Here is a 56058-nt window from a genome sequence, read left to right on the forward strand (position 1 = left end):
GGGCCAGCAGTACCCGACCGACCCGCAGTACTCAGCCGGACAGCAGTATCCGACCGGTCAGCAGTACAGCGCAGCCCAGCAGTACAGCGCTGCTCCCACGTACGCGGCGCCTCAGTACGGTCCGCCGAAGTCCAACGCGGGATGGGCCGTCGCGTCGATCATCTTCTTCTGGCCTATCGCGTTCGCCGCGTTCAACCATCTCCACGACATCTACCCGAAGTGGGCGATGGGCGATCACCAGGGCGCGCAGTACGCGTCCGAGCGGGTGAAGAAGCTCGGTCAGATCTCGCTCCTGATAGCCGTGATCTGCTGGGTGCTGTTCATCGCGTTCTACGTCATCTTCCTGGTTGCGATCGTGTCGTCCGTCGATTCGTATACCTACAACTGATCACCTGCCGCGACGTGACGGTGGGGCGAGTACCCGTCACGTCGCTGCGAGGCCGTAGAATCCACAGACCGTGAGCCTTACCCTCGGAATCGTCGGACTGCCCAACGTCGGCAAGTCCACCCTTTTCAATGCACTGACCAACAACGACGTGTTGGCAGCGAACTACCCGTTCGCGACCATCGAACCCAACGTCGGTCTGGTCGAGCTGCCCGATCCGCGGCTGCAGAAGCTCGCCGAGATCTTCGGCTCCGAGCGCATCCTCCCCGCGACCGTGTCGTTCGTCGACATCGCCGGAATCGTCAAGGGAGCGTCCGAGGGCGCCGGCCTGGGTAACAAGTTCCTGGCCAACATCCGTGAAGCTGATGCCATCTGCCAGGTAGTGCGCGTCTTCGCCGACGACGACGTCATCCACGTCGACGGCAAGGTCGACCCGGCCTCGGACATCGAGGTCATCGAGACCGAGCTCGTGATCGCCGACATGCAGACCCTCGAGAAGGCTCTCCCGCGTCTGGACAAGGAAGCTCGCAAGAACAAGGAGCTCAAGCCGGCCCACGACGAGGCGCTCAAGGCTCAGGCATTCCTCAATGAGGGCACGACGCTCTTCAGCGTCAAGGACAAGCTCGACTTCTCGCTGCTGCGTGAACTGAGCCTGCTCACCACCAAGCCCTTCCTCTACGTCTTCAACGCCGACGAGTCGGTGCTCACCGACGAGGCGAAGATCGCGGACCTGCGCGCTTCCGTCGCTCCGGCCGACGCCGTGTTCCTCGACGCGAAGGTCGAGCAGGAACTGCTCGAGCTGGACGAGGAAGATCGCCAGGAAATGCTCGACTCGATCGGTCAGACCGAGCCCGGCCTGCACGCTCTCGCGCGCACCGGCTTCCACACCCTCGGACTGCAGACCTACCTGACGGCTGGTCCGAAGGAAGCTCGCGCCTGGACCATCCACAAGGGTGACACCGCGCCCCAGGCTGCCGGCGTCATTCACACCGACTTCGAGCGCGGCTTCATCAAGGCTGAAATCGTGTCCTTCGACGACCTCGTCGAGGCCGGTTCCATGGCCGCGGCCAAGGCTGCCGGCAAGGTCCGCATGGAGGGCAAGGAATACGTCATGGCCGACGGCGATGTGGTGGAGTTCCGCTTCAACGTCTAAATCCGCGGCTTCTGGTCGTCACCCCACGGGCATCTCGCTGAGCGTCCGACGGGTGACGAACCGCCGCGCTTTCCCCGACAGCGGGTCGGTGAATTCGAGTTCCCTCGCGAGCAATTGGAGTGGGAGAGAATGATCGTCCGGGGCGTCGGGAAGCAGGTCGGGGTATCGCCGGTCGCCCAGGATCCCGGCGCCGAGAGCTGCCAGATGCACCCGCAACTGGTGCATCCGTCCGGAGCGCGGACGTAGAACCGTGTGCAGCACAGCACGTCCGGAGGCGCTCACGCCCGTCCCTCGTGCCTCGATCATGGTCTCGGAGTTGGGTTCACGGCTGTCGTCGACGACGACTCGCAACTCGCCGCGTCGAGCTTCGATGTGGTTGCGGTAAACGAGAGGGACGTCGAGCGCTGGTGAATCCTGGCCCCGCCGGGTGGGTCGCGCCGACACCGCCTCGTAGACCTTCGTGACCTGACGCTTCTCGAACAGTGACTGATACGCGCCGCGCGTCGCGGGGCGGGCCGAGAACATCACCACGCCTGCGGTGCCGCGGTCGAGTCGATGGATCGGAGTCAGATCTGGGTTGTCGAGGCGGACGCGCAGTCGGACTAGTGCCGACTCGCGCAGGTAGCGCCCGCTGGGGGTGGTCGGGAGAAAATGTGGCTTGTCGATGACGACGAGATCGTCGTCGATGTGCAGGATCTCTTCGTGGAACGGCACCGGGTCCTCCGCCGGCAACTCGCGGTAGTACCAGACGAACCGGTGCGCACTGAGTTCTGTGCTCCGGCAGAGCGACTGGCCGTCGATACCCACGAACTCGCCGTCGTCGAACCGCCGATACAGGTTCTCGGCGTCCAGATGGTCGAACTTGGCCACGACGTACTCGGCGATCGTCGCCCACGGCCCCGAGAGCGGGATGCGTAGGCGCGTCGGGCCAACCCCGTTCTTGACGGGCAGCGGTGGAGACATGGACACGCAGGTCATCATTCCATCGACTGCTGGTCAGCGGTGATTCGGTGTGGCCTCGACGGGGACGTCCCCGCGGGGACGCGGAAACCGAACTCACAGCGGTGGTCGGTGTAGATCGTCTACTCGAAAATCAGTAGCGCGGACGAGATGCGGGCCCGTATGGTTCGGCAGAGAAAGATCGCAGTCGAAAAGCACTGCGGGCCATACCTTCTGTAGCTCAATTGGTGAGAGCACCCGACTGTGACTCGGGCGACGGCGGATCGTAACCGCCCAGAGGGACCAGCTCAGATACGGTTGAGGTCGGGCCTCTAGGCGCAGAGGCCGGCAGCCCTTTGCCTGCACAGTTGTCGAACGAGCCTGAGCCGGTATTCCCTGAATCGCCGGACAGCATTCCAGTCGCCGGCCATTTCCGCGTCGGCAAGTAGGTATTCGCAGTTGTCCAACTGATCCTTCAAAGACATCATCAGAATTCACCTCCGATCACCCGAGCAAGTACCTGTCCAGGATGCGGCCGACGGGACCCCGGGGACATCGGCCGTAGTACCTGTTCAGGTACCTGCTTCGGTGCGCGGTGGAGGCTACTTCTTGACCGCAGGTGCAGGTAGTGGCATGCCTCGCTCGGCCAGAACGGCTCGGAGACGATCGGGGTAGTCGGTGATGATCCCGTCGACACCGAGGTCGATCAGGGCGTGCATGGTGGCGGGATCATCGACGGTCCACGGGATGACCTTCATGCCACGCGCATGTGCGCTCGCGATCATGTCGGCTGTCGGATAGAGGGTGAAACCGGGATCCCCGACCTTTCCGCCCTGCGGAGTTCCTTGGACGGGGGAGTAGGCGGAGGCACCAAAGGTTGCTACCGCCGCGATGCCGTCGCCACCGAAATCATCGATGTCCAGACCGCCGAGCCACGGTGATGCTCCGTCCTTGCCTACCTGGAGAAAGTCGCCATTGGTGAGCGCGACGACAGGCACACTGGGCGCGAGTTGACGGGTGAGCATGAGTGAGCCCCAGTCGAAGCTCTGAATGGTGACGCTGTCCAACAATCCGGCTGCCCGGATCGTGTCGAGGACAACAGAGACGAACTGCTCACGCGGGGCGGTCTCGTGAGGCGCTCCCGCTTCCACCTTGGTCTCGATATTGAGCTTGATTCCGGGTGCGTTGTACGACTTCACCAGGGCAAGCACTTCTTCGAGCGTCTGCATTTTCGCTCCCGGAACATTCTGCTGTTCAGGGTATCCGGCAAGGGGGAGAGTGCCGCAGTCCATGGTCTTGATCTGCTGCAGGCTCAGCGTGTTGACGAATTTGCCGACGTACGGGAACTCCGGGTCACCCGCAGTTGCGGGCTCGGTGTCGAGGCATTTCTTGTTCGAGATCTTACGATCGTGCGTGACGACAGCGATCCCGTCCTCGGTGATCTGGGTATCGAGTTCCAGTGTGCTGACGCCCATTTCGAGGGCATTGGAGAACGCGGCCAGGCTGCTCTCCGTGTACAGGCCGAGCCCGCCGCGGTGGGCTTGGACGTCGAACGTCGAAACCGGCTGGGGTGCTGAACTACCGAACGAACCGGACCAGTCGAGACTGCCGGTTGGCGATGCGTCGGCCGGGGTCGCCAGGGCGGTGAGGTGGAGTGCGACGGTCACGGCGGCACACGACAATATTCTGCTCAGTTGCATGAAAGGAACGTAGAGGCGTCGAATGGCTCGCCGGGGTTCGTTAGGTAAACTAACGGGAAAGGTCAGGCCGCGTGAATGCGCTGCCCGACGCCGCTCGCGTGGACCTTCATCCACGACGCCAGAAGCTCACACCCGGTCAGTCCGCTCTCGTCGAGAGGTTCGATCGCGTAGCTGATGTGTCTACCGCCGCGAGGGTTCTTGAGCTGAAATCGGTTCAGGTTCAACTTCGTCGGCAGGTAACCAAGTACTTCGAGGAACGCGGTGCGAATACGTCGTAGATCGGTACGCCACTGTTTGGGACTGAAACGAGTCTTCTGCGCATTCTGGAAAGCATTGCTACGAAGTAGTTCCCAAACCTTTCCTGCCCACACGCGTGCCTGCGAGAAGGACATCCAGCGCGTCAAGTCTGCGATGTCGCGAATGTAGCTGTCGTCGCTGGCATTACAGATCATGTCCTGCGGGTGCCCGATCCACTTGACCGGAATCCACGGCTGGATATCGGGTCCGTCGCCGGCAACTCCGTGTCCCTCACAACCTTCGATCACGCCTGCCGGTTGTTGAGGATCGGAGATCAGTCCGACTCCGATGATGTTGGCGCGGTTCAGCGTCGGAAGAGCCGAGCGGATCACGGTGCATCCCTGTGAGTAACCGATCAGCATGACCGGGCCGTCTGTCTGTGCGATTTCGGCGGTGAGGGCCTTCACACCCATCGCGGTGCTGTGCCGAAAGCTCAGGCCACCGTCGGCGACCGGACCGTACGACGCGGGATAAGCGACCCAGCGAGAATCGAATCGACTGTCGAGTTCGTCGGTGACGGCACTGAGGAGTCCGCGCACACGGGCGCCGTGGTCGCCGACGTGGGATTCGCCGGTGCCGCCAACTGCAAGAACGGTTACCTCAGCCATGTCAGCGATGATCCACGTCGATTCTGAGAGGTCTGCATCCAAACCCTGAGAAGAGACTGGCAATCCGTTGTACTGCGAAATCGTTATCGAGCGAGCACCATTTACCCATGACGACGCCGAATCGTTCATCCAGGCGAAAAGTGTCCGTTGTCGGTGCGGGAAGCGTCGGCACCGCAATTGCGTATGCGTGCCTGATACGCGGATCGGCCGACGCGCTCGCCCTCTACGACACCAACAGCGCAAAGGTCCGGGCCGAAGTTCTCGATCTCAACCACGGCACCCAGTTCACACCGCCGTGCACTGTCGACGGAGGCGATGACATCTCGGTCACCGCGGGATCCGACTTGGTCGTCGTCACCGCGGGCGCCAAACAGCATCCCGGTCAGTCGCGGCTCGAACTTGCCGCGGTGAACGTCAAGATCGCGCAGACACTGACCGAACAACTGTTGGCGGTGTCACCGGACGCGGTCCTTCTCTTCGTCACCAACCCGGTCGACGTGGCGACCTACGCAGCTATCCAGGCTGCGGGACCGTCGTACCGCGGCCGAATTTTCGGATCTGGGACCGTGCTGGACACGGCCCGATTGCGATTCCTGCTGGCTACCGAACTCGGAGTCGCGGTGGAGAACGTTCATGCCTTCATCGTGGGCGAGCACGGGGATTCCGAGATTCCGCTCTGGTCGAGCGCAACCATCGGCGGAGTGCCGGCAACCTCGTTCGTGGGACCGTCGGGTGGCGTCCTCGGCCCCGACCTACGCGCGAAAGTAGCGAAGTCTGTAGTCGAGAGTGCTTACGAGATCATCGAGGGTAAGGGTGCGACCAACCTCGCCATCGGATTGTCGAGCGCATTCATCGCGGAAGTCGTGTTGCGGGACGAACAACGGGTTCTGCCGGTGTCGACTTTGCAGAGCGGCGTCCACGGACTCGAGCACGTTTGCCTGTCCCTTCCCACGATGGTTGGTCGTGCTGGTGCCGGCCGAGTCCTCGAAGTACCGCTATCGGAAAGAGAGGCTTCGGGGCTCCGATCTTCTGCCCGGACATTGCGAGAGGTGCAGGAATCTCTGGGATTGTGAATATCTGTTCTCCTCGATATCCGACATATAGGATCAACAAATGATCAGCTTCCTGATTCGCGCCGCGATCTTCCTGGGTTCTGCCGCTGTCGGGCTTCTAGTTGCGTCGTTGATTCTTTCGAGCTTCTCGGCGCCCACATCCGGATTCATCGTTGCGGTCGTGATCTTTGCGATTGCGCAGTCGGTCCTGGCGCCGTTCATCGCCACGGTGGCAAAGCGCCATGCACCGGCATTTCTCGGCGGAATCGGATTGGTGTCGACATTTGTCGCGCTGTTGGTGGCGTCGCTCTTCTCCAATCTGTCGATCTCCGGTGTCTCGACGTGGATTCTGGGAACCGTCGTCGTGTGGCTGGTAACCGCCGTTGCGACGTTGGTTCTTCCGTTGTTGTTCGTGCGTAAGAAAGTTCAGGAGAAGAAGGCACAGTGACGCGCCCGAACATCGGTATGGACTACGCAGTCCTGGACTGCCCGGATCCGGCCGCATTGGCCAACTTCTACGTCCAGGTCCTCGAGTGGAAAAGTGTTCGCGACGAGGATGATTGGCACGTGATCGAAGGGCCCGGCGGGGGGCGGCTCGCATTTCAGCTCGCTCCGGATTTCGTTCCGGTGGACTGGCCGACCTCCGGTGTCGGGATCCATCTGGATCTGTTCGTGGATTCTCTCGACCCCGCCGAGGCTTGGGTGATCAGCCTGGGTGCGCAGCGGGTGACCGACATTCCGGAACATCAGACTTTCCGCGTGTACCGCGACCCGGTCGGTCACTTTTTCTGCCTGTGCCTGCGGGACTGAGTGTCGACTCGCTCCGATCTCGTCGACCGTGGATAATTCCGAACACTTGTCACGCCCGAGAATTGGAGATCGACGATGGCTTCGCAGAATTCCGACGAATTCCTGGTAGAACGTACGACGATCGTCAAGGCAGAAGCACCGGTCGTCTTCGCGTTGATCAACGATTTCCATCAGTGGACTCAGTGGTCGCCGTGGGAAGGTCTCGACCCGGCGATGCAGCGTACGTACGCGGGTCCTGACGCGGGCGTCGGGGCTTCGTACGCCTGGGCGGGAAACAAGAAGGCGGGCTCCGGTTCGATGGTGATCACCGAATCCGTCCCGAATGAACGAGTAGTTTTGGACCTGGCCTTCCTCAAGCCGTTCAAGGCGCAGAACGTCACCACGTTTCTCATCTCGCCGAATTCCGGTGAAGTTCAGGTGACGTGGAAGATGACCGGAAAGAAGAATCTGTTCTTCAAGATCTTCGGTTTCATCTTCAGCATGGACAAGCTTGTCGGAAAGGATTTCGAGAAGGGCCTGTCCCAGCTGAAAGCTGCTGCAGAAAAGAGCTGACAAGCCGGTGGTACCGTCTCCCGGTGTTACGGATGACGCCCACCGATGCCCAAACCTTCTGGATTTCGGAGAAGATCCCGAACGATCAGCTGCTGCTCTACTGTTTCGACGGGCAGAGCCAGCACATGGACGAGCTACGACGCTCGGTGGTGGAAAGAGCGTCGCTCATTCCGGATCTCAATGTTCGGATTCGTGAATCACCGTGGCACCTCGACTATCCGGTGTGGGAGCCCATGCCGGTCGACGCCTCCTTGGCGAGAGTGCATGAGCTGCCCGAAAACTCGTGGCTCTCGTGCATTCACGGAATCGAGAAACTACTCGAGAACCACGTCGACCCGCGCGAGTCCCCGTGGACGCTGCACCTGTTTCACGGCGTCACCGGCGTCCCGCGCTGCAGTGGCCCGGCGCTCATCGCAGTTCTGCAGGTCGCTCATTCTCTGGCGGACGGCAAACGCGCGTCGGCGATTGCTCGCCAGCTGTTCTCGCCGCAACCGCCCGCAAAGCAGAAGACGGACGTGCGGCGTAGCGGAACAGCCGAGATTCTGGGCCGCGCCATCCTGCGCCTTCCGGGGCAACTCGTTTCGCTGTTCCGCGACGGCCGGGCGGGGCACCGAGCACAGTTACAGCTCCAGGCGGACACCGAATCGGGAGTTGTTGCGCCGCAGGCGGCGAGCCGTCCCAAGGTGCGCTCGAACATCCCTCCCGGACCGCACCGACTGGTGCGCATGGTCGTGCGGGACAGCGCAGATTTCCGTGGCGACGGCGTATCCGTCACAGTCGGAGCGATGACAGCCATCTCGGTAGCGATGGCGAACTACCTCACCGAGCGAGACGGCTCGGTACCGCCCGAATTGGGAGCTGAGGTGACCATCGCCAAGGCAGGTACACCCACGGCGCGCAATCACTTCCGCAATGCAGGTGTCGGACTGTTCCCGGACGTCGATGATCTTCGTGAGCGAGCCCAACGGATAAAGGAGTCGATGGACGAGCGTCGCGCACGGGCATCCCACCCGTCCAGCGCAGCTTCGGATCTCGCGCTGAACGCGGTTCCCGGCCCGCTGGTCCGTTGGGGCGTGCAGCAATACGATTTCACGGCAGTGCCCGACGAGGTCACTGGAAACACCGTGGTGTCGAGTGTCGCGCGCGGTGACGCGGATCTGGTGCTCGGAGGCGGCGTCGTTCGGTTCACAGCTGGCTTCCCGAGTTTGTCACCGGTCATGTCGTTGACCCACGGCGTACACGGGATCGGGGACACTGTGACGATCAGCATCACCAGCAGTCCGGCCTCGATCCCGGACATCGACGTGTACGAGCAGATGATGCACGACGCGATCGACGAGGTGCGCGAAGCGCTGTCGTGACGGCCTGATGTACTGGCTGCATGGGATTCACGCGCGCCGAACTGGAATCGTTCCGAGACGCCGAGATCGAGGATCTGATCGGGCCGGATTGCCGGCTGTTGTTCGTCGGTATCAACCCGGGACTGTGGACTGCCGCAACAGGCGCGCATTTCGCCAGGCCGGGCAATCGGTTCTATCCGGCACTGCTGCGGGCAGGCATAATCGAGCATGCGATCGATCCTTCCGCGGGTATGTCGGACGCTGACACACAGCATCTGATCGATCGGGGAGTGGGCATCACCAATTTGGCGGTGCGGGCAACTGCGCGCGCCGATGAATTGACGTCGGAGGAACTCGCAACTGGCGGAGTTCGGGTCCGAAACATCGTGCGCGCAACCAATCCAGTAGTCGTTGCCTTCGCCGGAATCACCGCCTATCGAACAGCTTTCGGTGACAAGAAGACGAAGGCTGGGCGTCAGGACCGTGATTTCGAGGGCGCAAAACTCTGGATCGTGCCCAATCCCAGCGGCCTCAACGCACACGAGACGGTGGACACATTGGCAGCGAAGTATCGTTCCGCCGCATCCGAAGCCGGAATTCTCTGAGAGAAGTCGCAGTTCCGTTCGGCCAGAACAAGGTACAAGTTAAGGTGCTTGTATGTCTGTTCTATACAACATCTTTGTAGTGATTCACCTACTCGGTATGGCTGCCCTGGTCGGCAGCTACTTCACCGTCCTCAAGGCTCCTTCGATCACCGAGGTAATGGTGTGGGGTGCCAGGATGCAGTTCGTGTCCGGCCTGATCATCGTCGGGTTGGGCGAAGGCGCCCTGGACAAGAACTACATTCACGCGAAAATTGCTGTGAAGCTGGTGCTTTCGCTGGTCATCGTGGCGCTTGCCGAGATCACCCGGGCGAAGCAGAAGAAGGATCAGCCCAATCCGAATCTGGTGCACGTCGTCGGCGGGTTGTCGATCGTGACCGTATTCGTGGCTGCGCTCTGGACCTGACAAAGACACAAAAGAGCCGCGGCGATCGAAACTCGCCGGGGCTCTTTCCTGTTGACGTGTCTACAGGCCTGGACGCTTACCGATCGTCAGGGTCACTTCACCGGTATGGGCGAAGAAGTCGTTGCCCTTGTCGTCGACGACGATGAACGCGGGGAAGTCCTCGACATCGATCTTCCAGACGGCTTCCATACCCAGTTCGGCGTACTCGAGGATGTCGACCTTCTTGATGCAGTCGAGGGCCAGACGAGCCGCGGGTCCACCGATCGAACCGAGGTAGAAACCGCCGTGCGAGTTGCAGGCGTCGGTGACCTGCTTGGAGCGGTTTCCCTTGGCCAGCATGATCATCGAGCCACCGGCGGCCTGGAACTGCTCGACGTACGAGTCCATACGGCCGGCCGTGGTCGGGCCGAACGAACCGGACGCCATGCCGTCGGGTGTCTTGGCGGGACCGGCGTAGTACACCGGGTGATCCTTGAGGTACTGCGGCATCTCTTCGCCTGCGTCGAGACGCTCTTTGATCTTGGCGTGCGCGATGTCGCGTGCCACGACGAGCGGACCGGTCAAGGAGAGACGAGTCTTCACCGGGTGCTTGGAAAGCTCGGCGAGGATCTCCGACATCGGCTTGGTCAGATCGATCTTGACCGCAGCGCCCTTGCCGGTACCCGAAATACCATCCGTCTCTTCGTCGAGCTGAGCGTCCGTGACCTCGGGCAGGAAACGGCCCGGGTTGAATTCGAGCTGTTCCAGGAACACGCCCTCCGGGGTGATCTTGGCCTTCGCCTGTCGATCGGCCGAGCAGGACACCGCAATGGCGACGGGCAACGAAGCGCCGTGGCGGGGGAGTCGGACGACGCGGACGTCGTGGCAGAAGTACTTGCCGCCGAACTGTGCTCCGATACCGATCTTCTGCGTCAGCTCGAAAACCTTCTTCTCGAGCTCGTGATCGCGGAAGCCGCGACCCGTGATGGCGCCTTCGGTCGGCAATTCGTCGAGATAGTGCGCCGACGCGTACTTCGCCGTCTTCATCGCGAACTCGGCCGAGGTACCGCCGACGACGATTGCAAGGTGGTAAGGCGGGCAGGCTGCGGTGCCGAGTGAGCGGATTTTCGCCTCGAGGAACTGCATCATCGAGTCGGGGTTCAGGATCGCTTTGGTTTCCTGGTACAGGTAGGACTTGTTGGCGCTTCCGCCGCCCTTGGCCATGAAGAGGAACTTGTACGAGTTCTCGTGTCCGGCAGCAGTATCGGCGTACAGCTCGATCTGCGCGGGCAAGTTGTTGCCGGTGTTCTTCTCGTCCCACATCGTGATGGGGGCGTTCTGCGAGTAGCGCAGGTTCAGACGCGTGTAGGCGTCGTAGACACCGCGGGCAATGGACTTCTCGTCGTCGCCGGGGGTGAGTACGTGCTGTCCACGCTTGCCCATGACGATGGCGGTTCCGGTGTCCTGGCACATCGGCAGAACGCCGGCAGCGGCGATATTGGCGTTCTTGAGCAGATCGAGCGCGACGAACTTGTCGTTGTTCGACGCTTCGGGATCGTCGAGGATGCTCGCGAGTTGCGTCAGGTGATCCGTGCGCAGGTAATGAGAGATGTCGTGCAGCGCCGTTTCGGTCAGCAAGCGCATCGCTTCCGGCTCGACCTGCAGGAAGGTGCGGCCGTCCGGTCCCTCGACTGTCGACACCCCTTCGGTGGTGAGCAATCGGTACTCGGTGGTGTCATCACCGATCGGCAACAGGTCCTCATAGAGGAAGTCGGCCATCATCTCTCCTGAACAAGGGTGCGTGCGAAGGTCGCATTCAGGTTATCGTTGGGGGTTTCCTTCTCCGAATCGGGGCGGGTGTGAGCTGGAATTATCCGGATGCCACTGGCTCGATCAAGATACTTCGACCAGTTCGGAGAGCTCGACGCCGCGAAATTCGGCAAGTATTTCGGCCTGCTGGGCCACTGCTGCGCGGGCCGATCGTGACCACGTTCCCCACGGGGTGATCGCGACCTTCAGCTTCTTTCCGGATGCTCGTGGTCGCCACAATCCGGTGATCGTGCCACCGACCACCACCGTGCCCGGTCGCCCGAGGGTCGGCCACACCGTCTTCTGGGCGGTCGGATCGGGAACCAGGGTCTCCCGATCCTTGAGCTGTACATACGGATCGAAAGGCCCGAGCAAGCGCGTACTCGAATCGGTGGGGGAGCCGAACAAGTCTTCGCGGTCCTGTTCGAGAATCCACCGCTTCTCGCCGTTTACCTCGATCTCCTCGGCATCGACGGGCCAGTGGGCTTTGACGTCCTTGACCGGGGCATCGAGAAACGACGCGACGTGAGCAGGAGTGGCGGGGCCGTAGAAGCGCAGATACCCGCGGATCACGTCGAAGCGGGGATCGGCGTCTGCGCCCGTGGCGCTGTATGGGCGTCGGCGCCAACCCGGAATGCGTTCGAGCACTGGGGGAGATGTGTCCGGCTGTAGCTCGAGGCCTGCCTGGAGTGCCGCGAGCCGGAACGGCATCTCGTACAGATGAGTGGCATTGCACGGGCGGCAGAATCTCAGATAGGGCTCGGTGACCCGCGTGGTCAATTGCGCGGACATCTCGCCCTTGACGGTTGGTTTCGAGACGATGTCCCGCATCGCAGCAGCAACTGTTTGCAGGGCAGTCAGCGTCGGGATGCCGGCGGCCTTCAGGGGCCGATTCGCGTCGTAAATGCGCTTGGCTGCATCGGCTTCGCTGAACGGCGACGTGGCGGCGGCGACGGCAGGCAGGTCGCCCCGCCGGTAATAGTGGGGGGGCTCCGCGCAACGTCCAGGCAAGAGCGAGCTCAGTGGCGTCGACGCGGACGCCGCGGATCCGCAGGGCCCAGGCGGCTCCGTCAGGTCCGGTGTTCTGAATCCCGAGATCGAGAATGCTGCAATCGCTGTGATCGGCGTCACCGACAACCGCTCGGTCGAGTTGATGGCGGTGCCACCGGAAATTAGCTACCTGCGTGAGTGAGGTTGCGCTAGACATGATTTCAGTTTACTGGTGGGTAACCGCAGGATTTGGGGCGGTTGATCAATGCGGTGACAGAATGGGTCAAATTCGACCGATTGGCCGGAATTTTTTCAGTAGCAGACCTTATTAGTCGAAATAATGACCCCATTGTCGGAATCCTTTGCCAACTGGTCGTTCGTATGATTACTGTTACCCACGTCACGGATACATTACAGATGTGACGCAGCTGTCACAGCACTGTCGGGTGCTTTTGGCAGCTGACCTCTGACTTCTCTAGGAGATTCACATGGGTTCACTGATGTCGATCGTCGAACTTGCACTCAAGGGCATGGGCTCGCTTGGTGCCGGCGACCAGTTGTTCGAAACCTTCATCGGTTCGGTTCAGACGAACACGGGCAGCCTCAAGCCGCTCCTCTGATCCCGATCGCCGGAATCGGACCGTTCGACCTCAAAATTCCGCTCGGGTGACCGAGACCTAAACAACTGTAGGAGTTTTCATGGGATCCTTCGAAATCGTGGGGAACGTCATCACGGCTGTCAACAACGTCGGCACCGCATTCTTCAATTCGCTGACCGAGCTCAGTGGCGGCACGGTTACGCCCAAGTAAGCGTCGTCTGACGAGAAAGGCTCACGCACTCGGTGCGTGAGCCTTTCCGTGTCGACCGGATCGAGTTTTTCCGATCACGTCGGGTTTGCCTGTTTCAGGCGGTACCGTTCGAAAGGTTCCGCTGCGGAAGAGAGTGACCCGGATGATCGAGACTCGTGCGTTACGAACGGTTTTCCGTGTCTTCGTGGCGTTGGCCACGGCAGTGTGTGGGTTCCAGCTCCTCACCGCACCAGGTCACGCTCAGTCGGCGGACAGCAGGCTGGTCGACATCTCGGTGCACTCACCGTCGATGGGGCGCGACATTCCGTTGCAGGTCTTGCGGCCGGCTGATACTTCGACGCCTGCTCCGACGCTCTACCTACTCAACGGAGTAGACGGAGGAAAAGACGACGCGACGTGGTCGGTGCGGACCGACGCACCGAAGTTCTTCGCGGACAAGCATGTCAACGTGGTCACCCCTCTCAGTGGAGCATTCAGCTATTACACCGATTGGGAGCGGCCGGACCCCGGCCTCGCGAAATCCGGCAACAACAACGGGGTCAACATGTGGACTACGTTCCTGACGGAAGAACTACCGCCAGTCATTGATTCGACGTTCGGGACGACCGGCGAGAACGCACTGGCAGGCCTGTCGATGGCAGGTACGTCGGTACTGGATCTGGCTATGGCGGCGCCCGCGCTGTACAACAGTGTCGGGTCCTTCAGCGGGTGCGCGATGACGAGTCCGGGCATCGGGCAGGACTTCGTGAAACTCGTGGTCGCCGTCGGTGGGGGTGACGCGGAAAACATGTGGGGTCCGTACGATGGTCCGGGTTGGCCGGCTCACGATCCGGTTGTCAACGCGGACAAGCTACCTCGAATCCCGATGTACATCACAACCGCAACCGGAATTCCGGGTCCGTACGACACACTTGCCGATCCGCGGATCGGCAACGACGTCACAGATTTGGCGTTGCAGCTTGTTCTCGGTGGCGGAATCGAGGCGGCAACTCACTACTGCACCACCCAGCTTGCGGACCGGACGAACGCATTGGGTATGAACAACATTCGCTACAACTTCAAGCCGGCAGGAACGCATTCATGGGGATACTGGGAAGACGACTTACACGACTCGTGGCCGATGATCGCCGCGTCGCTCGGCGTGTGAGGCCCCATCGAGCAAGCCTTCGAAGCGTCGTTCTCGTCGGCGCGCTCGCCTTGATTTCACTACTTGCGTTGCCCTCGACCGCGCTCGCCGACGAGACCCCGAAGATAACGAGTGTCACCGAACTGTCTTCGCGCTTGGTTCTTCTCGACGTCGCGAGTCCCGCCATGGGGCGCACCATGCAGGTGAAAGTGCTGCTTCCTGCCGACCGCTCGGAACCGCGCGGGACGCTGTATCTCCTGGACGGCAATTCCGGGCAGATCGAAGAGAACAACTGGCTGGCTCCGGCTAACGGCGATATCGTCCCGTTCTTTGCCGACAAGAATGTGAACGTCGTACTCCCCATCGGTGGGACCGGCACCATGTACACCGATTGGCAGGAAGATCACCCGAAATTCGGTCGTCTGAAGTGGGAGACGTTCCTGACAAAAGAGCTTCCCTCGCTGATCGACGAGAGGTTCGCGACCAACGGGCACAACGCAATCGGCGGGATTTCGATGGGCGCAGAAGCCGCGCTGATCCTGGCCCAGCGCTCAGCCGGGTTGTACGACGCGGTCGCCGGCTACAGCGGCTGCTACACAACTGTCGGGGGATTCGGCAAGGCGTTGACCGATCTTGTTGTGATCAACGGAAATGCCCGTTCGGAGCAGATGTGGGGTCCGGCCGGCAGTGAGGCTTGGCAAGAGCACGACATCTTCGCCAATGCCGACAAGCTCCGCGGAACCAAGGTGTATCTCGCCTCGGGGTCGGGACTACCAGGCCCGCACGAAACCCTCGATACTCCTGCCCTGGGGCGCGTACTGGTCGTCGGCGGGGTCATGGAACTGGGATCGAACCTGTGCACCGACCAGATCACTCAGGTGTTGCGTGATCGCGGAGTCGATGTCACCCGCAGCGCTCAACCGGTGGGGACGCACGGTTGGCCGTACTGGCGCGACGAACTCGTTCGCTCCTGGCCGATGCTCGACTCTGCGTTGTCCGCTTGAGCAGTTCCTTGCGATGAGTTTCCGCTTCGGGCCGGGTCTATAACCCTGTACACCTGATTCGTAACCTCGTCGACAAGGACAGAACATGCCTTCCATCACTCCCTGTTTGTGGTTCGACAACCAAGCAGAAGAAGCAGCGAACTTCTACATCTCGGTGTTCGGTTCCGGGCAGATCCTGGGAATCGAACGGTACGTCGAGGGATCGCCTTCCGGAATGCCTGCGGGATCGGTGATGACCGTCAGCTTCGAACTCGGCGGTCAGCGATTCACCGGATTGAACGGCGGGCCGATGTTCACGTTCTCGGAAGCAGTGTCTTTCGAGATTCCGTGCGTCGATCAGGCTGAGGTCGATCACTACTGGTCCAGGCTGACCGAGGATGGGGAAGAGGGCCCGTGCGGATGGGCCAAGGACAAGTTCGGATTGTCCTGGCAGGTAGTCCCGAATCGCCTTCTCGAACTGATGAAGGATCCGGATCGGGCCAAGGCGCAACGCGCCACGGACGCGATGATGAAGATGAAGAAGATCGACATCGCGGAGCTCGAACGGGCCGCAGACGCGTCCTGAACACGATCTGGCCGATGGGCGACAGCCTTCGTTAGCTGATGCTAGCCTTCCCTAATTCTCGCTGAGCGTTGGAGGAGTGCTGGTAACCATGCGAATCAAAGTCTCTCGAATGAAGATTGCAGTCACCGCCTTGGCGGCCTCGCTCGCCGTCGCCGGACTTGCCGGCTGCAGCAGCGACAGCGCTGACGCACCCGCGGAGGCGGGAGCAACCGTCTCGACCATGTTCGGTGACGTCGAGGTCCCGGCCAACCCGGAGCGCGTCGTCGCGCTCGGTTGGTCGGACGCCGAGACGGCACTCGCTCTGGGCACTCAACCAGTGGGCGTCGCGGACTGGATGGCGTTCGGTGGCAAGGGCGTCGGACCCTGGATTGCGGACGAGTTCACCACGGACCCGAAGATCCTCGGAACCATGGACCTGAGCATCGAGGACGTCATTGCTCTCGACCCGGACCTGATTTTGTGGACGAGAAGCGACAACACGCAGGCCACCTACGACAAGCTCAGCGCCATCGCGCCGACGGTCGGGCCGCCGCCGGGTCTGTCCACTGCGTACGGGACGACGGTCGAGCAGCAGACCGAACTCGTCGCGAAGACTCTCGGCAAGGAAGCAGAAGGAAAGGCGCTACTGTCCGGCCTCGACGCCAAGTTCGACGCCGCGATTGCCGCCAATCCGAACTTCGCGGGCAAGACCGCGGCGGTCGGCGCCTACAGTTCCGACGGTTACGGCGCGTACGTACCCGGCGACGCACGCGCAGACTTCATGACCCGCCTCGGCTTCACGATCCCGACGGCGATCACCGAAAAAGCCACCGGAAACTTCTACATCCCGGTCGCCAACGAGAACCTGAACCTGTTCGACGCGGATCTCACGGTGCTGTTTCCGATCTTCCTCGACAGCAGTGCGTTTGCGAACGATCCGCTACTGCGCGCAATCCCGTCGGCTCAGGAGGGACATCTGTTGATCCTCGATGACCCGGCACTCGTCAATGCGTTCTCGAGTGGCTCGGTACCGGGGTTGACCTACGCAATCGACAACGCCGTTCCGAAGTTTGCGAGCACGCTCGGCGCCTGATCAGAGCTGTTTCGGGACCTGCCCGTCACTGTGAGCGTGTTCGCAAACAGTGGCGGGCAGTTCTCGTGCGCCGGTACACTGGGCAAAGTGAACTTTCAGCTAACGAGCGGCGGCCCAGTGGAGATCGCTCCAGTGGAGATCGAAGCGACCGCTCCTCGTTTTCCGCGGATGCATGCATACGTGGATATCGCTGTTGTGATCGTGGTGCTGGTGGGAACCAATCTGATCGCGCATTTCACCACCGCCTGGGCAAGCATCGCGACGGTACCCATCTCTGCTCTCGTCCTGTTGGCGCTCACCAAGCGCCGGGGAATGGGGTGGGCGGAATTGGGGCTGTCCCCTCGTGACCTGCGGCGAGGTTCGAAGTACGCGCTTGCCGCCGTCGGCCTGGTCCTGACGGTTGTCGCCGTCGGCGCGTTGCTTCCGCTCACACGTCCTTTCTTCATGGCGGATCGCTACGCCACTATTTCCGGCGCGATCATCGCGTCGATGATCGTGATCCCGCTGCAGACCGTCATTCCCGAAGAGTTGGCTTTCCGTGGCGTCCTGCACGGCACGTTGAACCGGGTCAGTGGATTCCGCGGCGTCGCCGCTGCCGGTTCTCTGATGTTCGGACTGTGGCACATCGCGTCGTCGATGGGTTTGACCAGTGGTAACGAAGGGCTGTCCGGCTTTCTCGGTACCGGAGTCGTCGGCCAGGTCGCCGGCATCCTCGGAGCTGTTCTCGCCACCGCTGCGGCCGGTCTCGTGTTCACCTGGCTTCGTCATCGCAGCGGCAGCCTGATTGCGCCGATTGCTCTGCATTGGTCGTTGAATGGTGCAGGTGCACTGGCTGCGGCTCTTGTTTGGCATGCAACTCTTGCTTGATCCCAATATCTGACAAAAAGGACAGCATTCGCCGCGCGGCGCCGGGTAGTTTTGTGCTTTGCTCAGTAAGTGACGCACCTTCATCGAGGCCATGTCTTCCACATTTCCGGTCGTCCGACGGTTGAGGATGCGGCGCAGTCGCTCGTCTCGATCCCCGACGGCGTCTTGGCGATCGACGATGCCGGAACGATCGTCTACTGCGGAGAATTCGAATCGCTCCCCGGAGACCTCGCGGGCGGCGAAATTCACGACCACCGACCGGGTTTCCTGCTGCCCGGATTCGTCGATGCACACATTCATTTCCCGCAGACCTACGCAGGCGACGCCTACGGCGGCGGCCAACTCCTCGAGTGGCTCGACCTGTGCGTCTTTCCCTCCGAATCGAGATTCGCTGATCCGGAATTCGCCCAGCACGCTGCCGAGGCCTTCTGCGCTCGCCGAGTCGCCACGGGAACCACGGCCGCGATGGTGTTCGGATCGGCCTTCCCGGACGCGCAGGACGCCCTGTTCTCGGAAACTCTGAAACGCGGCCTTCGAGTGGTCAGCGGACGTGGGATTCAGACCACCGGCCCGGCCTCCGCTGCCGCGCTGATCACCTCGGAAGAGGACGCGATCAGACTCACCCGCGAGGAGATCGACAAGTGGCACGCGGCCGACACCGGCGACGTGAACACTGCGCTCATTCACGTCGCAGTGGTTCCCCGCTTCTCTCTCGCGGTGACAACACGGACGCTGAAGGACTTGGGGGAGTTGTACGACTCCGTCCGTGGCCGGGGCGTCTACTTCCACAGTCATCTCAACGAGAACAATCGGCCCGGAACCGGCGAGGTGGCGACCACACTCGCCGAGTACGAGGTCGAGACCTATCTCGACACGTACGACGGCAAGTTCCTCCCGGGCTCACAGGTCGGCGGAAAGAGCTTCCTGGGTCCACGCGCGATACTCGCGCACTCGGTGCACTGCCAGGACTCCGAACTCGCACGAATGGCGGAGACCGGAACCTCCATCGCACATTGCCCTACTTCCCAGCAGTTTCTCGGCTCCGGCACCATGCCGTGGAAACGAACCGTTGCGTCAGGGGTCAACATCGCGATCGGATCGGACTTCGGTGGCGGCGACGAGTGCCTGCTCACCCGAGTCCTCGGCGACGCCTTCAAGGTTCACATCTCCGAAGCCGGCGACGGCGGAGTGTCGATGCACCCTGCCGAACTGCTGTTCACCGGAACACTCGCCGGTGCTCGCGCGCTGGACATGGAGAACCGGATCGGCAACTTCGACGAGGGCAAAGAGGCCGACTTCCTGGTGATCGATCCGTCCGGGTGGCCGCCGCTCGCCGGGCTCGTCAACTACGGAACGCGTTCGGATGATCCGATACTCGCCCGCGACCAGACGCTCTTCGGGCTCCTGATGGCGATGCGCGAGCCCGCGATTGCGCACGTGTACGTGCAAGGGCGCCGGATATCGGGCTGACGTGTCCGCAACTGCCATCACCGGGTACCACCGAACGAGTTCGGGATTCCGGGCGTGGGTCGAGCGTGCGGCTGAGACCGCCGGTCGATTCGACGGCTACCTGAGCTGTGGCATCAGTGATCAACCGGAACCGGTGTCGCACGGCGTGTCCGTCACTTTCGACAGTGCCGACGATCTTCATCGTTGGCTGGAGTCGACTGATCGCCGCGATCTCGAAAGATCAGCTGCTGCAACGGGAATTCTGGCGCAGACGAGTGATCTCGTTCTGATCGACGGCGTGCTGCCGCCGCCCGGTATCGGTGTGTACGACCACGCCGTCGTCGTGGGTAAGGAGAATGAGTTTCTGCGAACGCAACGACACCTCATCGATCTCAGTTCGCGATTCTCCGGCTACGAGTCGGTGATGTTGTTGCGGTCGGTCACCGACTCCACCCAGTGGAAGTCCGTCCTTCGGTTTCGGACAGAGCAGCAGTTGGCGGTGTGGATGGCGTCGCCCCAGAGGGCCGCAGCACTACCGAAACTGCGGGCCGAGTTGGCCGAGGACTTCACCGAGACCACGCGGTCGACACCGTTCGGCACCATTCTGCGTACGGAGAACGGGCAGACTCGCGCGACGCCGAATTGGAAGACGGCGATGATCATCCTGCTCGTCCTCTATCCGACGGTGATGACGCTGTCGAGGTTTCTCGGGCCGTTGCTCGACGGGATCGGAGCGCCGCCGTGGCTGTCGATGTGGTTGAGCCAGATAGTCAGCGTCGGCGCCATGACGTGGTTCCTGATGCCGACGGTCACGAGATGGTTCCGTCATTGGCTGGACCCGGTCGACGGCGCCGTTCCCCGCACCAACTGGCGCGGCGTCGCGGCGGTAATTGCGGTGTACGTCGTGACTCTGACGCTCTTCGCCTCCGTGAAGTGGCTGCAGTTCTGGGACTACTTCGACTGAATCCGGCCTCGGCGGAAGTAGGTGAGCGGTCCGAAGAAGTTGACGAAGATGATCGCCGCCCACTTCTTCTTGCTGCCGTTGACCGTATTGGCAGGGCGTCGCGCCAGGTCTGTCCACGCGGCGATCGCCAACAGGGACTGAATCGTTGCGAGCACGGCGACGACGCGGCGTTGCGCGGGTGACAGCTCACTCCAGGACTTCTTCTTTGTGAGGTTCATGAACTCCACTGTGCCCTCGAACGTCCAATCGGTGTCGAGATCCGGTTGTTATCGGTGCCGGGAGTTCCTCAAATCAGTGTGAATAGCGTCACCATGATGACCGATAGGTATGGTCCCGCGGGCCGTCGGGCCGGTCGTTTTCGGCGTAAAGATCTCGCTAACTGAAGTTATGGCTGAAAAATTGCGCACACGCTCAGGATGCAATGTGCCCTGGATGGGGAAATTTGGCATCGATTCGCAAGTAAGAGACTTTGACGGCGAATCTCTCAGGGTGGGGAAGTCGAGCCCTCTGTTCTTGCAGCACCGGTCCAGCGGTGATGCTGCACGATAACTGATCTCGGCAACCATGTTCGAATTTTGTCAGGAATGCGCAATATGGTGACAAATTGTTCACCGTGACTGGTTGTTACCTGTGGATATGAGGTCACTAGAGCGGGCCTGAAATGTAACGTCCCGGACACATTTGGTGTCGTAAAAGTAACGGAAGGGCTCTAGTGTTAGCCCCGGCAGCCAGCCAGTGGCCCGCCATCACGGACAGTTCATCACTGACAGGAGCAATATCAATGCCTACTATCGGTTTCGGCGACATCTCAGACTTCCTCGGCGCTTTCGCTGACCTCTTCGGATTCCTCGACTTCATCTCCGGAAGCGTTGAAGGCCTGTCGGCAGAGTAAGTCCCGCAGAGCAAGAAGTGCCCCCGAGCCTGTGGCGCGGGGGCACTTCTCTGTTTCGTCGAGCTGCGCGGTGGAGTGGGCACCGAGCCCATTTGTCGCAAATGTGGCTCATGTTGGCCAAGTGCATGGCGGGGATGATGTGACTGTGGTGGAATGCGAGCGAAAGAAGATAGCTTGCCTGCCCGCCACTTCGAGCGGGACACGCCGATGATCGGAGCTTTGTGCACGTCTCGCGAAGAAACCTCTTCAAGTACGCAGCGGCTGGATCGGCGGCTGCCGGACTCGCTGCATTGAGCGGTACGACGTCGGTGGCCAATGCCGGTTCGCTCGGGACCCTGCTCGATTACGCCGCCGGTGTGCCGTCCGCTCAGGCAATCAAGGCCGCCGGGTATGCGGGCGCCATTCGATACGTCTCGGACAGGCGCCCGGGCGCCGATTGGATGGTCGGCAAGCCCGTACTGGCGCGGGAAACCGACGCGTTGACCGCGGCCGGACTTCAAGTCGTTTCTTGCTATCAATTCGGCAAGGGCGGAACGGCGGACTGGCGCGGGGCCCGCGAAGCGGGCAAGCGTCATGCTGCCCGTGGCCTCGAACTACATGCGGCGGCTGGTGGGCCGTCCGGTCGGCCGATCTACGCGTCGATCGACGACAACCCGACCACTACTGAAATCACTACGCTGATCACGCCGTACCTCGAGGGGTGGGCCTCGGTTGTCGGCAACGGAGCGCTCGGCGTCTACGGAAACACTCGCGTGATCGACGCAATGATCAGTGCCGGCGTCGGAACCTGGTTCTGGCAGCACAACTGGGGCTCGCCCGCAGGGTATGTGCACCCGCGGGCAAACCTGCATCAGTTCGAGATCGACAAGCGCAAGGTCGACGGCGTCGGCGTGGATCTGAACTCGATCCTCACTCGGGACTACGGGCAGTGGTCGTTGGCCGGTGCGGTCGGTCCGGCTCAGCCGGTCGGATCCTCGTTGCCGACAGGATCTATCGGACCATAGCGCCGAATTTGGCGAGCCAGGCCTTGGCGTCGTCGGGGAGGGTGCCCGCCGCTTCCGCGGCGAGGCACCATGCTTTTGCCATCGATAGGAAGTTCATCGGGTTGTAGGCGTCTTCTTCGCGAGACCACAGTCCGTTGCCGGCGTAATGCAGGATCGTGATGTTGGCGGCTCCGTGCTTGGATCCGTCACCCGGATCCTCCATCGGGTTGTCGATCTCGCACACGATCCATCCGCGCTGCTCGTCGACCACGAACCAGTTGGCCGGGAATTCGGTCATGCGGTGCCCCGGGAACTCCGTCATCGTGCGAGTGACCCACTTGCGTACGGCCTCTCGGCCATTGAGGGTGCCGAAAGCGTGTTCCACGTAGACGACGTCCTCGGTGAACATGTCCGCGAAGGCGTTCCAATCGCCGGAACGAGTGCACTCGACAACGGTGTTCTGGTAACCCGCGAAGGCGTCTTCGAGTTCGGTGCGTGTCCAGGTCATGAAAGGCTCCTCGGGTAGTCGTCGCCTCAAATTAGAACACGTTGCAGAATTGATTGTCGGCGATTCGATGGAGAAGAGTTCTGCGGTACCGTCGTTGGCGGGTCGGGGACCCGTTATGTGAGAGGGCACCACGTGGATATCATCATCAATTTCATCTACACACTTCTGTCGAAGTTGCAGACGGGCAGCATCGAAGGCTCTTCGGAGAAGTGAGTCCTCCGCCGGGTTGATTCCCTTACGAGACTTTCTGTTTGGGAATCAACCCGGCGAACACCATCGTCACGACGGCGGCGGCGATGGAGATCAGGAACGTGGCACGAAACGCCTCGAACGAGGGGATCACTGCGGTGCCGACGGTGATGGTCATTCCGGCCAGGACGACGCTCACGATCGCGGCAGACGTCGACGTGCCGATCGATCGCATCAGTGAGTTCAGTCCGTTCGCGGCTGCAGATTCCGTGATGGGGACTGCGCCCATGATCAAGGCCGGCATGGCCGAGTACGAGAGCCCGACGCCCGCTCCGATGAACATTCCGGCCACCGCGACCTGCCAGACGCTCGACACCGTGAAATATGCGAAGGCGTAACCCAATCCGATGACGAGGGCGCCGAGCATCAGCGTGATTCGTGGGCCACGCCACGCCGAAATTCGAGCGGAGACGGGCGAGAGCGCCATCATGACGAGTCCGCCGGGGGCCAGTGCGAGTCCCGCTGCAACCATGGACAGTCCGAGTCCGTAACCGGTGGACGTCGGTGCCATGAGCAGTTGGGGGAGCGTCAGAGAATTGCCGTACATGGCAAAACCGACGGCGATCGACGCGAAGTTGGTGAAGAGAACTTGCGGCCGGGCCGATACGCGGAGGTCCACCAGCGGTGCGTTGCGTCGAAGTTCCCACCATCCCCACATCAGGAAGCTGAGCGCGGAAACCGCAAGGAGCCCCAGGGTTTTCGCGTCGCTCCATCCCCAGGTTCCGCCCTTGGTGATGGGGAGTAACAGGGTGATCAGACCAACGGTGAGGCCGAGCGCACCGACGAAGTCGAAACGTCCCGGGCGTCGTACGGTCGATTCGGGAATGACGAACGCAACCAGTGCGATGCAGATCAGCCCGAACACTGCCGATGTGACGAAGAGGAAGTGCCAGTTGGCATTCTGGGCGATCACCGCGGCGATCGGCAGTCCGATCGCACCGCCGACGCCGAGGGTGGCGCTCATGACCGCCATCGCGCCGGCCACTTTCTTCGGTGGAAGAACGTCACGAATGATGGCTATGCCCAATGGAATTGCCCCGACCGATGCTCCTTGAAGTGCACGGCCGACAACGAGCACGATCAGTGATGGTGCGATCGCGCAGATGGCCGAGCCCAGAACGACCATCGCGAGACTGACCAGCAGCATTCGTTTCTTGCCGAACATGTCGCCGAGGCGCCCGCTGATCGGCGTGATCACCGCGGCGGCGAGGAGTGTTGCGGTGACCGCCCACGAGGTGTCGGCGGGAGTGGAGTTCAACAGGTGCGGCAATTGCGGAATGATGGGGACTACCAGCGTCTGCATCAAGGCGACGACGATTCCGCACAGTCCTAGAACGGTGAGCACTGGACCCGAGGATGCGTAGTTCGTGTCGGGGATTTTCTCGTCGACATTGGACGACCCTGCGTGAACGGACATGCGGCTCCCGCCATGGCGTGTTCTGATTGGTGCGTTCGCCCCAGTGTGCACGCTACACATCGTGTGTAGTCTGCACAATATGAGGATGGACCGGGACCCTGATCTGGTGAATATCGAGTACGAGTTGACTCTGCTCTCGCGTTACCACGCGCTCGCACAACGGGCCGAACTTCATCTGGACCGGTCGGCGTATCTACTGCTCGGTCGACTGGAATTGCAACATCCCATGAGCCTCAAGGAGCTCTCCTGCGCTTTCTCGCTCGACATCTCCACCATCAACCGGCAGATCGGCGCGCTGAGGCGTCAGGGCTTGGTGGAGCGAGTGGAGGATCCGGACGGAGGGCTCGCGCGAAAGGTCCGGCCGACGGCGCAGGGGCTGTCGAAACTTCGTGCTGATCGCGAACATTCGACAGCCGGTGTCGAAAAGGTCCTCCGCGAGTGGACGCCGGAGCAGCGTCTCGCGCTCGGTGACCTACTGCGGCAATTCAATACCTCGGTCGAAGCGCTGGAAGGCCGCGAATGGCCGCGACCGAATCAGGTCTGAGAGTGCGAGACGGATCGTAGTGAGCGGTCCGGATCGCTCGAATCCGATTCCGGCGCAATGACAACAAGTTTCGGGTGTTCTTCGGGGGCTGCATGATTTCCACGCCAGGAGAGCAGTGACCAACGTGAGAGACCGGACAGCGCGGACCCGAGACTGGCGAACGAGCCCGAACTCAGGACCGACGCCGTAGACCCGATGCTTCCGATCGAAAGAAAAGAGCCGACGCTACCGATCGACAGGATCGAGTACGCCGATCCGATCGAGAGAATGGACCCCTCGGATCGGATGGACAGTATCGATCGCGTCGACTTGTGTGACCGTATCGACTGGTCTGGGCCGGATTTCTTCTCTGGACGACCGTGCGTGATGTCCACTCGTAGATGTCCCATCTATCGGGTCTATCACGGTGATCGGAGATGCAAAAGGGACCCACCGAAATTCGGTGGGTCCCTTTCACAAGACTTCGATCAAGCTACCGCGAACATGCCCACGGTCGGAAGGAAGCTGCAGGTGATGCGATCTGCGCCTTCCGGCTGGGTGGTCAGCGAACCGCTGATCACCGAGAGAACGCGTCCGGGGCCGGTATCGGCGATAGCCGACAGAGTGGCTGGGCCGTCCGGGTTGATGCGTGCGGCGTTGGTCAAGTTCTGGGTGGCGCTGCGCTGGTTGTCGATGTTGACCCAGGTGACGGTCATCGGCACCGGCTGGTCGTCGACGGCGGGAGCCGTACCGAGAGCGGTGAAGACGAATCCGGCCTGACCGGCAGCGGGACCGGGAGGAGGCAGGTGAGCCGGGCCGGGAACGGCAAGTGCGGTTCCGACCGAATCGGCGGTGGCCGAGATGCAGCCCTTGCCAAGCGTCGGGTAGAGGAACTGCGCGATGACGGGGGCGTTCTCGTCCGGGATCGCCGGTCCGCCGCCGCCGCTGCCGTCGAGGAAGGTGATGACCTTCTCGAGGGTGGCCTTGATCTCGGGCGGAATGCCGGGGGAGTTCAGGATCGCGCGAGCCTGGTCGAGCAACGCTTGCTGCGGTCCGCCTGCAACATCGGCCGGACCTGCGGCGGCGCCGATGATGGCGGGCGCAAACGATGCGAGGAACTCGATCGGCACACTTTCGGGTGCGGGCGGTGCTGCCGGATCGGCCATTGCCTGTGCCGGCAATGCCAGTCCTGCTACTGCGGCAATAGCGACGGCGGTGAACGCCTTTCGCATACCTCGGGTTCGAAGCACTGTTTCCCCATCCTTAGTCATACCGCGCGGGCGCCTAGGCGAGCTCCGCGTTTGACGGCTCGAGGGGTCACTCTATGTACAGAGCCCCCGGGTTGTACAGCTGTTCAGTTGCTGAGCAGCTACGCACCGGGGGGAGTCTATGGCATGACCGGCCTCGATCGTGATTTACGGCGACCATACCTGTGACTGAAGTGATCTATGTGAAAGTTGATGCAACTGTTACGTCAGATTGCGAGGTTTGTTCACTCGAAGATCAGTCGAAACGGACCGAATCGTCGACGAGTACGTCAATTCGACGGGCAAGGTCGAAGTCCAGTTCCGTGAGACCGCCCGCCGAGTGTGTCGAAAGCGTGTACGTGACCTTTCGCCAGCGAACGTCGATGTCGGGATGATGATCCGCGGCCTCGGCGACTGCCGCGATGCGTTGAAGAAGCGCGATGGCGTCCGGGAATGTCGCGGAGTCGACCGTGCGAGTGATCGACCCTGGCGACAGTTGCCAGGCGGGCAGTTCGTCGAGAGCGTTTTGGATCGCGGAGTCGGACAACAAAGTGGCCATACTCCATCATGGTGCGATGAGTGATGCACCTGCAAGGGATCGGGAAGTTGTCGCCGGTGCGATCTTCCGCGAGGGAAGGCTGCTCCTCGCGCAGCGGACGAGTCCGCCGGCTTTGGCCGGTCGTTGGGAGCTGCCGGGCGGGAAGGTCGAAGAATTCGAATCGCCACAGAACGCGTTGGCGCGGGAGCTGCTCGAGGAACTGGCGGTCGAGGTGAGATGCGGCGCCAGAATCGGCGTCGACGTGCCACTGTCGCCTGGGTTGGTCCTGCGGGCCTACCGGGCGGAGTTGGTGTCGGGAGAACCGGTCGCGCTCGACCATGCTCAATTGACATGGGTCGACGCCGAAGAACTGTTGTCGATGGATCTGGTGGACAACGATCGAGCCTGGATCCCCGAGTTACTCGCGGAATTGAGCGCGCTTACGCCGCACGAGCCTTCTTGAGACCCGCTTTCAGTTCCTTCTTGGATGCGCCCTCGTTCTCGAGCTTCTTCATCCGCATGATGACGACGGGACACTTGATGCACCGCGTCTTCTTGCGGCAGCACTTCTTCTTCGGTTTGAGCTGCGAGACCTTGCTTGCCTTGACTTTTCCCATGTGACGCTGCGGCTTTCCTGTTTCACTACGGCGGAGAGCCCGCTCTTGGAACGAGGTTAGCGTACCCTTAAATGACCTGTTTCTCCAGGTCGTAATCCTACGCGCATCGGCGTGGTGCAGATCACTATTCGCTGGTGGGGGCGGTGATAGAGGCCGCACAATGCAGGAGTATCAGCCCGGAGCGAGTAGTATTTACTAGGCCGCGGTGCCTTCTCAGGCGATTCGTGCCCTGATTCGGATCACACACTCGTGCAGCGGCCACCAGAAGAGCCGTGCGACTTGACTTTCGCGTGGCCGAATCAACTCAGCCAGGAGAGCCATCGCGTGACCATCACCAGCTTCCGTAACGTTGCCATCGTCGCACACGTCGACCACGGCAAGACCACCCTCGTCGACGCCATGCTTCGTCAGTCCGGCGCGTTCGAGGAGCGCGCCGAGCTGGTCGATCGCGTTATGGACTCCGGCGACCTCGAACGCGAGAAGGGCATCACCATTCTCGCGAAGAACACCGCAGTACATAAGGTCAACGAAGACGGTTCCATCACCGTCATCAACGTCATCGACACCCCCGGCCACGCCGACTTCGGTGGCGAGGTCGAGCGCGGCCTGTCCATGGTCGACGGCGTCGTCCTGCTCGTCGATGCTTCCGAGGGACCCCTGCCGCAGACGCGTTTCGTGCTGCGCAAGGCACTCGCCGCTTCGCTGCCCGTCATCCTGGTCGTCAACAAGACGGACCGCCCCGACGCCCGCATCGAAGAGGTTGTCACCGAGGCTCAGGACCTGCTCCTCGACCTCGCATCGGACCTGTCCGACGAGGCCGCCGAAGCCGCTGAGCTCGCACTCGAACTTCCCGTCCTCTACGCGTCCGGTCGCGAAGGCAAGGCATCGACCGTGCAGCCCGAGAACGGCAAGGCTCCCGACGCCGAGGACCTCACCGCACTCTTCCAGGTGCTGATGGAGTACGTCCCCGCGCCGAAGGGCTCGGTCGACGCACCGCTGCAGGCTCACGTCACCAACCTCGACGCATCCGCATTCCTCGGTCGCCTCGCACTCGTTCGCATCCACAACGGCGAGCTGCGCAAGGGCCAGACCGTGTCCTGGTGCCGCGAGGTCGACGGCGAGCCCGTCGTCACGAAGACCAAGATCACCGAACTCCTCACGACCATCGGTGTCGAGCGCGTTCCCGGTGAGGTCGCCGTCGCCGGTGACATCTGCGCCGTCGCAGGATTCCCGGACATCATGATCGGCGACACCCTCGCCGATCTGGAGAACCCGGTCGCACTGCCCCGCATCACCGTCGACCAGCCGGCAATCTCGGTCACGATCGGCACCAACACGTCACCGCTCGTCGGTCGCGTCAAGGGTCACAAGCTGACTGCACGCATGGTCAAGTCCCGCCTGGACCAGGAGCTCGTCGGTAACGTCTCGCTCAAGGTCCTCGACATCGGTCGCCCCGATGCGTGGGAGGTCCAGGGTCGTGGAGAGCTCGCGCTCGCCATCCTCGTCGAGCAGATGCGTCGTGAGGGCTTCGAACTCACCGTCGGTAAGCCGCAGGTTGTCACGCAGCTCGTCGACGGCAAGGTTCACGAGCCTTTCGAAGAGCTGACCATCGACAGCCCCGAGGAGTACCTCGGCGCCATCACGCAGCTCCTGGCCAACCGCAAGGGCAAGATGGTCCAGATGTCGAACCACGGCGCAGGCTGGGTTCGCATGGAGTTCATCGTTCCTTCGCGTGGCCTCATCGGCTTCCGCACGGACTTCCTCACGGAAACCCGCGGAACCGGTATCGCCAACGCCGTGTTCGACGGATACGGTCCGTGGGCCGGCGAGATCCGTGCGCGCCACACCGGCTCGCTCGTCTCGGACCGCTCCGGCACGGTGACGCCGTTCGCCATGATCCAGTTGGCCGACCGTGGAACCTTCTTCGTCGAGCCCGGCGCAGACACCTACGAGGGACACGTCGTCGGTATCAACCCGCGTCAGGAAGACCTCGACATCAACGTCACCCGCGAGAAGAAGCTGACCAACATGCGTCAGTCGTCCGCAGACGTGATGGAGACCCTCGCAAAGCCGATCAAGCTCGAACTCGAAGCAGCGATGGAGTTCTGCTCCAGCGACGAGTGCGTCGAGGTCACCCCGGAGGACGTCCGCGTCCGCAAGGTGCACCTCAACGCAACCGAGCGCGCTCGCGAGCGTTCACGTAGCAAGGCACGCGACAAGGCTGCTCTGTAGTCTTTCGTCGGTTACAACCTGACAGGCGGATGTGCCTTTCAGCCGAGTTTTCGGCGGAAAGGTACATTCGCCTTCATGGTTTCCAGGCGAAAGATCTGCCAGGGAATCGAGTGCAAAGGGGCGACGCGGCCCCGTACGGAAGGAATTGTCTGTGGCCTCAGGACGTCGCTACCTGGCGTTGGCAGTGGCAGTGACGGCGTTGTCACTGACTGCATGTACAGCCGATCCGCCGCCTCCGGTCGAGAGCACCGAAACCGTCAAGCCCACACTGACTCCGGTCGTTCCGGCGATGAAGCAGGTCACTGTGGCAATCGACGAGGTGGGAGGCGGATTCAACCCGCACCTGCTCGCGGATCAGTCGCCGGTCAACTCCGCAGTCGGCAACCTCGTACTGCCCAGTGCGTTTCGCCCGATCAATTCGCCCACACAACCTGGCGCGACGGAGTGGGCGATCGACGATTCTTTCCTCGTTTCCGCTGAAGTGACGTCGGAGGCCCCGTTCACGATTCGCTACCAACTGCGCAACGAAGCCCAATGGTCGGACGGCGCTCCCATTGCGGCAGAAGACTTTCGCTACCTGTGGCAGCAGATGATCTCGGTTCCCGGTGTGGTCAATCCCGCGGGCTATCAGATGATCGACGACGTGAACTCGTCCGGCGGCGGCAAAACGGTCAACGTCGTGATGCGTGCGCCGTATCCGGCATGGCGAGAGTTGTTCACCGATATTCTTCCGTCCCACCTGATCAAGGACACTCCCGGCGGTTTCAGCACCGGCCTGAGTGAGGGGATTCCGGTGTCGGGAGCCCACTTTCACGTGCGCTCGGTCGACCGCGGCCGGGACGAAATCGTGCTCGAACGCAACGACCGATTCTGGGGCAAGCCTTCAGACCCGGATCAGATAGTTCTGCGACGCGGAGGAACGGCTGCGCAGTTGGCGGATGCGCTGCGTACCGACGATGCCCAAGTGGCGCAGGTTCATTCGGGTAGTGCCACGGATATTCAGCTGTCTGCAATCCCGGGTGTCAGGACGGCATTCTCCTACGTTCCGCGCACTCTCGACATCAACGTGAACGGGCGAAGCAAGAACTTCGCGGATGTTCGGGTGCGTAAAGGTGTTCTGGGACTGCTCGATCCGGACCTGCTCGCCGTGGTGGCGGCAGGGAGTGAATCGGCGTCGGCCCCGGTGAAAGCTCAGATCCTCGCTCCGTCGGATCCGGGATATGCGCCCACCGCGCCGCCGAAACCGACCAGGGAGCAAGCACTGGGCGAGCTGACTGCAGCCGGCTACCTGACGGCACCGCCCCACCGGAATCGTCACGGGCACTGGAACGGTCGGATCGATCGTCCGTGACGGCGCCCAGTTGACACTGCTGATCGGCGCTCCCGAAAACGACGACATCGCGATCGCCGTGGCAAACACCGCTGCCGACGAATTGCGTGACGTGGGAATCCTGGCGACCGTCGAATCGGTGGCGCCGGAGGAACTCTACGGCGAGGACCTGACGACAGGACGCGTCGACATGATCGTCGGTTGGAGCCGGGCAGGCGCCGACACGGCCACTTCGCTGGCCTCGCGGTTCAGTTGCCCGAGCGCACCTTCCACTCCGGCAACAAGTTCGGCAGTGCCCGCACCGACGCCGTCGCAGACACCGGAGCCCATCCGAACGACAAGCGTCGAGGCTCCGAGCAACCTGTCCGGGCTGTGTGATCCGGCGTTGCAAGGTCGGATCGACGAAGCGCTCAGTGGCATCGGGGATCTGGGGTCGTTGATCGCCGATGCGGAACCCAAGCTGTGGGATCTTGCGGCGGTTTTGCCGATCGTGCAGAGCCGAGCGCTGGTCGCGGTCGGGACCGGAGTCGAGGGCGTGGTCCTCGACGGGCCGGTGCAGGTGGGGATATTCGGAAACGCTACGGACTGGGTGAGGGTGGAAAAGTGACCGCGTCGGCGAAGCGACTTCTGTTGGTGCACGCACATCCGGACGACGAAACGATCACCACCGGTGGCACCATCGCGCGATACGCGTCCGAAGGCGTCGAGGTCACAGTCCTCACCTGCACGTTGGGGGAGGAAGGCGAAGTGATCGGTGATGCGTGGGCCGGGCTCGTGGCTTCCGAGGCCGATCAACTCGGTGGCTACCGGATCGCGGAACTGAGCGCTGCTTTGTCGGCTTTGGGCAGTGCCGCTCCTCGCTTCCTCGCCGATGCCGGTCGGTATCGCGACTCCGGAATGATCGGCACACCTTCGGCCGCCAATCCCCGTGCTTTTGTCAATGCTCGACTCGACGAAGCAGTCGGCGCGGTGGTCGCCGTCATTCGTGAGATTCGGCCGCACGTCGTGATCACGTACGACCCCAACGGCGGCTACGGGCACCCGGACCACATCCAGGCGCACGCGATCACGACAGCGGCCGTCGAAGCTGCAGGAACGACCGCGTATCCCGAGACCGGCGAGCCGTGGTCGACTCCGAAGTTCTACTGGACCGTGACCGAGCGCAGCGGACTCGAACGCGGCATCGCGGCGATTTCCGAGTTCCCGGAGAACTGGCGTCTGCCCGAGCCCGGGGAATTGCCGAGCGTCGAGGACACAGACGTGACGACGGCAATCGACGTTCGAGGCGTCATCGATGCGAAGGCGAGGGCATTGAGCGCCCACGCCACTCAGGTGACGGTAGCCCCGAGCCGAGCCGAGTTCGCATTGTCGAACAACGTGGTCCAACCGATCCTGACGGTCGAGCATTTCGTATTGGCCGCCGGCGCGCTCGGTCCGGTGGGTGAGGACGGCCGCGAGCGCGATCTGTTCGGCGGGCTGCACAGCTGACCTGGGCGTCGGCTCACAGGCATTGCGATCGACGCCGTAGTGGTGTGTGATGCGTGTCACCGGATGGGTGGTCCTTTCGGTAACAGCAAAGCCTGGGGGCTGAAGAAATGTACAACTGGGACCTGCAAAACCAGATCGTCGCCTTCGTCGATTCGTTGCGTCCGATGGCTGGTTATTACCACGACTTGTATTACGGGTCGCTCTACGCATTCGCAGATCAGCAGAGTCATTTGCTGACTCTGCTCGGGTTCCCGCCGGTTCCCTGATCAGCTTCGTGCTTTTCGGGCGCGAGCCGGGGTGCTTGTCGGGAGGGACCCCGCGCTCGCGCGATGACGACCGATAGACCACTATCAAAACCATGACGACCGTCGAGAACAACACGGACGCCTCGACAGGAACGTCGCTGGCGTGGCTCGACCCTGTCATCCTCGGCGTCCTGATTTTCGACGGATTCTTGTGCGCGGTGTTGTCCGTCCTGTTCTTGCCGACTCATCTCGGTACGACGGCATTTCCCATCAGCATTCTCGTAGCCGCGACCGCGAACCTCGTATTGGTGATCGCCGCCCGCACGGTTACGACGCCGGGTAGGGCCGCATTGCCGCTCGCCGGTTGGATCGTCGGGTTCTTGGTGTGCATGGTGGGCGGCCCCGGCGGCGACGTACTCGTGCTTTCGTCCCCTCTGACCTTCCTGCTGCTGGTCGGTGCGATCGCTCCGGCCGCCGTTTTCCTCTTCAAAGTGGCGATCAACAGACTCGCCACCCTCAGCTCGCAATAGTTCTCGGCGCGCGCGTAGGAAACTGACCCGTGCATAAGGGACACTCAGCCTGTGGCTGAACATGATTTGGCGGGTGCGACTATCGCCTTGACCGCAGAACGGCGTGTCGAAGAATTTGCGACGCTCCTCGAACGTCGAGGCGCGGAGATCGTGCGGACACCGGTGATCCATGTGCTGCCGTTGGTGGACGATCGAGACCTGAGGACTCAGACGTCCGCTTTGATTGCCGATCCTCCGGAATTGGTCGTGATCAGTACCGGGATCGGCTTCAGGGGTTGGCTCGACGCCGTCGCCTCGTGGGGTTTGACCGACGAGTTCCTCGGGGCTCTCGCCCACACGCGCATCATCGCCCGCGGCCCGAAGGCGACGGGCGCCATCCGAGGCGCCGGACTGCGCGAGGAATGGTCGCCTTCGGGTGAGTCGTCCGAGGAAGTTCTGGCACATCTCGGAAGCGAGGGAGTGGCAGGCTTGCGCATCGCAGTCCAGTTGCACGGCACCATCACCGAATGGGAGCCGTTGACGGACCTGAGCGCCTCCCTCGCCGACATCGGCGCGGTTGTCACTCCGGTATCGGTCTATCGGTGGATCCGGCCGCCGGATCAGTCGCCGGTCCGCGCGTTGGTCGCTGCAGTTCGTTCCGGTGCGATCGACGCGCTGACCTTCACCAGTGCCCCCGCGGTCTCCTCGATGCTCAGCACGGCAAAAGAAATGGGCGAGTTGGAGCGGTTCGTCGCAGCGATGCGCGGACCGGTACCGACCTACTGCGTCGGACCGGTCACGGCCGCTCCGCTGGAACTCCTCGGTGTTCCGACCATCCAGCCCGAGCGATCGCGTCTCGGTTCGCTGGCGAGGCTCATCATCGACGACCTGCCCACACGTCGCCACCGCCCGGAGTGACGGCTTCGATCAATTCCCACGCGTTCTCGGCGGGGAGATCGATCACCTCGTAGCTTCCGGTGCCGGCGGGCGTCGCGGCGACGACGGTTGCCACTCCCGCGCGTCGTTGGAAGAACGTCTCGCGCACCGTCCATCCGATGACACCTTCGGATTCGAGACTGTGACGCTGGCGATCGAGCGAGCCGTTTCGGGTGATCAACCATCCGGGTAGTACTGCGTGGCCGAGGCCCTTGTATCGGTCGTAGGCGAGGGCGGTGCCACCGATGGCGAGTACGGCGACCCCGAACCACGCGTAGATCGGTACATCGAGTCCAGAAGCCGCGCACGCCACACAGACCAGGAACGCCACCGCGGCGAGGAACAGTGCTCGGGTGTACCGGCGACGCCGCGCGGCCGGGCCGTGCGGGATCAGCGGGGCGGACGCCTGGCGTGAGTCACCGATCACGGTGGCCATCACTCGCTCGGCTTCCCTGCGCGGTCCCTGCGGGAGCAGTAGCGAAGATTCCTTCTTCTCGGCGCTGACCCCGGTCATGATGGCGTCGAGCCGCGCGCCGCGGGCCAATCGCAGCAGGAGCGGTTCCTTGAGCGTCGTGCCGCGGAGGCGGGCGCGGTCGAGTGTGGTTTGCCGAGTCTTCAACAGGCCGTGACTGACATGCAGGATGCGGCCGTTGTCGGTGAGTTTCATGTTGCCGAACGCGATCAGGTACTGGACGCAGGCGAGTGCACTCGACAGCACCAGCAGCACGACGAGTGCGATGACGACCATCAGTGCGATGCCGAGGCTCTCGAGTGAGTCGAAGCTGTCGCTCACTGCCGAGGATTTCGCGACGGCAGTGCCGATGCCGTATTGGAACGAGATGCCGATGATGGCTGCGATGATGGCGATTCCGGTGAACGAAAAGGGGGCGTAGCGAACCCAACTCGGTTCCCAGTGACCGATTTCGGTGTCGACCGGTTCGGTGATGCTTTCGACCGGCGTGCCCGGGGTTTCCAGTCGCCGTGCTTGCTGGGCGCCGGCCAACAGTGCGGCGCGTAGGTCCGGAACCAGGGCGGTCGACAGGGCGTTGAGCTCGAACTTGTTCGAATCGTGGCCGCTCCCGGCGCGCTGGCCGGTACCGATGCGCACGATCGACAGTCCGAGCAACCGGTGCATGACCCCGGCCTCGACGTCGACGGATCGGATGCGGCTACGCGGGACGGAGAGCAGCTTTTTCTGGAAGACCCCGGTGCGCAGTTGAACGTGGACGGGTCCGATTCGGTACGTGGTGGTGAAATACCGCAACAAACCGAAGATGACGAGCAGAGTGACGACGCCGAGTCCCCACCAGTGGTTTCCGGATTGGCTGCCGAGAACTACGGAGACGAGTAGGACCGGGAGCAGTTTGACGACTTCGTTGACGGGGTGGACCAGAAGCATGCGTCGGTCGAGGCGGAGCCAGGGCTGTTCCTCTTCCGCGGCCTCGGCAGCTGCCGTTTCCGCCTCTACCGGGATCTCGATCGCGGTCGGGTCGCCCAACTGTTTCTCGTTCACGTCGCGTCTCCCACGTTGGTACCCGCGATCTCCGTCAGTTGAGCCACCGTGCGGTCGGCGACTTCCTGGTCGAGTGCGGAGATCTTCACGGCCCCGGCCGACGACGCTGTCGTGACCGTGACGGTTGCCAGACCCAACATGCGGTCGATCGGTCCGCGCTCGGTGTCCACGGTCTGCACGCGCGAGATCGGTGCGATGCGTCGCTCCTGGGTGAACCAGCCGGTGCGGGTGTATACCGCGGTGTCACTGATCTCCCATCGGTGGACCCGATACCGCCACGCCGGGACCATCAGAATGTAGGTGGCAGCGAAGAGTACGGTGACTGCGAATACGGTGCCGACCACCCAGGACGGGATTCCGGGCACCAAGACGGCACAGACGATTTCGGCGACGATGACGGGTACCCAGAACAGTGAGGCAGTGATTGCCCACAGCCTCGGGGCTTTGGTGCTGGGTCGCCATAACGGGTCGGCCATGGTCAGCGGTTGCGGCGCAGTCATGGGCACTACTTTGGTCGAGTGAGGGGCGATCTGTCGACATCGGCCCTATCGTGGAGTGTGGCGACCGCGAAGGGAGCACGTGATGACCGAACAAGATGCGACATTCGACCCGGAGGCTCCGGAATCAGATGCGCTCGAACAATCGACACCCGTAGATCCGAACGCCCCTGAAGAACCCGATCTGACCGACATTCCGCTCGACGCGCCAGTGGCTGACGTCGTGGATCAACGAGTCGAGGTTGCGGTCGACGACGACTACCGGCCGTCGTGATCGAGGCGGTGTCGGGGCGGTGAGGCCTCCTACTTCTGGCACCGGGTGGCACTAGTCGTCCCACATGGCGCATGATCGCTAGGTGAACCGAACTGGTGATGACTCCGGCAAACCCACCATGCTTCCGATGCCAGGTATTTCCGCGTCCGCCTCGTCCAGTCCGTCGCCCGGCCCGTCAGCGTCGGCGATGCGGCGAGTTCTCCGTCGTGCACGCGACGGAGCGACCCTGAACGTCGACGAGGCGGCAACGCTGCTGCAGGCACGGGGAACCGATCTGACCGATCTGTGTTCTTCGGCGGCCAAGGTTCGCGATGCCGGTCTGCTGGCAGCGGGTCGGCCGAACACCGTGACGTATTCGCGGAAAGTTTTCATTCCGCTGACCCGTCTGTGCCAGGACAAGTGCCACTACTGCACATTCGTCACGGTGCCAGGGAAGCTGCGTGCCGCTGGGCACGGCATGTTCCTGGAACCGGACGAGGTTTTGGACATTGCCAGGGCAGGCGCCGAATTGGGCTGCAAGGAAGCGTTGTTCACGCTGGGGGATCGCCCCGAGGCTCGCTGGCCGGAAGCCAAGCAATGGCTGGACGAACGCGGCTACGACTCCACCCTCGACTACGTGCGAGCGATGTCGATCCGGGTACTCGAGGAGACAGGCCTGCTCCCACACCTCAATCCCGGTGTGATGAGCTGGCAGGAACTCTCGCGGCTCAAGCCCGTTGCGCCGTCGATGGGCATGATGCTCGAGACGACCGCTACCCGGCTGTTCACCGACAAGGGTGAGTGCCACTACGGCAGCCCGGACAAGGACCCGGCGGTTCGGCTACGCACCCTGACCGACGCAGGCCGACTGAACATCCCCTTCACCACGGGAATTCTTGTGGGCATCGGGGAGAACTTCCTCGAACGTGCCGAGTCGATCATGGCGATACGCAAGTCGCAGAAGGCGTTCGGCCACATCCAGGAAGTGATCATTCAGAACTTCCTGGCCAAGCCCGATACCGCGATGCGCAATACGCCTGATGCTGGACTCGACGAGTTTCTCGCGGCCATCGCCGTCGCACGCCTGCTGCTCGGGCCGACGATGCGGATCCAGAGTCCGCCGAATCTCGTCTCGAACAGCGAGTGCCTCGCGCTGCTCGGCGCAGGCGTGGACGACTGGGGCGGGGTATCACCGTTGACCCCCGATCACGTCAACCCCGAGCGTCCCTGGCCGAATCTCGAGACCTTGGCCGAGATCAGCGCCGAGGGCGGCTTCACGCTGACCGAACGCACTGCGGCTCAGCCGGCATATGTCCTGGCCGGGGCTCCGTGGATCGATCCGCGTATTGCGGGTCACGTGCAGGCGCTGGCGGATCCCAAGACCGGTCTCGCCTTGCCCGACACCAAGCCGGTGGGTCGGCCGTGGCAGGAACCGGACGAGTCGTGGGAATCGAGCGGACGCGTCGATCTCAATACCGAGATCGACACGGACGGGCGCAACACCGAGACCCGCAGTGACCTGGGCAGTGCGTTCGGCGACTGGGAGACCGTGCGCGAACAGGTTCTCGAGCTCAGTGCTCCGATTCGCGTCGACACCGATCTGCTGGCTGCGCTCCGCAGTGCCGAACGCGACCCGGCCGGATGTTCCGACGACGAGTACCTGGCCCTCGCCACGGCGGAGGGCCCGGGCCTGGAAGCCGTTGTGGCACTGGCGGATGCGCTGCGCAAGGATGCCGTCGGCGAGGACGTCACCTACGTGGTGAACCGGAACATCAACTTCACCAACATCTGCTACACGGGCTGCCGATTCTGTGCGTTCGCGCAGCGCAAGGGTGACGCCGACGCGTTCACGCTGTCGGCAGAGCAGGTCGCCGACCGTGCGTGGGAAGCGCACGTCGCCGGCGCAACCGAGGTGTGCATGCAGGGCGGTATCGATCCGGAACTTCCCGTCACCGGTTACGCCGACCTGGTCCGGGCCGTCAAGAAGCGCGTGCCGTCGATGCACGTCCACGCGTTCTCTCCGATGGAGATCGTGAACGGTGCATCGCGCAGTGGTGAGAGCATCAGGGATTGGCTGACGGCCCTTCGTGAGGCGGGCCTGGACACCATTCCCGGTACGGCAGCGGAGATCCTCGACGACGAGGTGCGCTGGATCCTCACCAAGGGCAAACTGCCGACGGCGGAATGGATCGAAGTGGTCACCACGGCCCACGAGGTGGGGCTGCGGTCGAGTTCGACGATGATGTACGGGCATGTCGATCAGCCGCACCATTGGGTCGGGCACCTGAACGTTCTTCGCGGAATCCAGGACCGTACAGGCGGATTCACGGAGTTCGTGCTGCTGCCGTTCGTTCACCAGAGCGCGCCCCTGTACCTGGCGGGCGCTTCACGGCCAGGGCCGACCAATCGGGACAACCGCGCTGCGCACGCGTTGGCACGCATCATGCTGCACGGCCGCATACCCAATATCCAGACCAGCTGGGTCAAACTTGGCATCACCGGAACGCAGATGATGCTCAACGGCGGCGCCAACGACCTCGGCGGAACGCTGATGGAAGAGACGATCTCGCGGATGGCCGGCTCCGAACACGGTTCCGAGAAGACCGTCGCAGAACTGCGCGCCATCGCCGAGGGAATCGGACGTCCGGCACGCGAACGAACCACCACACATGCACGACGCGAAGGAGCGATTGCCTGATGGCTGACGTACTGGGGGACCGCAAGGTCGTCGAGGTTCTCGATCGAGCGGTGTGGGGGATCAACCCGGTTCTCGACCTCGCCTACAGCGATCCGCTCGGTATCAAGCGTCGGACGTTCGAGCCGACCGATCCCGAGCGAAACGCTGCTGCGATGGTGTTGGACGCGGCCGCTTGGGTCCTCGACGTCGTCAAGTTCCCCGGGACGGCGGCGTGGTCGGTGATGACCGACGAGCAGCGCTCGAAGTGGTGGACGACCCGGTTGGGTGCACTCAACACCGTTGCCGTCGCGTTTCCCGGCATCTTCGGTGTCCTCCTCAATCGGTTGCCGATCCAGGACCTGCTGGCCTTCGCGAATCAGGCCGTTGTGCTCGTTGCGGTTGCCCGTGAACACGGAGTGACCGAACGGGATCAGCAGGTGGACCTCCTGGCGTCGGTGCTGTGCCGGCGTGAGACGAAGTCTCGAGAGCTTCTCACCGGAGAGGACTTCGCCGAGAAATCAGCCGGCGGCGCCGACGAGACCTGGCGCCCGTTCGCGCTCATCGGAACGTTGTGGCGCACGTCCAAGACTTTTCGTGCCATCACGGACGAGTTGCACAAGCGGCCGTCTCGGACAAAACCGTACGAGATCATCGGCAAGATTCCGGTGGTCGGCGTCGTGGCGGATTACCTCGGTGAGCGGGGCGCACTGGTACGCGCGGCCGCTCTGGGGGAGAAGTGGATCGCGATTCGGTCGAGGAACATCACCGCAGTAGGCTGAAATGTGTTACCCCCGCCTGCTCAGAGTCGGTCGGCAGGGGGATAATAGGCTGTTCCCGCGGTACGTGAGAGTCGTATCGGATTTTCGGCCCCTTGCAACTGCGTGTTGCGGCGGCGATGCACGACAGGAAGGCAGGGAGATCGGCAGTGACCTACACGATTGCTGAACCGTGTGTAGATGTGATGGACAAGGCGTGCATCGAAGAATGCCCTGTCGACTGCATCTACGAGGGTGGACGCATGCTTTACATCCACCCCGACGAGTGTGTCGACTGCGGCGCGTGTGAGCCTGTCTGTCCCGTCGAAGCCATCTTCTACGAAGACGACGTCCCGGACCAGTGGAACGCGTACATCAGCACCAACGTCGATTTCTTCGACGATCTCGGCTCACCGGGTGGAGCGGCCAAGCTCGGCAAGGTCGACTACGACACGCCGTTCATCAAGGCGCTGCCTCCCATGGGTGAGGAATAGCGATCTTGTCTCGTACTCCGGTGGCCGCTGGGCTTCCTGATTTTCCGTGGGATTCGCTCGCCGACGTCACGGCGAAGGCGCACTCTCATCCCGACGGCATCGTGAACCTGTCCGTGGGGACGCCGGTGGATCCGGTGGACCCGGTGATTCAGGAGGCTCTGGCCTCTGTTGCCGAGGTGCCCGGATACCCGACGACTCATGGCACGCTCGCGCTTCGCGAGGCCGTGGCGGAGTCACTGGATCGCCGCTACAACATTCCCGACGTCGATCCGGCAGCGGTGCTGCCGGCCATCGGTACCAAGGAAATGATCGCGTGGCTGCCGACATTGCTCGGTTTCGGAGCCGACGATCTAGTGGTCATTCCGGAGTTGGCGTACCCGACGTACGAGGTCGCAGCGAAACTGGCAGGTGCTCGTGTCCTGCGCGCCGACGGCTTGAACAAGCTCGGTCCCGAGTCGGCGGCGATGATCTTCGTGAACTCGCCCTCGAATCCCACCGGCAAGGTGCTCGGCCTCGAGCACTTGCAGAAGGTCGTGGCCTGGGCGCGCGAGCGCGGCGCCATCGTCGTCTCCGACGAGTGCTACCTCGGATTGACGTGGGAAGCCGATGCGCTCTCCATTCTCGATCCTCGTGTCAACGACGGTGATCTGACCGGTTTGCTTGCGGTCCACTCACTTTCGAAGACGTCCAATCTCGCGAGCTATCGCGCCGGGTTCGTCACCGGTGATCCGGCTCTGGTGTCGGAACTGCTCGAGGTGCGCAAGCATGCGGGCATGATCCTGCCGCTACCGATCCAGGCGGCGATGACCGCAGCCTTGGGCGACGACCAACACGAGAACATCCAGCGCGAGCGGTACCGCGAGCGTCGTAGTGTGTTGATCGAAGCTGTTCGAGGCGCCGGATTCACCGTCGACAATTCCGAGGCAGGTCTGTACCTCTGGGCGACGCGCGGCGAGGAATGTCGAGCGACGGTCAGTTGGTTCGCCGATCGTGGGATCCTCGTTGCCCCCGGTGAGTTCTACGGACCGAGCGGGAGCAAGCACGTGCGGATCGCGCTCACTGCAACAGACGAGCGAATCGCCGCGGCAGCAAAGCGCCTCTCCGCCTGAATCGTGTGCTTTCCCAGGTGTCAGGTTCCCTGATGTCGGTATCGGTCCGATGTAAGGTCGCGCTGTGACCACCTCAGGGACCGGCGGCTTGGACGCGGTACTGATTGTCGCCGTCGTTGTTGCCTCGATCGCGCTGATGCTCGCGTGGCTGAAGGATCGTCGAATACTCGGAGACCTACCTCTTTCGGCCGTTGTGCTTTGGCTCGTGGTGGCAGGGCCGTCAATTTTGCAGGCGCTGATGCCGGGACTGTTGGACATGTTTCGCCGTGATCCCACGTTGATCCGCGACGGTCAGTGGTGGCGGATCCTGACGTCGGTGTTCGTCCAGGACGGCGGCCTTGCCGGGACGGTTGCCAACCTTCTCACGTTGGCAGTGGTGGCGCCGCCTGCTTTTCGGCTCTGGGGCGCCGCACGCGGTTGGGCACTCTTCCTGCTCGGTCAACTGTTGTTCGGTTTGCTCACCACCGCAGTCTTCCCGTCGACCGGCGCAGGCAACTCCGGTGCCACGCTTGCTCTGGCAGCGGCGGCCGCGGGCATCGGCGTTCTGGTGCGCCCGCGAATGCCTGAGATTGTTCTGACGGTCGTGATTGTCGTCGGCGGCGCAACATTGGTGACGGTCGACGACGCACACGGATTCGCGGTGCTTTCCGGGGCGCTCTTGGGGGCTGCGCTGGTGACGCTGTTCCCTCCGCACTCGATGGACGCGCGTCGGGCAGGAGAAAGTTTGCGACCATCCGCGCTGTGAGATGCTGTCGTGGTGCTGCTGAGATCCTTGAACCCCCTTGCTGTTGCCCGCGGTGACGACCTCGACGACGCCGTGACGATCGGTGACACGGTTCTCTCGCGGAGTGCCATTCTCGGTGCCGCGACCTCGGTCGCGGAGCGAGTGGCGCAGGCCGATCGGGTTGCCGTATTGGCAACTCCCACAGCAAAAACGATTCTCGCCGTCGTCGGGGCGTTGATTGCCGGCGTCACCGTTGTGCCGGTCCCGCCGGACTCGGGGAAGGCTGAGCGAGAGCACATTCTGCGTGACTCCGGTGCCCAGGCGTGGCTCGGCGAAACGGACGACCACTGCGAAGGTCTGCCCGTGGTTCCCGTCCGATTGCACGCTCGCTCGTGGCACAGCTATCCCGAACCGGCACCGCAGTCCACAGCATTCGTCCTGTACACGTCCGGAACTACCGGCCCACCGAAGGGCGTTCTGCTCAGTCGCTCGGCTATCGCAGCCGGGCTCGACGCGCTCGCCGAGGCCTGGGACTGGACGTGGCGAGACACCCTCGTACACGGGCTTCCGCTCTTCCACGTGCACGGACTGATTCTCGGAATCCTCGGCCCCCTCCGGATCGGCAGCCGGGTGATCCACACCGTCAAGCCGACGCCGGAAAACTACGCAAGGGCCAAAGGCTCCCTCTACTTCGGTGTCCCCACCGTCTGGTCGCGTATCGCCGAAGACGAAGAAGCTGCCCGCGCGTTGTCCGGTGCCCGACTTCTGGTCTCCGGTAGTGCGCCGCTTCCCGTGCCTGTCTTCGAAAAGCTGCGGGAGCGAACAGGATTGACGCCCATCGAGCGTTACGGCATGAGTGAGACGATGCTGACCCTGAGCACGCGTTTCGACGGCGAGCGACGCCCGGGGTGGGTCGGCGTGCCGCTGCGCGGAGTCGAGACTCGTCTTCGTGACGAGAAGGGCAACGATGTGCCGCACGACGGCGAGAGTATCGGCGGCCTACAGGTACGTGGGCCGATGCTTTTCGACGGCTACTTGAACCGTCCGGACGCAACCGCCGAGTCCTGGACGGAGGACGGCTACTTCAAGACCGGTGACGTCGCCGTCATCGACGAGGGTGGGTTCCACCGAATCGTCGGCCGCGAATCCATCGACTTGATCAAATCCGGTGGATTCAGAGTCGGCGCCGGCGAGATCGAGACCGCCATCCTCGGGCACCCTTCGGTGTCCGAAGTTGCGGTGATCGGTGTCCCCGACGCCGATCTGGGGCAACGGATCATCGCCGTCGTAGTCCGTAGGCCCGGGACTCCCGAGGTCACCGAAGCCGAATTGGTCGAGTTGGTCGGGGCGGAGTTGTCGGCGCATAAGCGTCCCCGTGAGGTTCGCTTTGCCGAGACTCTGCCACGTAACGCGATGGGCAAGGTTCAGAAGCGTGAGCTGCTCTAGGCAGGTCAGTTTGCTGAAAAGTCGCTGCGACGCTTGAAGGTTCGTGAATTCGGCCGGCCTGTCCCGAAATGTGGGCTCGCCGGTTCTCCGACGATTCAGCGCTAGTTGGAATTTCTGTGTTCTTGGCTACACTACCGCCCGGTAGGGACAGTTCCAGTCGCGCGCATACCGTCGGTATGCCTGAGTGCGAGTGGCCTCGGAAGGGCAGATTTCATGGCGGGCGGACGGCATTCGAGTCCTGACAGCGGGCGGTCGATCGGGTTCTACGCAGTGGGTGGGTTGGTTGCCGTCGCGGTAGTCGCCACCGGGGTGGTGGTCTTCAAGGCAACACAGTCCGATTCCTGCGAGAGCGTCGACGAGTACTCGCTGGCAGCGGATCCTGCGATCGCGCCGGCAGTCACAGAGATCCTCGCAGAATCGTCGCCGGAGCAGACAGGCTGTTCGCGGATCACGGTTACCTCTGCGCTGCCCGGGGACGTTGCGGGAACCCTGGGTAAGGGCGTGGACGCTCCGGACATGTGGATACCGGATTCGACAGCGTGGGTGGGCAAAGCTGCATTGACGGCCAAAGGGCCGGTCGCTGCCGCCGGCGGTTCGATCGCCACCTCGCCTGTCGTACTTGCCTCCGGCGGTGGCGAACAGTTTGCCAGTTGGCTCACGGCGCTACAGGTTCCCGATCTGGCGTTGGGCAATCCGTTGTTCACAGGGGTTGCGTCGGCGCCCATTCTCGGAGCTCTCGCGGAGACCGGGGCCACCTCCGAATCCGTTCGAGCGGCACTCGTACCCCACGCGCAAGCGGAGAGTGTTCGTACCGAAGATCAGCCGGTAGGACAGAAGATGCTCACCGAATTGGTCAGCTCCGGAAAGGTCGGTGTTTCGACCGAGCAACAGGTCGTCGAGTTCACGAAGGCCGAGTCGAAGATTTCCGCGACAGTACCGGCGACGGGAACCATGATCATGGATTACCCCCTGGTGGTCAGTGCTTCGGCACCGGACCGGCACTACGCCGCAGCCAAGAAGAGTGACGCCATCGCCGAGCTGTTGCACAGTGAATCTGCTCAGGAAGTGCTGACGCGCAGCGGGTTCCGTACTTCCGGCGGTGGAGCCGTCGAAGGTGGAGTCGGTGACGTCACGGCACTGACCGTGTCCGAACAGTCGGTGGCCGATCAGACACTGGGCGCTTGGGCTCTGATGGCCAAGCCGATCCGGACACTCGTTGCGATCGACGTGTCTGCGTCGATGGACTACCCGGCGGCAGGCGGCAAGACGCGCATGCAGTTGACCACTGCTGCTGCTCTGGCCGGCAATCAGGTCTTCCCAGACAGCGTCGCTGCCGGTCTCTGGGCGTTTTCCCAAGGTATGAACGGAACCCAGGACTTCCAGGAATTGGTGCCGATCAGGCGCTACGACACGATCGTCGACGGTGTGACTCAACGAAAGTTGATGGCAGATCAGGCGAACCGGCTCACCGAACTCAAACGTGGCGCCACAGGTTTGTACGACACGACTCTGGCCGCATTCCGTAAGGTTCAGGAATCGTACGATCCGCGAGCGGTCAACAGCGTCATCATCTTGACCGACGGCGCAAACGAAGATCCTGACAGCATCAGCCGTGAACAGTTACTCGATGTTCTTGCACGCGAGCAGGATCCGGCGCGTCCGGTCATCATCGTCACCATCGGCATCACCGATGACGCAGATGCGGCGGCGCTCGCCGATATCTCCCGCGTGACGGGCGGTTCGACGTACATCGCTCGTGACCCCTCGGAGATTTCCGAGGTGTTCGTGAACGCATTGGCTCACCGAGGAACTTAGGCCGCATCCGGACTGGTCCAGGGTGCCGGAAGTGGCGGAGCCTCAGACGAATACCGGTGCCCGGTAGGTGTCGTTGTGGTGAAGGTGTGCCGGTTACCTGGTACAGGTTCGGCAGTCCAGTCCGAGCCCTGTTTCGCGTAATTGCATGCCGCACACAACCCGGCACCGTTGGCTGCGCTGGTGAGGCCACCCCTCGAGTGATCGCGAATGTGGTCGCGGTGGCGAACCGGCGCGTCGCACCACGGAGTACGGCAGCTTCGATCACGGAGTTCGATCAATCGCGCCAACCCCTTCGGGAAGGTTCTCGCCGTGGATTCCATTGCGGTCAGCGCGCCCGTATCGGGGCGTGCGTAGAGCTTTCGGAGCGTTGCCACCGTTTCGGAGTCTTCGCTGGCCTTGGTGATCCATTCGCGTGCAATAGCGGCTGGTACAGGTCCGTACCCGTGGACGTACGCCGGGTCGGAATTTTCGCCCAACAATGACTGGTCGGAGACAACCAGATTCACGGTGACGGGTGTCGGTGTGGCGCGGCCGATTCCGGTAACTCGCTCGACCAGGAGATCAGCCATGATTTGCGCTCGGGTGCGCTTGTCCCCGCCGGCAAGTACGGAATCTGCGTCGCGCCTGAGCGTGGCGTGCACGGCGATACCTTCGGCCACGGGAAGAAACACATTGAGCCAGCACATCGTGTCGGGCGCAGGCCGTGACGTCACTCGTCTGTCTCCCACGGCTTTGCGTGCTCGTCTGGCAATACTATCGGAGTCTATTTCGGCAGTGCGTGCGCGGATTCTTTGTGTCAGTTGATGGTTGCCGCATCCGTCCAAGATTGCAGCGTCACAGCAGAACTCGCGATCCAATGTAGCGCGATCCTGGGCGGTGAGACATGAAGTCTCGCGCATGAGGATCGTCGCTTGATGCTCACTGATGGAGCCGTCGACGAGTAGTCGAAGTGTGTGAGGCATCTCGTCGTTCAGTGCGCGGGCCAGGTTCAGATGCTGAGTTCCGAACCAAGCCGACTCTCGCCGTGCGAGGGCAATCTGCGCGTTGATTCCACGGCCTTGGTATGCGCGCGGCACTCCCCGTTCGCTGCGGTCGTTGCGGGTGAACGCGTCGAGATCGGCAGCCAGCAATGCCTGGGCACCAGCGCAACTGGCCTTCAACTCTTCCAAAGCGCGCAGAAGATCCACGCGTGCTGCGTTGTCGATGGATCGATCCATGCTGACGAGTGATGCTCGGAATTGTCCGATGGTCTCTTCGGATATCGCCTGTTTGGATATGGCCTGTTCAGATACTTGCGTCGTCACTTTTACCCCCCGGTAGTGTCGAACATACATTCGATACTAGCCTCGACAGCGAACGGACGCAACGCCTTTCTCCGTTGGCGTCTGAAAGTTCCGACAGTTCGGTTTTCATGGTTGACTGGTCCTCATGATCGAGCTGAGGGGATTGACCAAGGTTTACGGACCGACGAAAGCGGTGGACGATTTGTCGTTCACGGTCAAGCCGGGCATCGTGACGGGCTTCCTGGGCCCGAACGGTGCAGGTAAGTCGACGACGATGCGGATGATCCTGGGTCTGGATCAGCCGACGTCGGGTGCGGCGTTGATCGAGGGCAAGCCGTACCGCGAGCTCAAGACGCCGTTGCGGACTGTCGGCGCGTTGCTGGATGCGAAGTGGGTGCACCCCAATCGCAGTGCGCGTGCACATCTGCAGTGGATGGCTGCTTCGAACGGGATCCCGAAGTCCCGCGTCGACGAGGTGCTCGGGTTGGTCGGATTGTCCGAGGTGGCGGGCAAGAAGGCCGGCGGGTTCTCGCTCGGTATGTCGCAGCGTCTGGGGTTGGCGGGTGCGTTGTTGGGGGATCCGAAGGTGTTGTTGTTCGACGAGCCGGTCAACGGTCTCGATCCGGAGGGCATCGTCTGGATTCGTAAGTTCATGCAGCGGTTGGCGGCCGAGGGCCGCACGGTGCTGGTGTCGAGTCACCTGCTGTCGGAGATGGCGCTCACGGCGGAGCAGTTGGTGGTGATCGGTCGGGGTCGGTTGATTTCGGATTCGACGGTCGCGGAGTTCGTGGATCGTTCGTCGGAGTCGACGGTGCGGGTGCGTAGTCCTCAGCTCGATGCGTTGCGCAGTGTGTTGCTCTCGCAGGGGTTGACGGTGCGTGAGGACGGTTCCGGTGTTGCCCCGGCTTTGGTGGTGGTGGATTCGACCACTGATGTGATCGGTGGTTTGGCTGGTTCGCAGGGGATCGTGTTGTACGAGTTGGCTTCTCAGCAGGGGTCGCTCGAGGATGCGTTCATGAAGTTGACCGGGGACGATGTCCAGTACCACGCATCCGGTGTCGATCCGGGTGTCGGTGCACACCACGCAAATACACAGCAGGCAAACACGCAGCAGGCTATGGGAGGTGCACTGTAATGGCTGTTCTCAGTGCTGAACGTATCAAGATCACCACGACCAAGTCGCCGCTGTGGTGCACGATCATCATCATCGTGCTCGGGTTGGGACTCGCTACCGTTTTCGGACTGAGCGCCAAGTCGTCGCTCAGCAACCCCAACGGTGCAATGATGCCGACAGTGTCGGGGGCACTCAGTGGAGTGACCGGCTTCGGTGTGTTGGTTCTGATGATCATGGCGGCCCTCGCGATCACCAGCGAATATCGTTTCGGGACAATCCGAACCACATTCCAGGCAGTTCCGAACCGCGCCTCGGTGCTCATCGCCAAAGCGGGCCTCATCGGTGGGTTCGGAGCGGTGCTGACTCTCGTGTTGTCGTTCGGCGCCTTCGCCCTCACGAAGGCCACGGCAGGTGACGCCGGAAGATTCTTGACTCTGTCCGGCGACGAGAACTGGCGGGTCGTCTACGGAACACCGATCTACGCGTTCTTCTGCGTAGTTCTAGCCGTAGGAGTGGGCGCGTTGCTCCGGCAGTCTGCAGGTGCGATCGCGCTTCTGCTGTTGTGGCCCTTGCTGATCGAGAATCTTTTCAACCTGTTCGGAAGTATCGGCGAGAAGATCATGCCGTTCCTGCCGTTCATGAACGCCAACAATTTTCTCGGTTCCAGCGGTGGCGTCGATTTCCACTGGGGACCATGGGGCAGCCTGATCTACTTCGCCCTCTTCGTGCTCGTCGTATTCGGTCTCAGCATCGTCGTCGTGAACAGGCGGGATGCATAGGCACACGGATCAGACGGGCTGATTCTGCTTACGCCAACGGGCGTTCAGGAAACCCAATGCCGCGATCACGAGGAACAACACGGTGGTCGAGATCAACTGTGCACGGGCATCGGCGTCGAAGAGCATGAGGACGACGAACACACCGAGCATCGCGAGTGTCGCGTAGCTCAGATACGGGAACAGCCACATCCGAACCGTCAGCTTGCCCGACGCTTCGAGTTGTTTACGCAGTCGCAGATGCGAGACGACGATGAAGATCCAGATGACCAGCAGCGCAGCGCCGACTGCGTTGAGCAGGATGCCGAGCAGGTCGTCGGGGAGCAGCCAGTTGAGCAGGACGCTGACGAAGCCGAAGAACACCGACAGCAGAACGGCATTGGTCGGAACTCCGGTGCTCGACAATTTCGCCATGAAGGCGGGTCCGTCGCCGCGGCGCGAAAGTGAGAACGCCATGCGAGAGGTGCCGTAGATGTTGGCGTTGAAGGCGGAAAGCAACGCCACCACTACGACGAGTTCCATGAACCCGGCAACGCCTGGAATGTTCGCCTTGTTCAGGACGGCCACAAACGGGCCGCTCTCGAGTTCGGGGTCGTTCCAGGGCAGCACCAGAACCATGATCGAGATGGCGCCGATGTAGAAGACGCTGATGCGCCACACGACGCTCCGGACAGCGACGGCGATGGAGCGTTCCGGATTCTCGGATTCGGCTGCGGCGATGGTGACGATCTCGATCCCACCGAAGGCGAATGCCACGACGAGAAGTCCTGCGGCAATGCCGGACAATCCATTGGGCATGAAGCCGCCCTGCCCGAACAGATTGCTCGTACCGACCGGATCGGTATCGGGGAGGATGCCGAACACCAGCAGGACACCGATGATCAGGAAGCCGATGATGACGGTGACTTTGATTGCGGCGAACCAGAACTCGAACTCACCGAAGTTGCTGACTTTCGCCAGGTTCACCACGGCGAAGAACACCACGAAAACCAGGGCGACAACCCATTGCGGGATCGACGGCACCCAGTCGTTCACGATCGCCGAAGCCCCGGTGATCTCGGCGCCCAGCACCATGATCAGCATGAACCAGTAGAGCCAGCCCATCACGAAGCCGGCCCACTCGCCGATCCCCAGGCGCGCGTAGTGAGAGAAGGAACCGCTGGCCGGGATCGCGGCGCCCATCTCGCCGAGCATGCGCATCACGAACACCACGACGGCGCCCGCAAGGATGTAGGAGATCAGGACGGCCGGCCCGGCCTTGGCGATACCGACGCCGGTTCCGAGGAACAGGCCGGCGCCGATGGCCGAGCCCAGGCCCATCATCGTCAGATGGCGGACCTTGAGACCGTGGCCGAGAGCAGTGGTTGTTCCGTCGGAGACGTCGGTGCTACTCATCAGTCGTTAGCGTGCAAGGCAGCGTTCAGTTCGACGCCGGTGCCCTTCCACGGCACGACCTCGACGGCACCCGAGACCGAGTTACGACGGAAGAGAAGGTTCGACTTGCCGCTCAGTTCCTTGGCCTTGACGACGGTTCCGTCCGGGCCGGTGACCTTGGTGCCGGCGGTGACGTAGAGGCCCGCTTCGAGGACGCAGTCGTCGCCGAGCGAAATGCCGAGGCCGGCGTTTGCACCGAGGAGGCAGCGCTTGCCGAGGGAGATCGTTTCCTTGCCTCCACCGGAGAGGGTGCCCATGATCGAGGCGCCGCCGCCCACATCGGATCCGTCGTCGACGACGACGCCCGCGGAGATGCGGCCTTCGACCATCGAGTTGCCGAGGGTGCCGGCGTTGAAGTTGACGAAGCCCTCGTGCATGACGGTCGTTCCGCTGGCGAGGTGTGCACCGAGTCGGACACGGTCCGCGTCACCGATGCGGACTCCGGACGGCACGACGTAGTCGACCATGCGGGGGAACTTGTCGACGCTGAACACGGTCACGACGCCGCGGATGCGCAGACGCGAGCGAACCTGCTCGAAACCTTCGACGGCGCACGGGCCGAAGTTGGTCCACACGACGTTGCTGAGCAGGCCGAACTGGCCGTCGAGGTTGACACCGTGGGGTGCGACGAGACGGTGCGAGAGGAGATGGAGGCGCAGGTAGACGTCATGTGCGTCGACCGGCGCCTTGGAGAGATCGGCGATGGTGGTGCGCACGACGACCTGCGATACCTCGCGAGCGTCATCAGTGCCTGCCAGCAGTGCAAGATCGGAAGGAATATCTGTTCCCTCGACGTTCTCGGTACCGGTCTTGTCGAATGTTCCCAGCTCCGGTGCCGGGAACCAGGTGTCGAGGACGGTTCCGTCCGCGGTCACGTTGGCGATACCTACTGCTGTTGCTCCCTGTGCGCTCACGGGACTAGAGATTACTGGGTGGTGGGTGCACCGGCCTAGGCTGGTGCGTGTGAGCATCCTCGATCTTGCTTCGGACCCCATCGACTTGACGGCCGCCCTGGTCGACATCCCCAGCGTCTCGCACGACGAATCCGTCATTGCGCAGGCTGTCGAGGATGCGCTGCGTGAGCAGACTTCGGGCTTCGAGATCATCCGCAACGGCAATGCCGTGTTGGCGCGTACGTCGCGTGGTTTGCCCAGTCGGGTCATGCTCGCCGGACATCTGGATACGGTGCCGATCGCGGACAACGTTCCTTCGCGGCGTGACGGCGACATCCTGCACGGCTGCGGGACCGTGGACATGAAGTCGGGCGACGCGGTCTTCCTACACCTTGCGGCCACCATCGAGAACCTGGCCCACGATCTGACCCTCGTCTTCTACGACTGCGAAGAGATCGCCGCAACGTACAACGGCCTGGGACGGATCGAACGCGAGATCCCGCAATGGCTCGCGGCGGACGTCGCAATTCTCGGTGAGCCGACGGCCGGTTTCATCGAGGCCGGGTGTCAGGGCACGATGCGGGTGCGGTTGACGGCTTCGGGAACTCGCGCCCATTCGGCCAGGTCCTGGCTGGGGGACAATGCCATTCACAAGTTCGGCGGAGCGTTGGAGCGGTTGTCGAGTTACCAGCCGCGCTCGGTCGACATCGACGGTTGCGGCTACCGCGAGGGCTTGTCGGCGGTGCGGATCTCCGGTGGCGTCGCCGGAAACGTCGTCCCGGACGAAGCCGAGATGGACGTCAACTTCCGATTCGCGCCCGATCGCAGCGAGGTACAAGCCGAGGCGCACGTGCGCGAAGTGTTCGACGGTCTGGGCCTCGGATTCGAGGTCACCGACTCCTCGCCTGGCGCGCTGCCTGGCTTGGCGAACCCGTCCGCTGCCGCCCTGATCGAGGCGGCCGGTGGTCAGTTCCGTGCGAAGTACGGGTGGACCGACGTGTCCAGGTTCTCGGCGCTCGGCATTCCTGCCGTGAACTACGGACCGGGTGATCCGAACCTCGCGCACAAGCGCGACGAGCACGTTCCGGTGCAGCAGATCACCGACGTCGCGGCCGTGCTGAGGAAGTATCTGTCGGCCTGACCGTTAGCCTTGCCGCATGGCACCAGAGAAGAATTCGGCTTCGAAGAAGCAGAGCTCGTCGATCAAGCACCGCGGGCCGGTTCAGCTTCGACGTAAGCGCAAGGACGAGAAGACCACGACGGATCAGCGCTTGCTCGACAAGCGCGGACCCACGGATTGGGTACACACCGATCCGTGGCGTGTGCTGCGTATCCAGAGCGAATTCATCGAAGGTTTCGGCGCACTCGCCGAGGTCCCGCGTGCGGTGACGGTGTTCGGTTCGGCCCGCACCACGGTCGATCATCCCGAGTACCAATCCGGGCGCGAGCTGGGAACGGCGTTGGCCGAGGCCGGGTACGCCGTCATCACTGGTGGTGGGCCAGGGGTGATGGAAGCTGCCAACCGCGGTTGCAGCGAGGCCGGCGGATACTCGATCGGCCTCGGCATCGAGTTGCCGTTCGAGCAGGGACTCAACGAGTGGGTGGATCTCGGAATCAACTTCCGGTACTTCTTCGCACGCAAGACGATGTTCGTGAAGTACTCCCAGGCATTCATCTGCCTGCCCGGCGGCTTCGGAACACTCGACGAGCTGTTCGAGGCACTCACCCTGGTCCAGACCCACAAGGTCACGCGCTTCCCGATCGTCCTGTTCGGAACCGAGTACTGGTCCGGACTCGTCGACTGGATTCGCGGCACCCTCGAGCGGGACGGCAAGATTTCCGGAGGTGACGTGAATCTGCTGCACGTCACCGACAGCGTGGAAGAAGCAGTACGAATCGTCCACAACGCCGACAAGGGCGTCGACGAGGCCGCAGATCTGGGGAAAGAAGAAGAATGGTGACCGATTCCGACAAAAAGTACTCGATCTGCGTCTACTGCGCGTCGGGGCCGGTGGACGAATCGTTCCTGGCGTTGGCTGCCGAGGTGGGAACCGCGATCGGTCGACGCGGATGGCAGTTGGTCTCGGGCGGTGGCAACGTGTCGATGATGGGCGCTGTCGCCGAGTCCGCTCGCGCGGCGGGTGCCTGGACCGTCGGCGTCATCCCGAAAGCCTTGGTGCACAAGGAAGTTGCCGACGTTGACGCCGACGAACTGATCGTCACGGACACCATGCGCGAACGCAAGAAGCTGATGGAAGACCACGCCGACGCGTTCATCACGCTGCCCGGCGGAATCGGGACGCTGGAAGAGTTGTTCGAGACGTGGACAGCCGGCTACCTGGGAATGCACGAGAAACCTGTCGTGATGCTCGATCCCGTCGGCCACTTCACCGGCCTGCTCGAGTGGTTGAACAAGCTCGACGGGACCGGCTTCGTCGGGCGTCAGGCGCTGGACACTCTGCTGGTGAGGACGGACGTCGAGGCCGCGCTCGACGCGTGCGTCAAATCCTGATCAGACGCGTGCGTGAAACCCTGACCTGGGGCATGGCGGGCTTTATTACCGTGCAGTAAGGTGGCCGCAGACTGGGCGGCCGAATGGGCGCCGGATACGTGTTAGGGGAGCCATGAGTTCGGAAGCCCGTTCGACCGTCGGCCTGCTCGATCTGGCGGCAAAACTGCCGTCGATGATCACCGAGGTGCCGATCCTGGCGCGGGGGGCCGCCGGGCTCACCCGTAAGCCTTCGGCCAAGGAATCGATCGGGTTGATCTTCCAGAAGGCCGCGCACGCGCACCCGTCGCGCCCGTTCATCCGGTTCGAGGGCCACGCGACCAGTTACGCGGAGGCCAACGAACTGGTGAACCGCTACGCGGACGTTCTCCGTGGTCGAGGAGTCGACCGCGGAGACGTCGTCGGAGTGCTGGCAAAGAACACTCCCGAAGCGCTGCTGATCGCCTTGGCCGCGGTAAAACTCGGCGCGGCAGCGGGCATGCTGAACTACAACCAGCGCGACGACGTTCTGGCACACAGCCTTACGCTCCTCGATGCGCGCGTCCTGGTGGTCGCCGACGAGTGCGAAGAAGCCCTCGAATCGTTGCCCGCCGGATTTAGCGGACCGAACCAACTTCTCGTCAGCGAACTCGCGGATCTGGCGAAGACGGCTGATCCGTCCAACCCCGCGGTCACCGCCGAGGTGCTGGCAAAGGAGAAGGCGTTCTACATCTTCACCTCGGGCACCACCGGAATGCCCAAGGCCAGCTTGATGACTCACTTCCGTTGGTTGAAGTCGATGTCGGGGCTCGGGTTGATGGGCGTGCGCTTGCGCGGCTCGGACACCCTGTACTGCTGCCTGCCGCTCTACCACAACAACGCGTTGACGGTCTCGCTGTCCTCGGTGCTCGCGTCCGGTGCGACAATCGCGATCGGACGTCAGTTCTCGGCCTCGCGGTTCTGGGACGACATCGCACTGAACAAGGCGACCGCGTTCACCTACATCGGCGAACTGTGCCGCTATCTGCTCAACCAGCCGGTCAAGCCGACCGACAGCGACAATGCTGTTCGGCTGATGGTGGGTAACGGTCTGCGCCCTGAGATCTGGGCCGAATTCACCCAGCGGTTCGGCATACCCCGCGTCGCCGAGTTCTACGGTGCGAGCGAATGCAACATCGCGTTCGTCAACGCACTCAACGTCGACAAGACAGCAGGCATCTGCCCGTTGCCGCACGCCGTCGTGGAGTTCGACGAGGACACCGGAAAAGCGTTGCGTGGAGCCGACGGTCGACTCCGCAAGGTTTCCACGGGTCAGGTCGGACTCCTGCTGTCGAAGGTCACCGACCGGGCGCCTTTCGACGGTTACACCGACGAAGCGGCGAGCAACAGCAAACTGGTACGCGGCGGATTCAAGGACGACGACACCTGGTTCGACACCGGAGACCTGGTGCGCAAGCAGGGATGGGGCCACGTCGCCTTCGTCGACCGCCTCGGCGACACCTTCCGTTGGAAGGGAGAGAACGTCGCCACCACGGAGGTCGAGGGCGCGCTGAGTTCGCACCCGGCCGTCGAGGAAGCAGTTGTCTACGGCGTCGAGATTCCGGGCACCGACGGTCGCGCGGGCATGGCGGCGGTCAAGCTGCGGGACGGTCAAAGCTTGGAGGGAAGTGAAGTCGCGGCACACCTCTACGGCAAGCTCCCCAACTACGCGGTCCCGCTGTTCATCCGCATCGTCGACTCACTCGAACACACCAGCACTTTCAAGTCGCGCAAGGTGGAATTGCGCAACGAGGGCTACGACGTCGGCGCCGACACTCTGCACGTTCTCGAAGGCCGTGAGGGTGGTTACGTGGACTCGTACGACGAATACGTCGGAAAGGTCGCGGCGGGCTCGGTACCCAAGGGCTAGACCGAGTTCCGTCATGCCAGTATGAGTGGCATGTCTTCACTCCCCGGTTCTACCGCGCAGCCAGGTCCGGCGCCCACCCTGTGTGGGCGTCGAGTCGCGGTCGACCGTGCACTGGTGATGGCCATCGTCAACCGCACTCCCGATTCCTTCTACGACCAGGGCGCGACGTTCTCGGATTCGGCAGCGATGGCCGCCGTCGACAGGGCCGTCGACGAGGGCGCCGATCTGGTGGACATCGGGGGAGTGAAAGCTGGGCCCGGCGACCTCGTCGACGCCGACGAAGAGGTCAGGCGAGTCGTTCCGTTCGTCGCCGCGATCAGAGCCAAGTACCCCGAGCTGATCATCAGCGTCGACACCTGGCGGAGCGGCGTCGCGCGGTTGGCACGCGCCGAAGGCGCCGACCTGATCAACGACACGTGGGCGGGTGCGGATCCCGACCTCGTCCTGGTTGCTGCCGAGACTGGTGCCGGGATCGTCTGCTCGCACACGGGTGGCGCGGTTCCGCGCACCCGCCCGCATCGTGTCCGCTACGACGACGTCGTCGCAGATGTGGTCACCGAGGTCGTGTCGGCGGCAGAGCGCGCCCTGGCACTCGGGGTTCCGCGTGACGCGATCCTGATCGATCCCACCCACGATTTCGGTAAGAACACCTTCCACGGGCTCGAGTTGTTGCGGAAAGTGGACG

The 56058-nt window shown here is 62.6% G+C and carries 57 protein-coding genes, 1 tRNA gene and 1 pseudogene (2 of these 59 only partly in view); 42 read left to right on the forward strand and 17 right to left on the reverse strand.

Annotation, left to right across the window (positions count from 1 at the left end; all coding sequences use genetic code 11):
• A protein-coding gene (locus ABIE52_RS31135) for a CD225/dispanin family protein (protein ID WP_397524156.1) crosses the window boundary here: on the forward strand, positions 1-388 show its 3' portion. It extends 131 nt beyond the left edge of the window; 388 of the gene's 519 nt are visible here — the last part of the coding sequence; its start codon lies off the left edge, out of view; the stop codon is at positions 386-388.
• Between the two features lie 70 nt (positions 389-458).
• Positions 459-1538, forward strand: a complete 1080-nt coding sequence (gene ychF, locus ABIE52_RS31140; RefSeq protein ID WP_058037238.1) for a redox-regulated ATPase YchF — start codon at positions 459-461, stop codon at positions 1536-1538.
• An 18-nt stretch (positions 1539-1556) separates the two neighbouring features.
• Here ychF and ABIE52_RS31145 read toward each other — a convergent pair whose 3' ends face one another.
• Positions 1557-2519, reverse strand: coding sequence for a pseudouridine synthase (locus ABIE52_RS31145; RefSeq protein WP_081558171.1), 963 nt, complete (start codon positions 2517-2519; stop codon positions 1557-1559).
• Positions 2520-2707: 188 nt separating this feature from the next.
• Here ABIE52_RS31145 and ABIE52_RS31150 point away from each other — a divergent pair.
• Positions 2708-2783 (forward strand) — tRNA-His (locus ABIE52_RS31150).
• 296 nt (positions 2784-3079) lie between these two features.
• Here ABIE52_RS31150 and ABIE52_RS31155 read toward each other — a convergent pair.
• Both ABIE52_RS31155 and ABIE52_RS31160 read right to left on the reverse strand, forming a co-directional pair.
• The gene (locus tag ABIE52_RS31155; protein ID WP_397524108.1) at positions 3080-4144 is read right to left on the reverse strand and encodes a glycerophosphodiester phosphodiesterase family protein; all 1065 of its coding nucleotides are present in this window, start codon (positions 4142-4144) and stop codon (positions 3080-3082) included.
• 95 nt (positions 4145-4239) lie between these two features.
• Positions 4240-5082, reverse strand: a complete 843-nt coding sequence (locus tag ABIE52_RS31160) for a PE-PPE domain-containing protein (RefSeq protein WP_047270355.1) — start codon at positions 5080-5082, stop codon at positions 4240-4242.
• 107 nt (positions 5083-5189) lie between these two features.
• Here ABIE52_RS31160 and ABIE52_RS31165 point away from each other — a divergent pair, with 107 nt between their 5' ends.
• The 7 genes from ABIE52_RS31165 (at position 5190) to ABIE52_RS31195 (ending at position 9844) form a co-directional block, all read left to right on the forward strand.
• On the forward strand, positions 5190-6155 hold the full coding sequence (locus ABIE52_RS31165; protein WP_037132004.1) for an L-lactate dehydrogenase: 966 nt from the start codon (positions 5190-5192) through the stop codon (positions 6153-6155).
• A 40-nt stretch (positions 6156-6195) separates the two neighbouring features.
• A complete protein-coding gene (locus tag ABIE52_RS31170; RefSeq protein ID WP_192712328.1) occupies positions 6196-6582 on the forward strand; it encodes a phage holin family protein in 387 nt (128 codons plus the stop codon).
• A complete protein-coding gene (locus tag ABIE52_RS31175; RefSeq protein ID WP_054831824.1) occupies positions 6579-6944 on the forward strand; it encodes a VOC family protein in 366 nt (121 codons plus the stop codon). The genes ABIE52_RS31170 and ABIE52_RS31175 overlap by 4 nt, the downstream gene beginning before the upstream one ends.
• A 75-nt stretch (positions 6945-7019) precedes the next feature.
• Positions 7020-7496: an SRPBCC family protein gene (locus ABIE52_RS31180; RefSeq protein WP_003945238.1), complete on the forward strand. Its 477-nt coding sequence runs from the start codon at positions 7020-7022 to the stop codon at positions 7494-7496.
• A gap of 32 nt (positions 7497-7528) precedes the next feature.
• On the forward strand, positions 7529-8857 hold the full coding sequence (locus ABIE52_RS31185; RefSeq protein WP_192712329.1) for a WS/DGAT domain-containing protein: 1329 nt from the start codon (positions 7529-7531) through the stop codon (positions 8855-8857).
• A gap of 20 nt (positions 8858-8877) precedes the next feature.
• Entirely contained in the window at positions 8878-9441 is a 564-nt protein-coding gene (locus tag ABIE52_RS31190) for a mismatch-specific DNA-glycosylase (protein WP_192712330.1), read from the forward strand.
• 52 nt (positions 9442-9493) lie between these two features.
• A complete protein-coding gene (locus ABIE52_RS31195; RefSeq protein WP_192712331.1) occupies positions 9494-9844 on the forward strand; it encodes a hypothetical protein in 351 nt (116 codons plus the stop codon).
• Positions 9845-9904: 60 nt separating this feature from the next.
• Here ABIE52_RS31195 and ABIE52_RS31200 read toward each other — a convergent pair whose 3' ends face one another.
• On the reverse strand, positions 9905-11602 hold the full coding sequence (locus tag ABIE52_RS31200; RefSeq protein WP_007726313.1) for a fumarate hydratase: 1698 nt from the start codon (positions 11600-11602) through the stop codon (positions 9905-9907).
• Between the two features lie 114 nt (positions 11603-11716).
• Positions 11717-12763 carry a winged helix DNA-binding domain-containing protein gene (locus tag ABIE52_RS31205; RefSeq protein ID WP_354541570.1) on the reverse strand — a complete coding sequence of 349 codons (1047 nt, stop codon included), beginning with the start codon at positions 12761-12763 and terminating at the stop codon, positions 11717-11719.
• A gap of 347 nt (positions 12764-13110) precedes the next feature.
• Here ABIE52_RS31205 and ABIE52_RS31210 point away from each other — a divergent pair, with 347 nt between their 5' ends.
• The 8 genes from ABIE52_RS31210 (at position 13111) to ABIE52_RS31245 (ending at position 20479) form a co-directional block, all read left to right on the forward strand.
• Positions 13111-13242 carry a hypothetical protein gene (locus tag ABIE52_RS31210; RefSeq protein ID WP_003945242.1) on the forward strand — a complete coding sequence of 44 codons (132 nt, stop codon included), beginning with the start codon at positions 13111-13113 and terminating at the stop codon, positions 13240-13242.
• 332 nt (positions 13243-13574) lie between these two features.
• Positions 13575-14579, forward strand: coding sequence for an alpha/beta hydrolase (locus tag ABIE52_RS31215; RefSeq protein WP_075833921.1), 1005 nt, complete (start codon positions 13575-13577; stop codon positions 14577-14579).
• On the forward strand, positions 14576-15562 hold the full coding sequence (locus ABIE52_RS31220; protein WP_354541571.1) for an alpha/beta hydrolase: 987 nt from the start codon (positions 14576-14578) through the stop codon (positions 15560-15562). The genes ABIE52_RS31215 and ABIE52_RS31220 overlap by 4 nt, the downstream gene beginning before the upstream one ends.
• Before the next feature lie 85 nt (positions 15563-15647).
• Complete coding sequence (locus ABIE52_RS31225) at positions 15648-16127, forward strand: VOC family protein (protein ID WP_050656019.1); 480 nt, start codon at positions 15648-15650, stop codon at positions 16125-16127.
• A gap of 109 nt (positions 16128-16236) precedes the next feature.
• Complete coding sequence (locus ABIE52_RS31230) at positions 16237-17199, forward strand: ABC transporter substrate-binding protein (protein ID WP_354541572.1); 963 nt, start codon at positions 16237-16239, stop codon at positions 17197-17199.
• 168 nt (positions 17200-17367) lie between these two features.
• Positions 17368-18066, forward strand: a complete 699-nt coding sequence (locus ABIE52_RS31235; RefSeq protein ID WP_020908494.1) for a CPBP family intramembrane glutamic endopeptidase — start codon at positions 17368-17370, stop codon at positions 18064-18066.
• A gap of 69 nt (positions 18067-18135) precedes the next feature.
• On the forward strand, positions 18136-19536 hold the full coding sequence (locus tag ABIE52_RS31240; protein ID WP_125051640.1) for an amidohydrolase family protein: 1401 nt from the start codon (positions 18136-18138) through the stop codon (positions 19534-19536).
• A 1-nt stretch (position 19537) separates the two neighbouring features.
• On the forward strand, positions 19538-20479 hold the full coding sequence (locus ABIE52_RS31245) for an antibiotic biosynthesis monooxygenase (RefSeq protein ID WP_125051638.1): 942 nt from the start codon (positions 19538-19540) through the stop codon (positions 20477-20479).
• On the opposite strand, the gene ABIE52_RS31250 is transcribed toward ABIE52_RS31245, so the two are convergent.
• Positions 20467-20697 (reverse strand): PLD nuclease N-terminal domain-containing protein, encoded by a 231-nt coding sequence (locus ABIE52_RS31250; protein WP_007726301.1) that lies wholly within the window; start codon positions 20695-20697, stop codon positions 20467-20469. The genes ABIE52_RS31245 and ABIE52_RS31250 overlap by 13 nt on opposite strands.
• 895 nt (positions 20698-21592) lie before the next feature.
• Here ABIE52_RS31250 and ABIE52_RS31255 point away from each other — a divergent pair.
• Complete coding sequence (locus tag ABIE52_RS31255) at positions 21593-22375, forward strand: DUF1906 domain-containing protein (protein WP_192712334.1); 783 nt, start codon at positions 21593-21595, stop codon at positions 22373-22375.
• On the opposite strand, the gene ABIE52_RS31260 is transcribed toward ABIE52_RS31255, so the two are convergent.
• Together ABIE52_RS31260 and ABIE52_RS31265 are read right to left on the reverse strand one after the other, a co-directional pair.
• Complete coding sequence (locus ABIE52_RS31260; protein WP_007726289.1) at positions 22362-22862, reverse strand: nuclear transport factor 2 family protein; 501 nt, start codon at positions 22860-22862, stop codon at positions 22362-22364. The two genes, ABIE52_RS31255 and ABIE52_RS31260, sit on opposite strands and share 14 nt — an antisense overlap.
• 235 nt (positions 22863-23097) lie before the next feature.
• Complete coding sequence (locus tag ABIE52_RS31265) at positions 23098-24528, reverse strand: MFS transporter (protein ID WP_047270338.1); 1431 nt, start codon at positions 24526-24528, stop codon at positions 23098-23100.
• 85 nt (positions 24529-24613) lie between these two features.
• Between ABIE52_RS31265 and ABIE52_RS31270 the strand changes: the two genes are divergently transcribed.
• The gene (locus ABIE52_RS31270) at positions 24614-25072 is read left to right on the forward strand and encodes a MarR family winged helix-turn-helix transcriptional regulator (RefSeq protein ID WP_003945257.1); all 459 of its coding nucleotides are present in this window, start codon (positions 24614-24616) and stop codon (positions 25070-25072) included.
• On the opposite strand, the gene ABIE52_RS31275 is transcribed toward ABIE52_RS31270, so the two are convergent.
• From ABIE52_RS31275 to ABIE52_RS31285, 3 genes are all read right to left on the reverse strand, one after another.
• Positions 25063-25461 (reverse strand): hypothetical protein, encoded by a 399-nt coding sequence (locus tag ABIE52_RS31275; protein WP_042448789.1) that lies wholly within the window; start codon positions 25459-25461, stop codon positions 25063-25065. The genes ABIE52_RS31270 and ABIE52_RS31275 overlap by 10 nt on opposite strands.
• A gap of 78 nt (positions 25462-25539) precedes the next feature.
• Positions 25540-26283, reverse strand: a complete 744-nt coding sequence (locus ABIE52_RS31280) for an Rv1157c family protein (protein WP_003945233.1) — start codon at positions 26281-26283, stop codon at positions 25540-25542.
• A gap of 271 nt (positions 26284-26554) precedes the next feature.
• A complete protein-coding gene (locus ABIE52_RS31285) occupies positions 26555-26857 on the reverse strand; it encodes a 4a-hydroxytetrahydrobiopterin dehydratase (protein WP_003945236.1) in 303 nt (100 codons plus the stop codon).
• A 16-nt stretch (positions 26858-26873) separates the two neighbouring features.
• Between ABIE52_RS31285 and ABIE52_RS31290 the strand changes: the two genes are divergently transcribed.
• A complete protein-coding gene (locus ABIE52_RS31290; RefSeq protein ID WP_007726279.1) occupies positions 26874-27299 on the forward strand; it encodes a (deoxy)nucleoside triphosphate pyrophosphohydrolase in 426 nt (141 codons plus the stop codon).
• Here the strand turns inward: ABIE52_RS31290 and ABIE52_RS31295 are convergent.
• A complete protein-coding gene (locus ABIE52_RS31295) occupies positions 27277-27453 on the reverse strand; it encodes a hypothetical protein (RefSeq protein ID WP_003945207.1) in 177 nt (58 codons plus the stop codon). The two genes, ABIE52_RS31290 and ABIE52_RS31295, sit on opposite strands and share 23 nt — an antisense overlap.
• A gap of 324 nt (positions 27454-27777) precedes the next feature.
• Here ABIE52_RS31295 and typA point away from each other — a divergent pair, with 324 nt between their 5' ends.
• The 6 genes and pseudogenes from typA (at position 27778) to ABIE52_RS31325 (ending at position 34175) form a co-directional block, all read left to right on the forward strand.
• A complete protein-coding gene (gene typA, locus ABIE52_RS31300) occupies positions 27778-29685 on the forward strand; it encodes a translational GTPase TypA (RefSeq protein WP_007726276.1) in 1908 nt (635 codons plus the stop codon).
• Positions 29686-29836: 151 nt separating this feature from the next.
• Positions 29837-31622 (forward strand): annotated as a pseudogene (locus ABIE52_RS31305) (ABC transporter family substrate-binding protein).
• Positions 31619-32503: an N-acetyl-1-D-myo-inositol-2-amino-2-deoxy-alpha-D-glucopyranoside deacetylase gene (mshB, locus tag ABIE52_RS31310; RefSeq protein WP_030536225.1), complete on the forward strand. Its 885-nt coding sequence runs from the start codon at positions 31619-31621 to the stop codon at positions 32501-32503. Before ABIE52_RS31305 ends, mshB begins: the two are co-directional and overlap by 4 nt.
• 107 nt (positions 32504-32610) lie before the next feature.
• Complete coding sequence (locus ABIE52_RS31315; protein ID WP_003945210.1) at positions 32611-32769, forward strand: hypothetical protein; 159 nt, start codon at positions 32611-32613, stop codon at positions 32767-32769.
• A 92-nt stretch (positions 32770-32861) separates the two neighbouring features.
• Positions 32862-33278, forward strand: coding sequence for a hypothetical protein (locus ABIE52_RS31320; RefSeq protein WP_192712336.1), 417 nt, complete (start codon positions 32862-32864; stop codon positions 33276-33278).
• A 51-nt stretch (positions 33279-33329) separates the two neighbouring features.
• The gene (locus ABIE52_RS31325; protein ID WP_030536223.1) at positions 33330-34175 is read left to right on the forward strand and encodes a uroporphyrinogen-III synthase; all 846 of its coding nucleotides are present in this window, start codon (positions 33330-33332) and stop codon (positions 34173-34175) included.
• On the opposite strand, the gene ABIE52_RS31330 is transcribed toward ABIE52_RS31325, so the two are convergent.
• Together ABIE52_RS31330 and ABIE52_RS31335 are read right to left on the reverse strand one after the other, a co-directional pair.
• On the reverse strand, positions 34135-35706 hold the full coding sequence (locus ABIE52_RS31330) for a PH domain-containing protein (protein ID WP_081377527.1): 1572 nt from the start codon (positions 35704-35706) through the stop codon (positions 34135-34137). The genes ABIE52_RS31325 and ABIE52_RS31330 overlap by 41 nt on opposite strands.
• On the reverse strand, positions 35703-36206 hold the full coding sequence (locus ABIE52_RS31335) for a PH domain-containing protein (RefSeq protein WP_042926352.1): 504 nt from the start codon (positions 36204-36206) through the stop codon (positions 35703-35705). The genes ABIE52_RS31330 and ABIE52_RS31335 overlap by 4 nt, the downstream gene beginning before the upstream one ends.
• A gap of 82 nt (positions 36207-36288) precedes the next feature.
• Here ABIE52_RS31335 and ABIE52_RS31340 point away from each other — a divergent pair, with 82 nt between their 5' ends.
• The 8 genes from ABIE52_RS31340 (at position 36289) to ABIE52_RS31375 (ending at position 45476) form a co-directional block, all read left to right on the forward strand.
• Positions 36289-36477 carry an Rv3202a family protein gene (locus ABIE52_RS31340; protein ID WP_003945217.1) on the forward strand — a complete coding sequence of 63 codons (189 nt, stop codon included), beginning with the start codon at positions 36289-36291 and terminating at the stop codon, positions 36475-36477.
• Between the two features lie 118 nt (positions 36478-36595).
• Positions 36596-39154, forward strand: coding sequence for a bifunctional FO biosynthesis protein CofGH (locus ABIE52_RS31345; protein WP_003945208.1), 2559 nt, complete (start codon positions 36596-36598; stop codon positions 39152-39154).
• A complete protein-coding gene (locus ABIE52_RS31350; RefSeq protein ID WP_003945247.1) occupies positions 39154-39912 on the forward strand; it encodes a hypothetical protein in 759 nt (252 codons plus the stop codon). The genes ABIE52_RS31345 and ABIE52_RS31350 overlap by 1 nt, the downstream gene beginning before the upstream one ends.
• Positions 39913-40058: 146 nt before the next feature.
• Positions 40059-40382 (forward strand): ferredoxin, encoded by a 324-nt coding sequence (gene fdxA, locus ABIE52_RS31355; protein WP_003945248.1) that lies wholly within the window; start codon positions 40059-40061, stop codon positions 40380-40382.
• A gap of 5 nt (positions 40383-40387) precedes the next feature.
• A complete protein-coding gene (dapC, locus tag ABIE52_RS31360) occupies positions 40388-41491 on the forward strand; it encodes a succinyldiaminopimelate transaminase (protein ID WP_192712337.1) in 1104 nt (367 codons plus the stop codon).
• Positions 41492-41555: 64 nt separating this feature from the next.
• A complete protein-coding gene (locus ABIE52_RS31365) occupies positions 41556-42236 on the forward strand; it encodes a rhomboid family intramembrane serine protease (protein WP_192712338.1) in 681 nt (226 codons plus the stop codon).
• Positions 42237-42248: 12 nt separating this feature from the next.
• Complete coding sequence (locus ABIE52_RS31370) at positions 42249-43661, forward strand: acyl-CoA synthetase (protein ID WP_050656032.1); 1413 nt, start codon at positions 42249-42251, stop codon at positions 43659-43661.
• 213 nt (positions 43662-43874) lie between these two features.
• Positions 43875-45476 (forward strand): substrate-binding and VWA domain-containing protein, encoded by a 1602-nt coding sequence (locus ABIE52_RS31375; protein ID WP_007726253.1) that lies wholly within the window; start codon positions 43875-43877, stop codon positions 45474-45476.
• Here the strand turns inward: ABIE52_RS31375 and ABIE52_RS31380 are convergent.
• Positions 45473-46693, reverse strand: a complete 1221-nt coding sequence (locus tag ABIE52_RS31380; RefSeq protein ID WP_257237613.1) for an HNH endonuclease — start codon at positions 46691-46693, stop codon at positions 45473-45475. The two genes, ABIE52_RS31375 and ABIE52_RS31380, sit on opposite strands and share 4 nt — an antisense overlap.
• A gap of 211 nt (positions 46694-46904) precedes the next feature.
• Here ABIE52_RS31380 and ABIE52_RS31385 point away from each other — a divergent pair, with 211 nt between their 5' ends.
• Together ABIE52_RS31385 and ABIE52_RS31390 are read left to right on the forward strand one after the other, a co-directional pair.
• The gene (locus ABIE52_RS31385; RefSeq protein WP_142006228.1) at positions 46905-47894 is read left to right on the forward strand and encodes an ABC transporter ATP-binding protein; all 990 of its coding nucleotides are present in this window, start codon (positions 46905-46907) and stop codon (positions 47892-47894) included.
• On the forward strand, positions 47894-48652 hold the full coding sequence (locus tag ABIE52_RS31390; protein ID WP_063316837.1) for an ABC transporter permease: 759 nt from the start codon (positions 47894-47896) through the stop codon (positions 48650-48652). Before ABIE52_RS31385 ends, ABIE52_RS31390 begins: the two co-directional genes overlap by 1 nt.
• Before the next feature lie 9 nt (positions 48653-48661).
• Here ABIE52_RS31390 and ABIE52_RS31395 read toward each other — a convergent pair whose 3' ends face one another.
• A complete protein-coding gene (locus ABIE52_RS31395) occupies positions 48662-50044 on the reverse strand; it encodes an amino acid permease (protein WP_003945184.1) in 1383 nt (460 codons plus the stop codon).
• A complete protein-coding gene (gene dapD, locus ABIE52_RS31400) occupies positions 50044-50997 on the reverse strand; it encodes a 2,3,4,5-tetrahydropyridine-2,6-dicarboxylate N-succinyltransferase (RefSeq protein WP_019749368.1) in 954 nt (317 codons plus the stop codon). Before dapD ends, ABIE52_RS31395 begins: the two co-directional genes overlap by 1 nt.
• A gap of 49 nt (positions 50998-51046) precedes the next feature.
• On the opposite strand from dapD, the gene dapE reads away from it, so the two are divergent.
• The 5 genes from dapE to folP all read left to right on the forward strand — a co-directional run.
• Positions 51047-52117 (forward strand): succinyl-diaminopimelate desuccinylase, encoded by a 1071-nt coding sequence (gene dapE / locus ABIE52_RS31405; RefSeq protein ID WP_030536946.1) that lies wholly within the window; start codon positions 51047-51049, stop codon positions 52115-52117.
• Between the two features lie 16 nt (positions 52118-52133).
• Positions 52134-52937, forward strand: coding sequence for an LOG family protein (locus ABIE52_RS31410; protein ID WP_192712340.1), 804 nt, complete (start codon positions 52134-52136; stop codon positions 52935-52937).
• The gene (locus ABIE52_RS31415; protein WP_003945191.1) at positions 52931-53488 is read left to right on the forward strand and encodes an LOG family protein; all 558 of its coding nucleotides are present in this window, start codon (positions 52931-52933) and stop codon (positions 53486-53488) included. The genes ABIE52_RS31410 and ABIE52_RS31415 overlap by 7 nt, the downstream gene beginning before the upstream one ends.
• A 112-nt stretch (positions 53489-53600) precedes the next feature.
• Positions 53601-55373 (forward strand): long-chain-acyl-CoA synthetase, encoded by a 1773-nt coding sequence (locus tag ABIE52_RS31420; protein ID WP_003945170.1) that lies wholly within the window; start codon positions 53601-53603, stop codon positions 55371-55373.
• Positions 55374-55403: 30 nt separating this feature from the next.
• Positions 55404-56058, forward strand: partial view of a dihydropteroate synthase gene (gene folP / locus ABIE52_RS31425; protein ID WP_070161742.1) — the 5' portion only. The gene runs 245 nt beyond the window's last position; only the first 655 of its 900 coding nucleotides appear in the window; its start codon is at positions 55404-55406; its stop codon lies beyond the right edge, outside the window.

The organism is Rhodococcus sp. OAS809 (assembly GCF_040546695.1).
GTDB lineage: Bacteria > Actinomycetota > Actinomycetes > Mycobacteriales > Mycobacteriaceae > Rhodococcus_F > Rhodococcus_F qingshengii.

What these genes read in the sequence shown, in the direction of transcription:
- ABIE52_RS31250 (WP_007726301.1), bottom strand. Translation starts at nt 20,697, where the DNA reads ATGAACCTCACAAAGAAGAAGTCCTGGAGTGAGCTGTCACCCGCGCAA.
- ABIE52_RS31320 (WP_192712336.1), top strand. Translation starts at nt 32,862, where the DNA reads ATGACGACCGTCGAGAACAACACGGACGCCTCGACAGGAACGTCGCTG.
- ABIE52_RS31215 (WP_075833921.1), top strand. Translation starts at nt 13,575, where the DNA reads ATGATCGAGACTCGTGCGTTACGAACGGTTTTCCGTGTCTTCGTGGCG.
- ABIE52_RS31285 (WP_003945236.1), bottom strand. Translation starts at nt 26,857, where the DNA reads ATGGCCACTTTGTTGTCCGACTCCGCGATCCAAAACGCTCTCGACGAA.
- ABIE52_RS31345 (WP_003945208.1), top strand. Translation starts at nt 36,596, where the DNA reads ATGCTTCCGATGCCAGGTATTTCCGCGTCCGCCTCGTCCAGTCCGTCG.
- ABIE52_RS31230 (WP_354541572.1), top strand. Translation starts at nt 16,237, where the DNA reads ATGAAGATTGCAGTCACCGCCTTGGCGGCCTCGCTCGCCGTCGCCGGA.
- ABIE52_RS31195 (WP_192712331.1), top strand. Translation starts at nt 9,494, where the DNA reads ATGTCTGTTCTATACAACATCTTTGTAGTGATTCACCTACTCGGTATG.
- ABIE52_RS31145 (WP_081558171.1), bottom strand. Translation starts at nt 2,519, where the DNA reads ATGATGACCTGCGTGTCCATGTCTCCACCGCTGCCCGTCAAGAACGGG.
- ABIE52_RS31390 (WP_063316837.1), top strand. Translation starts at nt 47,894, where the DNA reads ATGGCTGTTCTCAGTGCTGAACGTATCAAGATCACCACGACCAAGTCG.
- ABIE52_RS31235 (WP_020908494.1), top strand. Translation starts at nt 17,368, where the DNA reads ATGCATGCATACGTGGATATCGCTGTTGTGATCGTGGTGCTGGTGGGA.
- ABIE52_RS31380 (WP_257237613.1), bottom strand. Translation starts at nt 46,693, where the DNA reads ATGGATCGATCCATCGACAACGCAGCACGCGTGGATCTTCTGCGCGCT.
- ABIE52_RS31260 (WP_007726289.1), bottom strand. Translation starts at nt 22,862, where the DNA reads ATGACCTGGACACGCACCGAACTCGAAGACGCCTTCGCGGGTTACCAG.
- ABIE52_RS31290 (WP_007726279.1), top strand. Translation starts at nt 26,874, where the DNA reads ATGAGTGATGCACCTGCAAGGGATCGGGAAGTTGTCGCCGGTGCGATC.
- ABIE52_RS31280 (WP_003945233.1), bottom strand. Translation starts at nt 26,283, where the DNA reads ATGCGAAAGGCGTTCACCGCCGTCGCTATTGCCGCAGTAGCAGGACTG.
- ABIE52_RS31225 (WP_050656019.1), top strand. Translation starts at nt 15,648, where the DNA reads ATGCCTTCCATCACTCCCTGTTTGTGGTTCGACAACCAAGCAGAAGAA.
- ABIE52_RS31270 (WP_003945257.1), top strand. Translation starts at nt 24,614, where the DNA reads ATGGACCGGGACCCTGATCTGGTGAATATCGAGTACGAGTTGACTCTG.
- ABIE52_RS31335 (WP_042926352.1), bottom strand. Translation starts at nt 36,206, where the DNA reads ATGACTGCGCCGCAACCGCTGACCATGGCCGACCCGTTATGGCGACCC.
- ABIE52_RS31295 (WP_003945207.1), bottom strand. Translation starts at nt 27,453, where the DNA reads ATGGGAAAAGTCAAGGCAAGCAAGGTCTCGCAGCTCAAACCGAAGAAG.
- ABIE52_RS31210 (WP_003945242.1), top strand. Translation starts at nt 13,111, where the DNA reads ATGGGTTCACTGATGTCGATCGTCGAACTTGCACTCAAGGGCATGGGC.
- ABIE52_RS31200 (WP_007726313.1), bottom strand. Translation starts at nt 11,602, where the DNA reads ATGGCCGACTTCCTCTATGAGGACCTGTTGCCGATCGGTGATGACACC.
- ABIE52_RS31415 (WP_003945191.1), top strand. Translation starts at nt 52,931, where the DNA reads ATGGTGACCGATTCCGACAAAAAGTACTCGATCTGCGTCTACTGCGCG.
- ABIE52_RS31340 (WP_003945217.1), top strand. Translation starts at nt 36,289, where the DNA reads ATGACCGAACAAGATGCGACATTCGACCCGGAGGCTCCGGAATCAGAT.
- ABIE52_RS31265 (WP_047270338.1), bottom strand. Translation starts at nt 24,528, where the DNA reads ATGTCCGTTCACGCAGGGTCGTCCAATGTCGACGAGAAAATCCCCGAC.
- ABIE52_RS31395 (WP_003945184.1), bottom strand. Translation starts at nt 50,044, where the DNA reads ATGAGTAGCACCGACGTCTCCGACGGAACAACCACTGCTCTCGGCCAC.
- ABIE52_RS31420 (WP_003945170.1), top strand. Translation starts at nt 53,601, where the DNA reads ATGAGTTCGGAAGCCCGTTCGACCGTCGGCCTGCTCGATCTGGCGGCA.
- ABIE52_RS31170 (WP_192712328.1), top strand. Translation starts at nt 6,196, where the DNA reads ATGATCAGCTTCCTGATTCGCGCCGCGATCTTCCTGGGTTCTGCCGCT.
- ABIE52_RS31185 (WP_192712329.1), top strand. Translation starts at nt 7,529, where the DNA reads ATGACGCCCACCGATGCCCAAACCTTCTGGATTTCGGAGAAGATCCCG.
- ABIE52_RS31315 (WP_003945210.1), top strand. Translation starts at nt 32,611, where the DNA reads ATGTACAACTGGGACCTGCAAAACCAGATCGTCGCCTTCGTCGATTCG.
- ABIE52_RS31160 (WP_047270355.1), bottom strand. Translation starts at nt 5,082, where the DNA reads ATGGCTGAGGTAACCGTTCTTGCAGTTGGCGGCACCGGCGAATCCCAC.
- ABIE52_RS31410 (WP_192712340.1), top strand. Translation starts at nt 52,134, where the DNA reads ATGGCACCAGAGAAGAATTCGGCTTCGAAGAAGCAGAGCTCGTCGATC.
- ABIE52_RS31180 (WP_003945238.1), top strand. Translation starts at nt 7,020, where the DNA reads ATGGCTTCGCAGAATTCCGACGAATTCCTGGTAGAACGTACGACGATC.
- ABIE52_RS31350 (WP_003945247.1), top strand. Translation starts at nt 39,154, where the DNA reads ATGGCTGACGTACTGGGGGACCGCAAGGTCGTCGAGGTTCTCGATCGA.
- ABIE52_RS31275 (WP_042448789.1), bottom strand. Translation starts at nt 25,461, where the DNA reads ATGGGACATCTACGAGTGGACATCACGCACGGTCGTCCAGAGAAGAAA.
- ABIE52_RS31385 (WP_142006228.1), top strand. Translation starts at nt 46,905, where the DNA reads ATGATCGAGCTGAGGGGATTGACCAAGGTTTACGGACCGACGAAAGCG.
- ABIE52_RS31375 (WP_007726253.1), top strand. Translation starts at nt 43,875, where the DNA reads ATGGCGGGCGGACGGCATTCGAGTCCTGACAGCGGGCGGTCGATCGGG.
- ABIE52_RS31190 (WP_192712330.1), top strand. Translation starts at nt 8,878, where the DNA reads ATGGGATTCACGCGCGCCGAACTGGAATCGTTCCGAGACGCCGAGATC.
- ABIE52_RS31165 (WP_037132004.1), top strand. Translation starts at nt 5,190, where the DNA reads ATGACGACGCCGAATCGTTCATCCAGGCGAAAAGTGTCCGTTGTCGGT.